Source organism: Rhodococcus sp. GA1 (assembly GCF_024321955.1).
Taxonomy (GTDB): Bacteria; Actinomycetota; Actinomycetes; order Mycobacteriales; family Mycobacteriaceae; genus Rhodococcus; species Rhodococcus pyridinivorans.
On record NZ_CP097186.1, the window covers coordinates 4,942,159 to 4,999,829 of the forward strand.

The following is a 57,671-nucleotide window of genomic DNA, read 5'->3' on the forward strand; positions in this document are numbered from 1 at the left end:
GCCACTTGTAGTAGCCAGAAGTCGATACGCCGAGTTGAGCACACATGAACGTGACCGGATATGAATCGGATTCAGCCCAGTCCGCGATAGCCGCGAATTTCACCGCGGGTCTTTCGCGAACCAGGTCGCTACTTTTTTTGCGAACTCCACCTCCATCCGGGCGTGCTTCACTTCTTCGCGAAGGCGCTCGAGTTCCGCCCGCTCGTCCTCATTCAACGGGCGGTCAGACTCACCGTTTCCCTCGTCTCGAGTCTTCTTCACCCATTTCCCCAACGTCATCTCGTGAACGCCGATACTGCGTGCAACTTCGGCGATCGCACGGCCATCATCGATGACCAAACTTACCGCGTTGGCCTTGTACTCGGCAGTGAAGCTCCGACGAGTAGATCCCATAATCCGCTCCCTCTATCTTGGGGGAACTCACCGCTCATCTCCGGGTGTCCACCAGAGCGGGAACGGTCCATACCACTCGAAAGACAGTAGGTGTCAGATGGATTTGCACACTCAGCGTGGTTCCTTCATGTCTCGACACAGATGGCTGGGCCGGTGTGTGGTCGCCGGCACGGCTGTGGTGATGATTGCCGCCGGGGAGTCGGCAGCGCTCGCACAGCCGACCACCACCAGCCCGGCCGCTCCCACGACCACCACACTCTCGACCGCCCCAGACCTCGCACCGACGGACAGGCCAGTCGAGACCTCGGCTGATCCCTGCCTGGCACCCACGACCACACCGTCGTCCACCGCGACCGCGACGACGCCGCCATCCGTGCCGTGCGCGACGACTCCACCGGCGCCCGAGCCCGTGCCGACAATCTCGGCGACCGCTGCGGCGCCGCAGCCTGCGCAGGCCCCGGCGGTTCCCACGGAAGTGAGCACCCAGACCCCGGAATCGGGGCCGACAGAAGTACCACCGATCAGCAAGGTTCCCTACGCGTCGGGCCCCACGGAGAATCCGAACGCGACGATCGTGCCCGGACAGATGCGGTCCGACCGGCAGGAGATCCCGGAGCCGTTCACCAAGGCCGACGCCGACCTGGCCGAGACATTGGAGGCTCAGGCCCAGGCCTCCCGGTCTGCGTTCGCGCCGATGGCGTGTCAGTACTTCTGGCCGTCACCGCATATCGTGTGCGGGGCGATCCTCGACAAGTATCTATCCCTCGGTGCGGAGAACAGCTTCCTCAAGCACCCGATCAACGTCGAGCTGTCCAACCCCGACGGCATCGGATCCCGCCAGGAGTTTCTTGTCGGGCCAATCTACGCACATCCCACCGCCGGCGCTCACCCGGTCGTCAACAGCTTCATGACCAAATGGGGCTCGTTCGGCTGGGAGGCCAGCTTCCTGGGCTATCCCACCACCGATGAGATCGTCAATTCCGACGGGATCGGTCGCCGCCAGCACTTCCAGAACGCGGACATCTACTGGCACCCTGTCGCTTCACCTGGAGCAAATGTCATCGGTGGTGCGATCCGGGACAAATGGGCACTGACCGGTGGGGAGGGACCCGGCGGCCTGCTCGGGTACCCCATCACCGACGAGATCTGGGTCGGAGCCAGCAGCGAAGGCCGCATGAACCGCTTCGAACGCGGCGTCCTTTACTGGCACCCCAACCACGGAGCATGGCCCGTGACCAGTCCGGTCCTCGACGAATGGTCTACAGCAGGCTACGAGCAGAGCGTCTATGGATATCCTGTATCCGATGCGAGCCCGAACGACATCGGAGGAACGTTTCAGGCCTTTGAACATCGGGACATTGAAACGCCTCGTTCACCCGTCAGGTCAGCGTACTCCTGCATCGACGTTGCGCTTAGCACGGCCCAGGACTCCGGATTGACCTCCGGCTTCCAATTTGGTTGCACACCGTTCGGCGTAACGGTCACAGGCGCAGGCGGGCAGAATGTCTTCGTGGTACCGGATTCCGAGTAATTCAACCAGGCCCCGTCAATACCACGCCTCAACAACTCCACAATAGAGTGCGACACGATGGAGCCGACCAACATTTCCGCGCCGAGCTTGAACGGACCGCGTGTATCCAAGCATGTTGATTTGTGTATCGGTGCCGCATCCAGCTCGGGGCAGGTCGAGTGGAGCAAAGAGTTCGCCTTCCAAGTTGCAAACATTCTCGACAATAGGACTAACCAACGGGTCGAGACCAGAGTGACTACCCTCGGCTTCCCGTCACGAACTTTCGCTCTGACCTACCGAGTGCGACAGGATATTTCTAGAGCCGGGGATCGGACTGTAACGGAGAAGACCCTCGTTAATTCTGGGACGGACACCAATCCGGCATACAGTACCTATAATACTCCGCTCTCTGAGGGAAAATATTTCGTCGAGGTAATCAATCTCGGACTGGAGATTCCGTCGCTCGGATACGACCAAACATTTGGCGGGCTTCGGTTCGCGATCGGTCGGTACACTTGTTCGGAATATTCAGGAAGCGGGCCCGGCGACCTCTGCCAGTGGACAAACCCCATCGACGACCACACATAAACTGCGGCTCACGCGCAGCGAGCCAAGTGGGACATGGCCGAGCGGGAGTTTCACGGACGGGAAACCAACCAATTCTCGAAACTCCCGCTCCTTGTCGACCTGACGGTGCGCCTGATGCCATGGAGGTCCCGAGCCTCACCGAAGCGAGGTCGGGAAGGCGGACGATAGGCGGTAGCAAGGAAGCTCGCCCTAAAACACCTTTTCTTTTTATAACCTCAGTACGAGAGGTATCATGAGCTATTGGGACAACCTCTGCGAAACACGCTCCGTTTCCAGAATTCAGCAATTCGACCACATTGAAGAATCCGGGATCTCCAGTATCCTTATAAGGCCGTCGGGATACTTCTTGATAGAAATCGAAGGACAAACGTCAAGAGACGGAATTCTACGGTTTTTTCTTGCAACTGTCGCACCTATGGAATCGGCGTGGGAGGTGTTAGTCGACGGAGTCGAATACAGTCGCAATGTGGGACGAGTTGGGATGAGCTGGTTGAGGGCAGATGGAGAATCCTATACGACGTCTGCTCCCTACGTTCCGCGGCCACACTATCTCTGCCCATCTAACCTTGTGTTCTACGACAACCTGCCGATCTGGGGATCCACCATCGAGCGCTATGCTCGCGACTTCATTCCCGATCGCGTGTCTATGGGCAACGAGCGCTACAGTCGAATTTTGTTCCGTCCGGACGAACGTCGACAGAACGAGGGTAGTCGAGCGGAGATAATTATCGATTTGCTTCACCGGATAGCGGTCTACTACAAGATCGACCATCCCGATGGGGCAGGCATCGAAATGGCAGCCTCCAAGGCCCGAATCATATCCGAACCCGGGAATAGAGAGACCGAAGAGGTCTACGCGATCGATTTCCTTTAACGATCGGTCCCGTCGACTACCTTCTCCAGGTTCTCATCTGGAGAACAAACAGGTCCGCCGCTGGCCTGTACGCGCTCAGAGCCAGTTGCTACCGCTCGCACCGCATAAGAGACGCCCGGACCTAGGCCCGAGATATGATCTCTTTGCCCATCGTGGACGACGATCCTACGCCTCCAGGAGTGTGCAGCAGTGGACCACTACCATCGAGGTCGTGGCGTGGTTGATATTCTGTGCTTTCGGCGTTGTGGCATTGGTGGCGTGTGTGGTTCTGCCAAAGGGCTCCCGACATGAGCGGACCCCTGAATCCCCTTGGTTCTGGATGGTATTCCCTGTCACGTGCCTCATGATCGTAACCTCGGTAGGGGTCTTCATGGCCTGGCCACAGGCCATGAGCAGTTCCGGGAGTCTCTGGTGGGACTTGTCCGGTCCGAGAACACCGACAGGGCAATTCCTGTCGAGCGAGCAGTACCACGAGATCACCATGTGGAATCGGATGAGATGGCTGCTACCGGTGGCGTCTGTCGTAGGAATCGGGCTGTCCGTGTGGGCGTGGCGTCGAGGTCGCGTATAGGTGCACCTGCCCAACGTCGACGCAGAGTGTCGACGGCATGTGAATACTGACCCCGGCATGGCAGGCGGGCGAGTTCTGTTGCACCTGCGTGGGGTTTTGATTATGTGGACAACTCGGCGCGGGCAAGAGGCGGACCCAGGACCCGACTGGCCATTCAGGCATGTTCGGGGCACAGCAGCGTTGGGTCCGTTTGCCATCCGGCGTCGGTGAGCCACTGTTGTACCGGATCGGGCAGGACGTCGTTGGTGTCGATTTCGGCGGCGAATTCTCCGGCGAGGATGGGGCCGTCTCCACAGACGGTGCAGGCAACATCGACAGCAGGTTCTTCAGGTTGGCAATTGCGGCAATGGTTTCGAGCGACGATTTCGCCAGGGACGTCGAGGTCTCGGTGTAGCCAGGTGACGGCCACGTCGGCGCGTTGGTGAGCGGCCTCGGATCGGGTGCTGGGCTCGTGCCCGCAACTCGGGCAGGCACCCCGTGTCTTCCGCACCGGGACGGGGTGCTCGAGTATGTCCAGGCCAAGGTCGGTAGAGGTCGTTGTCTCGGAACCTGCCGATACATCGTCGGACTTGCTCAGGTGCCCATAAAGAGTGGTGCGGCGCACGCCGAGCAGTCCGGCGATCTGGGCGACGGTGTGCGTGTTGGCGTCGTAGAGACGTTGAGCGTGCTCGACCTGCTCGGCAGTGAGTTTCGGTGGGCGCCCGCCCTTGCGGCCGCGAGCCCTGGCTGCGGCAAGCCCATTGCGGGTGTTGGCCACGATCAACTCGCGTTGGAGCTCGGCGAGCACCGAGAGCATCCCGAACATGGCGCGGCCCTCTGCGGTGGCGGTGTCGATGCCCTGTTCGAGCACCTTCAGGCCGACGCCCTTTTTCCCGGAGTTCGGCGCCGAGGCCGATCAGGTGCAGTACCGAGCGGCCTAGCCGGTCGAGGCGTGTGATCGCGAGTTGGTCTCCCTGTCTCAGCAACCTGAGCACCAGATCCAGTTGGGGGCGGGATGCCTTCGCGCCGGAGGCGTGGTCGACGTGGATGTTCTCGTCGGAAACGCCGGCCCGGCGCAGCGCGTCGATCTGGTGATTCGGGTTCTGGTCGCCGGTCGAGACGCGGGCGTAGCCGATCAGCACGTGTCGACAATATCCGACGGTGAGGTTATCCGACGTAGTTTCTCGACACGGGTATTCAACATCCTCGACCTGGATAAACGGTTTCACGCTCAACCCTGTCGAGAAACGAAGGTTTTTCGACACAACCAAAGGTGGTGGTTACCGTCTCGGCCTCAACCCCCGCCACCTCCCGGCCGCCGGCCACTCCCGCGCGGTTCCACAGACCATAGGCGTGCACTCAGCCATATCCGCCCGATTTTTCCCGAGTACTACGGCTACCCCCTCGTGCTGCGGATACCGGCGATCGTGGCGACGGTGGCTGCGGTCGTGGTCGTCGCGCTGATCGCCCGCGAGCTGGGTGGTGATCGGCGTGGCGCTCGCCGCGCTCGTGCCGTCCGTCTCGGTGCCGATGTCCAACAGCGACGTCGGGGAACGGATCGCCGCGAGCACCGCGGGCGCGTACGAGGATCTGTCGGCGCACAGCCCAACCGCGCGTACGGCTATTTCCCTCTTCCCGACGAGTCGAGCACCGATGTGCTGTTCACCGGTGCCGACCCGTTCGACCTCGAACCGTATTTCACCGAGATCCGTGAGGTGCGCGGACCTGTGAGCGACGACATCGACGCCCGGGTGTGGCTGCTGACGGGAAGGACCACCGGGTGGCACGAGATCCGGCAGCAGATCCGCACACTCGACGTGGCGTGAGCTACGGCTGGGTGGCCTTCGCCTCGTTCTTCCGTTGCACCATCTCGCCGATCCAGGCCGGCGCGTACGGTGACGTGCAGCCCGGTGACGTCGGATAGTCCTTCAGCACCTCGAGGCGTTCGCCGATGTCGAGCGCGCGGGCCCGGTGGTCGAGGTGTTCGATGCCGACCTGCGCCAGGCACGTGTTCATCGCCCACTGCAATCGTTCGGGGGCGTCGCGCATCTGAGCGTCGATGATGTCGAGCAGGCCGGACAGGTCGAGGCCGTCGGCGTTCTTGACGACACGCTCGGCGGTGAGTGCCCAGCCTGCGCTCGCGACGATCGGATCTGGATCGGTCATCCATCGCCCGCGCAGCTCCTCCGCGTGCGGGTTCTTCTTCACGACGTAGTTCACGAACCAGTCGTGCACCTTCGGGGTGCCGGTCTCACGGACCATCGTGTCGAGTTCGTCGGCGGTGAACGCCTTCGGGCGGCAGATCAGCAGCGCGAGCAGCCGGGCGGCGGTGTCGCCGGTGGCCCAGAGTTGCTGCGCGAGCTCGTGCTGCGTCTTCACCCGCTTGGCGACGGCGCGCAGGGCGCTGAGGTTCACGCCGTGGTCGTCGCCGTGTTTCTCGTTCACCGCGCGGATCTTCGGGTCGTCGAGTGCAGCGAGTTCGGTGAGCAACTCGTCGATGGTCGGAGCGTCCGTTTTCGTCTGTGCCACCGCGATCTCCTGTCCGTATGTCGGTCGCGCCTCAGCCTACGAGCGTCGGGCGACGGCCTGGGCTGGTTCCATCGTCGATTCGGGTGGGTTCGGCGTCGCTGAGTGGGATCGGATCCACCCGGATCCGTTCACAGGCCGAGTTGGGTGACCGCGTTGCCGACGAGACCGGCGTGGTGGCGGCTGTACAGCGCGACCATCCGTTCGTCCGCGTGTCCGGTCTGCGTCATGATCGTCTGTGTGGTCGCGCCGCCGCGCACCGCCTGGGTGACGAACCCGGCCCGCAGGCTGTGCCCGCCCAGGGTGGCGACGAGGTCGTCGCTGAATCCGGCGCGGCGGGCGCGGCGCTGGATCATCGAGTGCACGGACTGCCCCGACAGCGCGGTCGTCCCCACCGCGCCGCTGTGGTGCACCGGCCGGAACAGGGGCCGGTCGCCGTCCTGCGTGCGCCCGGCCGCCAGACCACGGCAGCAGTGCTCGGCCGGGTCGGCCGCGGCGGTACCGAGCAGGTCGACGACGGCCTCGCGTCCGGACTCGTCCCACGCGTCGAGCACCTCCCGCCAGCGTCTATAGGCACACACCGGACAGGTGTGCGGATCGGACCCGTACGGCAGGGTGACCGTGCGGCCGCGCGCACTGCGGTCGGTCTTGGACCGGCGGACCGTCACGTAGAGCCCGTCGGCGCGGTGCGGGACGACGTCGGAGACGACGAGCCCGGTGAGCTCCGAGCGGCGCAGCGCCCCGGCCAATCCCATGAGCAGCAGCGCCGCGTCGCGACGTTCGGCGACGCGTTCGGCCCACCCTCCGTCGGCCGCCTCGACGCGCATCGCGGAGAGGATGGTGCGGATGTCGTCGGTGAGCAGCGGGGTCCGGCGCGCCGGCGGGGTGGCCCGATCGCGTCGGATGCCTCGCAGCAGGTCCCGGACCGATTCGTGCCCACCGGGTTTCGGTAGGCCCGCCAGGGCGTGCATCTTGTTGATGGTCGACACCCAGCGCGACAGCGTCGACGGCGCGTACGCCCAGCGTCCATCGGGGCGCACTTCGGCGGCCTTCTCGGTGAGGAACCAGCTCAGTTGCTCGGCGGTGGCCGGCATCGGACTGTGCCCGGTGCGTTCGCACCAGCGGGTGAAGATCGTCCAGTCGCCGATCTGGGCGGCGCGGGTGTTCTCCGAAGTCGCCTTCTCCCGCAGTCGCCGCATCGCGGTGGCGACCGTGTCCGGGACCGCGGGCCCCTCGGGACGGGGCAGATCCGGGCTGGTCACGGCGTGTTGATCCTCTGGACACGCAGGTCGCGGGCGAGATGATCGCGCTGTTCGATGACCAGGCGCCGCAGCGCGGCCGGGGCATCGGTGTGGGCCTCGAGCCAGGTGTCGACGGGTTCGAGGCTGTCGGCCGCGGGAAACAATCCGACGACGATGCGGCGGGCGATCTCGATGCTGCGGCTCGTCCACGTCTCACAGAGCACCGCGAAGTAATCGGTGTCGTAGGCGGAGATCAGGTCGCGGCGCTCGCCGGCGCGGAACCCGGCGATGGTCGCGTCGAGGTGGTCGTTGGTGAGGGTGTGGTCGGCGAGGATCGTCGCCCACGCGTGCGCCTTGACCTCGGCGCGCGGGCGAGAGGCGAGCGCGCGCAGGTGCGCGGTGCGTCCCGAGGCGGTGTCGTCGTTGCGCAGTTCCTCGTCGAGGTCGGCCTCGTCGGCGTCGCCGGTCGTGGTCAGCGCTGCCCACCAGCTCCATCGCAGGTCGGGGTCGAGGCGCAGGCCCTCCGGCGGTGCGAGGTTGCCGCACAGGATCGCTCGCAGGTCGGCGGCGTGCCGGTCGTCCACGCTCGCCGCGACACCGAGCGCGCGGGCGAATGCCAGCTGGGCGTCGCTGCCGGGTGCGACACCGTGCATTCCGTCCCAGGCCGCGTCGAGCCAGCGACGCCGCGCATCGGTGCGCGCCGAGTCCGGCACATAGTGTTCGACGGCCTGGGCCGCGTTGGCAAGCACCGCGGTGAGCAGCGCGATGTCCGCCTCGTACGGGGCGAACCCGGCGGCCATCGACAGATAGCGGTCGACGGCGAGTTCCCCGTCGCGGGTCGCGTTCCACAGCGCCGACCACAGCAGTCCGCGCGCGAGCGGTTCGCGGACGCGGTCCAGGGAGGACTCGACCGTGTCGAGCGACCGCGTGTCGAGGCGAACCTTGGCGTAGGTGAGGTCGTCGTCGTTGAGCAGCACCAGCGCCGCCTCGGGCAGGTCGACGGGGGTGCGTTCGTCGGCGAGGTCGACCTCGACGCGGTGGGTGCGGACGAGGTCGCCGGAGTCGTCGGAGTCGTAACAGCCGACGGCGAGGCGATGCGGGCGCGGATCGCCCTGCACGATCTCGTACCCGGTCCCGGACTCCTCGAGATGCAGGGTTGATACGCCGGTGGTCTGCAGCCACGCCTGCGCCCACGACGTCAGGTCGCGGCCGGAGGTGCTCGACAGTTCGACGAGCAGATCGTCGAGGGCGGTGTTGCCGAAGGCGTGCTTGCGGAAGTACCGGCGGGCACCTTCGAAGAAGGCGTCGCGGCCGACATAGGCCACGAGCTGCTTGAGCACGCTCGCGCCCTTGGCGTAGGTGATGCCGTCGAAGTTCAGCTTCGCGGCCTCGAGGTCGACGATGTCGGCGACGATCGGATGCGTCGTGGGCAGCTGGTCCTGCAGATACGCCCAGGCCTTGCGGCGGTTCGCGAAGGCCACCCACGCGTCGGTGAACTTGGTGGCCTCAGCGCTGGTGAAGGCGCCCATGAAATCGGCGAACGACTCCTTCAGCCACAGGTCGTCCCACCACTTCATGGTCACCAGATCGCCGAACCACATGTGGGCCATCTCGTGGAGGATCGTGTTCGCGCGACCCTGATGCTGGGCGGCGGTGGCGGCACCGCGGAAAACGTACGCCTCGGTGAAGGTGACGCAGCCGGGGTTCTCCATCGCACCGAGGTTGTATTCGGGCACGAACACCTGGTCGTACTTGCCGAACGGATACGGATAGTCGAAGTGCTCGGCGTAGAAGTCCATGCCCTGCCGGGTGACCTCGACGATCTCGTCGGCGTCGAGATGCTCGGCGAGTGACGCGCGGCACAGCACTCCCAGCGGCACCGTCAGCTCGTCGCGGCTCCACGACGCGTCGACCCGGTGGTACGGGCCGGCGACGATCGCGGTGATGTAGGTGGAGATCGGCTGGGTCGGCGCGAACGTCACGGTCTGGGTGTCGTCGCGCTGCACCGTGCGCTCGGCGGCCTCGTTCGAGAGCACCTGCCAGCGGCGCGGGGCCGTGACCACGAAGGTGAACGGCGCCTTGAGATCCGGCTGTTCGAAGCACGCGAACACGCGACGGGCGTCGGCCGGTTCGTACTGGGTGTAGAGATAGGTTTCGCCGTCGACGGGGTCGACGAAGCGGTGCAGCCCCTCCCCCGACCGGCTGTACCGGCCGGTCGCGACGACGGTGACGACGTTGATCTCCTTCAGACCACCGATGGTGATCCGCGCGCCGTCGTAGACGACGGGCACGAGCTCACCGTTGATCGTCACCGACTCGACGGAGTCGCCGATGAAATCGAGCCAGGCCTCGTCGGTGGAGGCGGTGAATTCGAGCGTCGTGACCGTGGGGAATCCGGTGCGTCGGGCGTCGACGGCACCCCGCAGGTCGAGTTCGACGCGGTAGGAGTGCACGTCGAGTGCGCGGGCGCGCGCGGCGGTTTCGGCACGGGTCAGATTCGCGGAGCTCACGAGTCCCGATCCTGCCATCACGCGCCCGGACCCGGCGGTATTAGCCTGAATCCACCGATGCCCCCGGCGGGTAGCGGCGTGTCGAAATAAAGAAAGCGCCCCCTGAACTGGGATGATTGATGTTCTTCACGCACAAACCAGTCCAGTTCAAGAAAGGCACTTCCAGTGCAAGTGTCCCACACGTTCAACGCCGAGTCCGCACTGTTCGACGACGACAACATCGTGTCGTACGGCGGCCTGATACCGGTGATGACCTTGGCGCAGCTGACAGGCCTGTCCGACCTGCTGACCGAGAAGATCACGATCACCACCTCGAAAGTCAAATCCGGGGCAGCGAACCCCGCTCCGAAACTGACCACCCTGATCGCCGGAATGTGCGCCGGCGCGGACAATATCGACGACGTCGACGTGCTGCGCTCCGGTGACATGACCACCTTGTTCGACCGGGTATACGCACCATCGACCATCGGAGCATTGCTGCGCGAGTTCACCTTCGGACACGCCCGCCAACTCGAATCGATGCTGCGCGCACATCTGGCCGCACTGGCGAACAGGGTCGAACTGCTGCCCGGACGTGCGCGCCAGATCTATCTCGACATCGATTCGCTGCTCCGTCCGGTCTACTGACACGCCATACAGGGCGCGAACTACGGGCACACCAAGATCGCCGGCAAGCAACTACTCCGCAAAGGTCTGTCCCCACTGGCCGCGGTACTGAGCACCGACGACTGTGCCCCGGTGATCGCCGGGATGCGGCTGCGCTCCGGCAAGACCGGATCCGGCAAGGGTGCCGGGCACATGATCGCCGGAGCGATCGCCACCGCCCGCTCCGTCGGCGCAGCAGCACAGATCCTGGTACGCGGCGACTCGGCATACGGCACCCGCAAAGTCGTCCGCGCCTGCCTACGCGCCAGCGCCGAGTTTTCACTGGTGATGACGAAGAATTCGGCGATCACGAAGGCGATCGCCACGATCGATGAGAACGCATGGACGCCGGTGCAGTACCCGAATGCGGTCCGTGACCCGGGCACCGGAGCATGGATCTCCGACGCTGAGGTCGCCGAAATCCGTACACCGCGTTCGCCTTCACGAAGGACCGGACCACCGCCCGACTGGTGGTGCGCCGCGTCAAAGACGCCCGCTACCTCGACGCTCCGGAACCGGTGTGGCGGCATCACCCGTTCTTCACCAACTCGGTCCTGCCGACGGTGGAGGCAGACCTCGTCCACCGCAAACACGCGATCATCGAAACAGTGTTCGCTGACTTGATCGACGGTCCACTCGCCCACATCCCGTCCGGGTCGTTCGGGGCGAATTCCGCGTGGGTGCTCTGCGCTGCGATCGCCCACAACCTACTGCGCGCCACCGGCATCCTCGCAGGTGGGCGGTACGGCCGTGCCCGCGGAGCGACGCTGCGGCGGCGGAGCGACGCTGTCCCAGCTCGTCTGGCTCGGCCGCAACGCCGACCGGTCCTGCATTTGCCCAGTTACTGGCCGTACGCATCGCGATGGTTGCAGTGTGGCACAACACGATCGGATATACGCCTTTGGTGGCTGCCTGAACCCGTCCATCTCCGACGCTGTCGGCTGACCTCGTTCGCAGTGGAAAAGCTGGGTAGACCAGTGGGTACCGCATGCCCGCAGTCGCTGTCATGCACGCCGGTCAGCCGCGTGCCCGCTTCACCAGCGAGTCGGTGGATTCAGGCTAAGAGCATGTCTCATTTGGTCAGTGTCTTGAAGGAGGTCAACGCGGCAGCGAGTTGGAGAAGGGAAGCGAGGTTCTCACCGTGACGTTCGTAGCGCATCGTCAGCCGGCGATAGCCGCTCTGCCACGCCAGGGTGCGTTCGATCTTCCACGGTAACGGCCGAGGCGCTCGCTGCTGTCGACGCCGCGGCGGGCGATGCGTGGGACGATGCCCCGTGCCCGCAGCCTCCGGCGGTGTGCGGGATAGTCGTAACCCTTGTCCGCCCGCACCCGGCCGGGCCGGCGACGACACGGACCACGACGCGAACGCACCGCCGGAATCGCAGCAACCATCGGCTGCAACATGACACTGTCATGGGTGTTCGCCGAGGGCACCGCCGTGACTAGGGGAATGCCATCGGCGTCGGAGAGGATGTGGATCTTCGAGCCGTTCTTACCTCGATCGACCGGGCTGGGACCGGTCAGAGAGCCCCTTTTCGCCCGGACGTGCGCTGCGTCCAGGATCGCGGCGGACCAGCCCAAGTCCCCGTCGGCGCCGAGCCGATCGAGGACCCGGCGGTGCAGCTCGTCGAACACCCCAGCCTTGACCCAGGTCGTGAACCGTCTATGCGCGGTCGGAACACTGACCCCGAATGACGGTGGCAGGTGCCGCCAGGCACAGCCGCTGGTAAGCACGTAGACGATAGCGGTGAACACCGCCCGATCATCGAGTGCCGCCCGGCCGCCGCCCTGCGGCCGCGCCCGGAAGCCAGGCAGCAACGGTTCGACGATCTCCCACAACGCATCTGGCACCAGCCGGGAAGACAACGCATCGACCACGACGGTGCATTATGCCGCACAAACGATCTAGTCCATATGAGACATGCTCTAACTGAACGGTATTGCGGCTAGGCCGCTGGTGGCCCAGTGGGTGTGTAGAGGCGATTAATGGTGAGGGCGGCAGCGAGTAGGCGGGAGTTGCTTGGTTCGCCGGGGTCGATTCCGGTGAGGTCGCCGACCCTGCGCAGCCGGTAGCTGAGGGTATTGGGATGGACGTGCAGATGTGCGGAGGCGCTTTTGCGGTCGGCTCCGAAACGCAGGTGCGCTTCGAGTGCTTCGAGCAGATGCGGTGCCCCCAGCAGCGGCACGATACGGGCCGCGAGCCGGTCGCGGGCCGCACCGGGCCGGGTGAGCTGGTACTCGAGCAGCAGGTCATCGAGGCAATACGCGCCGGGGGGTCGGCCCAGGGTGCGTGCGAGGGTGGCGAGTTCGGTGACCTCAGCCGCGGCGTCGGGTAGCTGCGTGCGCGGCACCGCGACCGATTCGGCGAGATAGATTACCGCACTGAGCTTCTCGGTGAGTATTGAGCTCAGGGAGTCGGTGCGCAGCCCATGCCCGGGGTCGGTGTGCACCGGGATCAGCGCGACTCCGGTGGAGCCGTCGAAGGAGACCAGCGCGGTGCCGTTGCTGAGTGTGTCCAGGGTGTGGTGCAGAATTCGGATCCGTCGCCGTGCCAGCAGGTCTGCGGTCGCGGTGCTCGGGTCTTCGGGTCGGGCGTGGATGGCCAGCACGGTGTAGGAGTCGGTCAGCGGGGTGTCGGCGCGGGCGGCGAGCGCTTCGACGGGTCGCCCGCGTAGCAGGGCCGAGCACAGTTCGCGGCGGGCTTCTCGGTCGGCGTTGTGGATGGACTGGCCGACCTCGGTGTAAGTCTCGGTCACGGTGATGGTGATGTTCTTGAGCAGGTCGAGCAGCCCGGATCCGATCGCCACCAGTTGGTCGATCTCCTCGGGTGCGGCGAGGGTGGCGGCCTCGGCGAGCACCGACTGGGCCGAGTTGTGGATGGCTTCGATCAGGCTCGCCAAGGGGAACCGGTCCTCGGCGTGACGTTCGGCGACCGGGGCCACGAAGTCGGCGACTTCGGCGCGGGTCAGGGCGCGGCCCTCGCTGATGGCTTGCAGGACCGCTCGTCCGCAGGCGTAGATGGAGGGCAGTACCTCGGGGCGGAAATGTCCGTCGGGTAGATCCGCCGCTGGTGGTGTGGCCCCCAGTCCATCGGCGAGTATCCGTTCAGCTATCTGCGGCCATCGGGGCAGCAGACGAGTGAGCAGCAGGGTGTCGGTGGCGAACGGCGGTGGAGCGGAGGACATGCAGAGATTGTGGCCCGCGACATCGAAAAGGGACACCCCGGCGAACGATCAGCGAGATGGTTTGTCTCCATCGACAAGAACCGCTTGCAGTAGTTCGTTCGTGCGTGCAGTGACGGCATCGGCCACCCGGTACAAACTCGCTGTACCGCCAAAGCGCAGCGGCTTTGATCACGCAACAGCCGCACTATGCGCCGAGCCACATGACCTGGTGTGGCGCTGCGAGGAGTAGATGGGAAGTACACATAAATGCTTGCAACGAGGCGACACTTGCGCTGGACGGTCTGCGCCGCGATCATTTCGTGCGTAGCGCTGGCGCAGAGTCCCGGAGTGGGAACCGCCGATACGGCGCCCTCGGCAGAAGCCGAGCTGGCGGCCTTCGCCGACACCCTCTCCGAGGGTCTTGCCCCGGCCCCCGACGGCCGCCAACCCAAGGCGATTGTCGATTCGGGCAGCGGATCGAGCAGTGGCTCCGGTAGCGGCTCGGGGTGGGGCAGCAGCACCGCTGCGGCCCCCGTCGGGCAGGGCCCGGAGCTGAGCGCGCCGCTGGCGGCCTTCGCCCACGGGCTGCTCAACCCCGATGTCGCCCCGGCCGGGGCCAACAAGTGGGACTGCAAACCCAGTCCTGAGCATCCGCGACCGGTAGTGCTGCTGCACGGCACCTGGCTCAACGCCTTCGACACCTTCTCTTTCCTGTCCCCGCAACTGGCCAGGGCCGGTTACTGCGTCTACGCGCTGAACTTCGGCAAGTCCGGTCTCGTGCAGGGCGGTGGAGTCGGGGCGATGCTGCCCGGCCGCTACGGTGTCGGGCCGATGGAGGAGTCCTCACTACAGGTCGCCGAATTCGTCGACCGTGTACGCACCGCGACCGGGGTGGACAAGGTCGACATCGTCGGGCACTCCCAGGGCGGCACCGTGGCCAACCACTACCTGAAATTCAACGGCGGCGCCGAAAGGGTCTCCAAACTCGTCACCTTCGGCGCCACCCACCACGGCACCACGCTGATGGGCATCGCCACCCTTGGCCGGACCATCAACAACCTCGGGGTCAACATCCTCGGGTTCGTCGAACCTATCGCGGGCATGTCGAATATCCAGCAGGCCGTCGGCTCGCCGTTCTACGCCACCCTCAATGCGGGCGGCGACACGGTGCCCGGGGTCGACTACACCGCGGTGGCCTCGCGCTGGGACGAGGTCACCAACCCCTACGACTGGGCATTCCTGCGCGCCGGCACCGGAGCCACCGTGCAGAACATCACCTTGCAAGAAGGGTGTGAACAGGACCTGTCCGACCACCTCACCATGATGTACTCGCCGCGCTCGGCGAGCATCGCTCTGAACGCCCTGGACCCGGCCGCCGCGACAGCGCCGGTGTGCACCTTCAACCCGTGGCTGATCGGCGGTGGCGGCAAACTATGACCACCAGCGTGACCGCGGGTTTGTGCGCGGCCGCACAGACCGAGAACATCGTGCGGCAACTGCTCGAGCGGATCCGCCGTCACAGCGGGCCGGGGGATCCGCTCCGCGAGGAGATCAACGCCGTCGTGGCCGGATGCCTGGACCTGGTGGCCGGCGAGGCGATGGCCCCGAGCGCCAGGATGGAACGCATCCACCGCGCCGCAGCGCGGTGGGCCGGAGTCGGGGTGCCAATCGAGACCGTGCACCGGCTCGTGCGCGAAGGCTTCCGACTCCACCTGGACACCCACCTCGACGATCGCCAATCACCGCCGCTGCGGCGCAATCAGATCGATCAGCTGATAGGGGCACAGAACGCGGTGAACGCGACCATGGCCAGAGCGTATCTGGAAGTTGCGCCAAGCACCGGCCCCGCACAGCAGCGGGAAGTGGCGCGTGCTCTGTTCGGTGGCCGCCATCCTGACCGGGTATCGCTGGAACACGGTGTGCCCCTCACACAGTGCTATACCGTCCTGGCGGTCGCGGCCACCGACGCGCGCGGTGCCCGGGCGATGGGCGCGTTTGCAGGAGTTGCCCGCGAGACAGTGCGGTTATCCAGTGCCGGCCTTGCTCAGCGAGTTCGGTGGCACAATCTTGGTCCCGGGCACGATCGCGGACGCCGAGGAGGGGCTGTGCACGTTCCTGACTCGGGTGCCACTGACCGCGTCGGTGGTCCGGGCCGACCCCCGCGGCGATACCCGCCGTCGCGGAGACCTCGCACGACCTGCTCGATGTGGCTCGCTGGGTTTATGGCAGCCCCGGGCTCTACCCGTTCGAGGATCTGGCCCTGGAATACCAGCTCACCCGGCCGGGCCCGACCCGTGACAGCCTGGCCGCCCTGCTGGACCCGAGCCCGAGCACCCGGAACTCTTGCAGACTCTGCGTGTACACATCAGCACCGATCTCAATCGTCGACTCAGCGCGCGGGCCATGTGCGTCCACGCGAACACCGTGGACTACCAGCTACGCCGGATCGGCACGCTGACCGGGCTGAACTGCACCCGTGCGATCGGGGTGTGGCGCTTGCGTGCGGCCCTGATCGCACGCAACTCTCCACCCCAGTCCTCGATGGCGCAGTGTTCGAACCACAACGCGCTGCGAGCAGCGATAACACTGCCCTCCGGAGTTGAGGCCCCCAGTGCCCGGCCAATGCCGACGTCGAGCCTGCCCCGCGGGTGCAAACGAAACGATCGAATTATGTTGAAAGACAATTTTTTCTCACCACCAGTTCTTGCTAGGTTTGGGGTGTGCATACGGTCGATCGGCCGACTATCCCCTTTGCTGTATCGGTACCCCGACATATGGGCGCGCGAAAGGACCACCAGGATGAGCTCGCCCAGCGTTTCCGATGCTGCGCCCCCGACGCTCACCGACCATCCCGCCGCCCGAGCGACCCGCCCGGAAAACGACGAGTTCTACTGCCCACCCCCCGATCTTGCGGCCCGACCGCCGGGCGCGATCCTGCGCACACGCGTCACCGAGATCGCCTTGTTCGGTGTCATCGCTCAGCGGTTCCCTGCCTGGCAACTGCTCTACCGCACCAGCGATCTGCACGGGACCCCCGAAGTCGCCGTCACCACGGTGCTGCTACCGGCCGACGCCGAGGCCATAGCCCGCCCGCTGGTGTCGTTTCAATGCGCGATCGACGGTGTCGGGTCGAACTGCTTCCCCTCCTACGCCCTACGCCGGGGCGCGCGAGCGCTCGGCGCGATTCCGCAACTGGAACTACCGGTCATCGCCGAAGCCCTGGCCCGAGGCTGGGCGGTCTCGATCCCCGATCACGGAGGCATGGGCGGGCATTTCGGGGTCGCGCGCGAACCCGGCTATCGCGCCCTCGACGCCGCCCGCGCGGCACTGGCCTTCGAACCACTGGGCTTGACACCCACCACCGAGGTCGGCCTGTGGGGCTATTCCGGCGGAGGGCTGGCGACCGCGTGGGCGGCAGAAGTCGCCGCACACTATGCTCCCGACCTCAATATCGTCGGCGCGGTCGCGGGCTCGCCCGTCGGTGATCCCGGGGCCACCTTCGTCCGGCTCAACGGCTCACTGCTGTCCGGGTTCTCCACGGTCTGTGTCGCGGCATTGCAGCGCGCCTACCCAGAACTCGAGCAACTACTGGCCAAGCACGCCAAACCCGAATTCCATACCCTCCTCGCCGACGCCGCCTCACGCACCACATTGGCACTGTTGTCACGATTTGCGGGCAAAAACCTGGACCGCTACAGCGAGTCCAGCTTCGCCGACCTGCTGAACCTGCCCGAGATGCGCGCCATCCTCGACGACATCCGTCCCGGGCTGCACGCGCCCTCGATGCCGGTCCTGGTCATTCAAGGTGTCAACGACGAACTGATCGCCGTCCAGGACGTGGACCGCCACGTCGAGCGATACCGGCGCGCCGGCGCACACGTGCGCTACGTCCGCGATCGTCTGAGTACGCACCTCGCCCTGCTCTACCTCGGCACCCCGATGACGATGGCTTGGCTGGCCGATCGATTCGGGGGTAACCCTCTGCCGCCCAGCACCACCACGACGGTGTGGTCGCTCACCTGGCGCGGATGCGATGTCGCGGCCCACCTACGATTCGCCGCAGTGTTCGTCCGGATGCTGTGCAGCAGGACTATCTCCCAACGTCACAAATAGGAAGGCACACTCCCGGCGGGTTCACGGACTCGTTTTGGTGGGCACGGGCTTCTCACAGCACCAGCATTATCCCGGGATAACGGCTTGCTATGAACCATCCCGGGTTTCATGCACACACTGTCATTTGTGTGCGACCGGTTGATCGGCACGGTGTTCAGCGTAGTACCTGGCTTCGTACTCGGCCGGTGGGATCCGCCCGAGGCGATGCATAAGCCGGCCGGTGTTGTACCAGTGCACCCACGCAAAGGCAGCCTCCTCGACGTCACTGATGGTGCGCAGCGGGCCCTCGCGGAACGGGGAATCGTCGGCGATGCACTCGGTCTTGTAGAGCCCGATCGTCGTCTCTGCGAGGGCATTATCGTAGGCATCGGCCACCGAACCTATCGACGGCCGAATCCCTTGCAGGAACAGGGTTTCCCCGAACCAAAAAGCCGTATACTGCGAGCCCGCATCTGAGTGGTGAATAGTTCTCTCGCGCAACGGATTGCCGTGCATCGAGTGCAGCATGCAGGCCTGATTCACTGCCCGCTGCACAAACGCGGTCTCCTTCGACGTCGACACCTCCCAACCGACGATCGTGCCGGCGAACGCATCGATCACGAACGCCGTGTACGCGAAGCACGGCACCATCCGCACGTAGACATCCCACGCCGGTCAGCTGTCAAGCGGCGGCCGGATTCGGGCCGTCGTGAGCCTGGGGCCAGGCGGCCCGGTCGTCCCATGCCTCGCCGTGCTGCAGGCACCACCACAGGCGCCCGAGGAGCTTGTTGGCGAGGTTGCGCAGCGCGGCGTTGTGGTGGTCCCCGGCGGCTCGGCGTTTGTCGTAGTGGGCGCGGGCGCCGGCGGACTTGGTAAGCATCGCGAACGCCCACCAGTGGCAGGCGTCGCAGAGCAGCTTGTTGCGGACCTTGCGGGCCTTGACGTAGTGCGAGCGTCCGGAGGCGCGGGTGATCGGCGCCGTGCCTGCGAACGCCCGCAGCCCGGCTGGTGTGACGAATCGGGTTTGGTCGTCGCCGATTTCGGCGAGAACCCGGGCGGCGAGAATTGGCCCGAGTGCCGGGACCGAGCGCAGGATCGGTGCCTGCGGGTGCGTGTCGAAGACGCGGCCCAGTTCCTTCTCGAGGTCGTCGACGGCCCGGTGCATCGAGTCGACGATGCCGAGCAGCCCGGCGACCGCATGGCCGAGGGAGGCCTCGACCTGCGGCGGCTGCCGCAGCGTCGGGGCCCTCAGGTCGGTGAGAATCTGCTCGACCAGGCCGGGGTCGTTGCGGCGGCCGCAGCGGCGCAGCAGGGACTGAACCGTCTCGGGTTTGATGCCGCCTCCTTTCTTGAGGAGGATGCACATCATGTCCAAGCGTTACCCCGCCGAGCAGCGTGAACGAGCGGTGAAGATGGTCCTCGACCACCTCGACGAATACTCTTCACCGTTCGCGGCATGCAAGGCCATCGCCCCGAAGCTCGGCGTCGGTGTCGAGTCGCTGCGCACCTGGACCCGCCAGGCTCTGGTCGACGCCGACAAGACACCCGGCGTGACCACCGCCGAGCAGCAACGAATCAAAGAGCTCGAACGCGAAGTCCGAGACCTCCGTGAGGCCAACGAGATCCTGAAGTCGGCTTCGATTTTCTTCGCGAGGGAGCTCGACCCTCGCCGCCGCTGATCTGCCAGTTCATCGACCAGATGCGTGCACAAGGACACCGGGTCGAGTCGATCTGCGCCGTGCTCACCGAGCGTGGCGTCAAGGTCGCCCCACGCACGTATCGGAACTGGAAAACTGCTTCTCCATCCCGCCGGACCGTCGCCGATGCACATCTGACGAACGCTCTGCGTGAGACCGTCGGCACCGCCGAAGGTCTCTACGGTCGCCGAAAGATGACCGTGCACCTGCGCAGACACGGCCACGACGTCGCGGCATGCACCGTCGACCGGTTGATGCGCGACGAAGGACTGTCCGGAGCGGTCCGGGGCCGTCGGCACCGCACCACCATGCCCGGCGGCTCGCACAGCCGCCGCGCCCCTGACCTGGTCGATCGTGATTTCACCGCCGAGGTTCCGAATCGGAAGTGGGTCACCGACTTCACCTATTGCCGCACCTGGGTGGGGTTCGTCTATGTCGCGTTCGTGATCGACTGCTTCTCGCGGGCGATCGTCGGCTGGCATGCCGCCACCGTCAAAGACACCGCGATGGTCACCACCGCCTTGAAGATGGCACTGTGGCGACGTGACCACACGGGCCACCCGGTCGGCTCGGGGTTGATCCACCATAGCGATGCCGGCAGTCAATACACTTCCATTGCTTTCGCGGAAACCCTTGTGCTGGAGGGTATTGCCGCGTCGGTCGGCAGCGTCGGAGACGCATACGACAACGCTCTGGCCGAGAGCACGATCGGGTTGTTCAAGACCGAAGTGATCGCCAAGGGAAACCCGTTCCATCCGGGTCCCTACAAGTCCGTCGAGGACGTCGAGTACGCCACGATGGAGTGGGTCGACTGGTTCAATCGCAGTCGCCTGCACAGCCGTCTCGGATACGTCCCGCCGGATGAATTCGAGGCGGCGTACTACGCTAACCTGTCGACTCCGCAACCGGAGCCGTCACCGATATAGGAGCGGCAAGAAACCCGAGACGGTTCAGACTCCAGTCGGTGCCGGGTCAGTTTCTGCCCCGCCTCGAGGGTGGGCGCCGCCGTCAGCACCGTCAGCGCGGCACGGTGCTTCAGGTTCGGGAATGCTTGCAGCGCAGCAGGGTAGAACTTGAGCAGTACCGACCGGAGGCGGCTGATGGTTTGGTGCAGCGCCCAGATCGCCTCCTGATGCTGACGGGCCAGGGCCTTGACCGCCCGCCCGTGTTCGCTCACCGCCGGGAGCACCCGGTGCACGTCCGGGTCGGTGCGCAGGACGTTCGCCAGGACCGCGGCGTCGCCGGGATCGGACTTGCCGCCGGCCTGCCCGTGGCGTTCGCGGTAGCGGGCCACCGCACGCGGGTTGATCGGGTAGATGGTGAACCCGGCCTCGGCGAGGGCGACGACGAGCAGATTCTTGTCGGTCTCGATGGCGACCGGGGTGCCTTCGGGGGTGCCTCCGTGCTCGGCGATCATGCGCAGTAGGTCGTTGAAACCAGTTGCGCCGGTGTCGATTCGTGCTCGTGCGACGATGTGTCCGGTGTCGTCGGCGAGCGCAACGTCGTGGTGGGATTCGGCCCAGTCGATCCCGCAGTTGATCCCCATGTGCGGCCCCTTTCGTTTCGGCGTTCCCTTGCGGAGCTCCAGGTGGTGCGGCGACCTAATGGACAGCGCTCGCGGCGCGGCATCTCACAAGCCGATCACGTTCCCGGGGGCGACTGGCAGGGCCACCACCGTCTACCTTTCAGACCTCTCACGCAGTCCGTGTCGTCAACAGCAGTGGTCACCTTCCAGCAGCTCACTGCTACAGCCTGCGCCCGGATCGGTGAAATCTCAGTGACCACCTGCCTGTCGCTTCCTCGTGTCGGATCGGGGTCCGACCCTCCCATTACGTGAAGTCGGCGACATAGAGCGCGTCGGGCCGCTCGACCCGGAAGTTCCGGTCGACCAGATCCGGTGGCCGCGGCGCCGACGGCTCCGAGATCGTGGTGCGGACCTTGGAGCGAGCGGCGCGGACCCAACTTCGGATTCGGGTGGCCGCGCGTGGCGCGCTGTCGTCGGGTGCTCGACTCCGGCCTGCTTCGACCTCTGGGGTGGTAGGACCGGCCGGCGCAACTGTGTCTTCGACGGTGGTGGCTCCTGGTTGTTCCGACCGCGGCTGCAGAGATTCGAGGCGCTGCGGTGGGGATGGAGCCACCTCTGGTGTCCACGACGGCACAGAAGGCCGCCACCATGAAGGTGGAGTCCACTGCGGCGGCGTCGACGTAGGAGGTCGAGGGGGCGGCCGCGAGAGGGTGAGAGTCGGGGCCCGCGGAATGACGACTTCGCCACCCGTTCCACCGGAACCGCGCTTCGAACCGGATCCATCACCTCCCGACGTCCCTCCTTCGGTACCGGACTCGGTCTCTCCTCGGTCGGGCCCCGAACAGGTCGAACACGCGTCGACTCCGGGCTTCCTCTGTGCTGCTGCGTGCATTGTGGACATCCCACCAACGAGAACCACTGCAAGGCAAAGCGTGAACAAGGCGCTGTATCGGCGTGACGGTGTCATCATGGTGCCCTCCGTGCGTGACATCCACTTTCGCGTCGCTTTACGGGCAACTCGCGAGTAGAGCACTACGCGAATCGGCGAACACGGTGGCGCACGCGGTGGCCTGCGGGTCCCCACCGATGTTTCGATCGCTGCCGCACCGCCGTTCGACGCCCTGCTGGTCTGGCACTGCAACCGGTCTCGCTCGTCGACCACGAACCGGCGTGCCGGGTCGCGCGACAGATGGACTACCGGTGGCAGGAATCCCCGGAACTCGACAGACCGGGACCGGCCGACCTCTGGCCGCAATGCAAAAATCCACCCCCACCGGCCCGGACGTGGCTGACAGAATGAAGCAGCCGGTCGTTCCGACCGGTATCGCTCGCCGGAAGGACATTCACGATGGCGCATGTCAACCTCGGTAAGCAGCACCCGGCCGCCTACAAGAGCGTATTGGCCCTGAACGAGGAGGTCGAGGAGGCCGTCGCGCGAGCCGGACTCGATGCGAAGCTGGCCGAACTGGTGAAGGTCCGGACGTCGCAGCTCACCGGATGCGCGTTCTGTCTGCGCATGCACACACGCGACGCGCTCGACAAGGGCGAGACCACCGATCGTCTCGCGGTCCTTGCCGCATGGTGGGAGTCGCAGTACTTCACCGAACATGAGCGGGCCGCGCTCGCCGAAGACGTCACTCACCACATGGAACCCGCTGGTCACGAGTGGGACAACGGATCACTGAGCGACGAGCAGGTCTCCGCGATCACGTGGCTCACGATCGTCATGAACGCGTGGAACCGCATCGCCGTCCGAAGCCACTACCCCGTCGCTCCGTGACCTGCGCCGGACACCACCTCCGACCGGAAGATCTCCCGCGTCAGAAGTCGGTGAGGTCCGGGAAGAACAACACCTGCCCGACGGTGATCTTGTTCGGATCGGCGATGTGATCGGCAGCCGCAACGATCGGGAACATCTCCGCGTTCCCGTAGTGGTGTTGCGCCAAGACCCGCAGGGTATCGCCGGCGACGGCGGTGTGCCGGAGATTGAGTCCCGGACGGATCAGCACGCGTCCGACCTCGACGTGGTCGGGGTCGGCGATGGTTCGGGAACGAAATGATCGGATGCAACTGCGCCTCGCCGTACCAGCGACGTGCCCGTTCCGAGAGCGTCTCCCCTGCGACCACGGTGTGCCCGACGTCCCCGAGTTCGGGAATGAGAAGCGATCGACCTACCCGGACAACGTTCGGATCGCCGATGTGGTTGGCCGCTGCGAGTACCGGAAAGAAAGTCCCGTCATCGTAGAAGTGCTGAGCCAGCCCCGACAGTGTTTCGCCGGACGCGACGGTGTGCCGGCGGGTGATTTACGGGATGAGCAGTTCCTGACCCACACTGATCGTGTTCGGGTCGGCGATGCCGTTGGGGACAGCGATGACGGGGAAAAGAGTTGCGTCGCCGTAGAACCTCTGAGCCAGCTTCGACAGGTATCGCCTGCGGCAACTTCGTATTTCGTAACCATGGCCGTGCCCCGGGTGGTGTGGACGTCGGCGATTCGGATCGAGCCGCCGATGACCATGCTGCTCACCATCAGGAGCAGGTACACGCGTAGCGCGCTACCCGAAATCACTACCGAGGAGTCCCTTCGACTACGTCGGTGGCAGCAGTGGTCAGCAGAGAGGAGTGCGGCACCAAACCCGCACGAGTGAGCGCGCTCATCACGATGCTCTCGATGTGTCGCCACCGGCTCGGTCGGTAGGTGCGCTCGGGACGGAACGAACTATCGGTCATGGTCTGCCTTTACGACCGTCGCGCACCCCGGAAAGCGCGCGGAACGTGCTCGAAAAGGTTGGACACCGGCGTCCCACACGCCCCGGGCTCGCTGAGCCGGGGCGGCGTGGCCGACATGTCCGCATGTGGCCGGTCGGGCGGGCGACCCGTCAGTGCCGGCTGGTGGATTCGTCGGTGACGAGGCGGTACAGCACGTACACCGCGAACCACGCGATGAGCACCGACGCGATCACGAGCGCGATCTCGTAGAAGAGGACCATGTGCTCGATGCTACGACCCGCCGTGGCTACCTGCCTGTTATCACCGGAATTGTCCGCCGCGCCAGGTCGGCAGGTCGCGCGTTCCGAGTGCCACCTCGAGGGCCGCCTGTCCGGACAGTCGTGTCGAGTCCAGTACCGGTAACGGCGAGTCGGCCGGGGAGACCAACAGCGGGATCTCGGTGCACACCAGCGCAACCGCGTCGCATCCAGAGTCCGCGAGTCTGCCGATGAGGTCCACGAAGGACGTCCGGGTCTCGTCCCTGAAGACGCCGTGCACCAGTTGGTCGAAGATCGTCGCGTGTACCAGGTCCTGGTCGTCGTCGGTCGGGATGACGGCCTCGATCCCGCGTGCCACCAGTTCGCGAGGATACAGAGGGCCCTGCATGGTGAACCGCGTTCCCAGGATGCCGACGCGTCGGTGCCCGGCACGCTGCGCTGTGTCGGCCACGATGTCGATCAGGTGCAGCCCGGGAATTGCGAGTGGTTCGCCGGGTGCTTCGAGCGCGAGGTGTGCGGTGTTGTCCGGGCACACGAAGAAGTCGCAGCCGGCCCGGGCCAGTCGATCGACACTGGTCGCCGGCACGGCGCGCACCGCTTCGTAGTCTCCGCGCTCCCACGCGGGCATGCAGCGCTCGAAGGAGATGCAGTCCATCGTCACGTCCGGATGTGCCGGGTGCCCGAGACGGTTGCTGTGCTGACAGACCTCACGCCGGCACAGCGAGGCACCTTCCCAGCTGTGGCCCAGGATTCCGACGTCTTTCACCCCTGCACCCTCTCTGTCCTGCACCTGTGGTCGCTCTCCGTGTGACGAGCGGGAGAGCGACCACGGCGGTGACGGATCAGGATCCGGACGACGATCCGGTCTCGATCAGCTGCGTGATGACGGCGACGAGAACATCCGCGAGGAACGTTGCTGCAGAGCCCATTCGATTACCTCTTCCTTCGGTGTACAGGTACGCGCGCTCGGGCGAGCGCAGACTGCCTAGCGCTGCAATGGCTTTCATTGCATCCGCCGGCTGGGGCAGACAGTAGACAATTCTTGCTCCGCGCACTCGGTGACCGGCGCCACAGCCGAGGGGCGCTCCTCCCTCGGCAACCTTCCCGGCCCGATCCGAGGGGTGCACAGTTTTCGATCCGCGCGCGTGTCTGATCGTCATAAGTGGGGATTATGACGATCAGTACGCACACTCGATCACGGATGAGATCAAGTTGTTTCTACTGCGCTCTTCGTTACGAAAATCCACATCGTGTGGTTTTTACCCAGTTCACAGCGTTACATATCGTTTCGTTTCATCACAGTCTCATTGCTTAATTACGTAACTAAATGCGGTACGATACCTGCGACCCGGGATTTCGACGCGCCACGACGAGGACCTCCATGACCGACGCACACTCCCCCACTCCCGAAGCGACCACCGACGAGGAGGACTCGAGCAAACCCCGGGTGGGACGCCCTCGGAAGTACGCCACGGCAGCCGACCGTGTGCGCGCCTATCGCGAACGCGAACGCGCCAAGAAAGAAGCCGCCGGCACGGCCCCGGCGGTCGTCGAGAGCCCGGACGATGCGGTCTCCGCGCTCACGGCCGCCACCACTGCCCTACGCGCCCTCGCAACCAACAGCGTCGAGCAGTACTCGGCGATCGCCGAACGGATCACCACCGCGGTCGACAAGCTCACCGACGCCGAGGCTCTCGAGGCGCAGATGACGCGGTCCGCCGCCGAACTCGCGAAGGTCAAAGCCGACGCCGACGCGAAGATCGTCCGTCTACGCGAACAACTCGCCCAGGCACTCGAGGACCGCGACAACGCCGACGCGGCAGTGGCCGCCGTCGACGCCGAACTCGCCGACGCTCGTACCGCACACACCGAACAGGTGCGCCGACTCGACGAGGCGCATCACGCCGAGTTGACGCGCCTCAAGGACGAGCACGCCGCAACACTGCAGCGGTGGAAGGACGAGTTCGAGGCCGCGACCGCCGAGCACACAGGGGTAGTCGGCGACCTGCGTGCGACGATCGTTCAGCAGGACGAATCCCTCACCGCGCAGCGACGCGAACTCGACGAGGCAGCAGCCCAGCGTGAGCGCGCGACCGTCGAGGTCACCGACCTGCGAGCCGAGATCGCGCGCCTGCAGACCGCACTCGACCGGGAGGTCTCTACCCGCGAGCGCCTCGACACCGAGCTCACCACCGAGCGCGACCGCACCTCCGAGCTACGGAGCCGACTCGAGGAATCGCGCATCACCGCCGCGACGGCCCAGGCAGCCGAGACCGCGGCACGAGCACGCGGCGACGAACTGCGGGCCGAACTGTCGGCACTGCGCGACGAGATCACCGCCTTGCGCGACGAGACGAAGACGCTTCAGACTGAAAATCTGACGCTGAGAACCGAATCGACCTCTCTCCGCGCCGAACTGGATGCAGTGGGGGCCGCCGGGACGAGCTGAGCCGGTCGCCCGATCATCGAGAGGTTCGATGCCGATCTCCGCCGGCGGGGGCGAGCGTCAACCGAGCTGTTCGAACAACGACACGATGATGCCGTCCGGTCCCCGCACGTACGCCATTCGCACGCTGTTCTCGTATTCACCGATACCCCCGACGAGCCCGTAACCCTGCTCTGCTACAGCGTCGACGGCAACTTGGAGGTCGCCGACCTCGAACGACACATTGCGGATCCCGAGCTCGTTCGGCATCGCCGTCGGCGAACCGGGGAGGTGGTCGGGCGCGATGAAGCGCGAAAGCTCGAGCCGGGTCCCTCCGTCCGGGGGTCGGAGCATCACGATCTCGCAGTGCGTGCCGGGGAGTCCGCAGACGGTCGCAGGAAAGTCGCCCTGCACAGAGCCGGTGCCTTCGACCTCGAAGCCGAGGCCGGCGAAGAACGCCGTCGCAACGTCGAGGTCGGAGACGGTGAGGCCGACATGGTCGAAACGTCGTACGTGTGCCATGGGATCCATCCTTCGATGTTGTCTCGTCCGTTTACTGCTGGGACGGAGCCGGTGCTCGGATCTCGGCATTCCGCGGACTCGGTGGGATATCGGATCGTTCCCCACCACCGCATCGATGAGCTACGACGCGCCCCTCTGATCCGAGCAGCCCTGACAAGCATCAGCAGGCACAGCGCGATGCCCCATCCGATCTCCGACAGCATCACACCCGCACCACCGCCCCGTCATATCACACACCTGCTCATCCACATTCAGAGCAGTAGAGCCCGAATTGTTTCTGTGAGAAGTTCAATTCTTCCACTGCGACAGGGCATTTCGTTGTTACGACGCGCTGGTTATCTCCGCCGGTTCGGTGCATCCAGGCTTACCGGTAGCTACGGTCAAGGCCACGAACTCGGGGTGGATGTCTTCGTCGAAGGTCAAGGCACTCCGCTCGGAGCGACAGACCGGCCGACCCCGCGGCCACCGCTTCGGACTTCGGCGCACCCACCCGCACGGGTGCCGCGCCGCAGACCGGCTCGATCGACTGCGTTCGGTTCCCGAGCAGACTGAACAGTCATGTCAAGGTCCTTACCTCTGACTGTGGAAAGCGTCCGGGTAGAGCCGCTCCGCGATGGTTTCGACCGCCTCGACGTTGCCGATGGTGCCGGGATAGAAGTCGCTCTGTGGGACGCCGATGAGCAGACCGTCCCGAACCGCTGTGACGTTCGGGAATGTGGCGCGCAAGTATTCGAGCACCTGCTGTTCCTGCTTGTCGCTGGTGGTGCCGAACACAATGGCGTCGGGGTTGCGGCTGATGATCTCTTCAGGGTTGATCTCGGCCGAGAAGAAGTCCGCGAACTCCGGGGCGTCCGGGTCGAAGACGTTCTCGCCGCCGGCGGTGCGGATGATGTCGTACTCGATGCCCGCACCGATCGCACCGAGAACGTTCCCCTCGACCCAGACCTGGGCCACGGTCACAGGCTCTTCTCCTCTGATCGACTCTTCGACGGCCTCGAGGCGGTTCTGCGCGCCCTCGGCGAGCGCATCGGCCGCGTCGGCAACTCCGAGGATCTGCCCGAGGTTGGCGATGTCGATGAACAGGTCGGTGACTTGTGCGCTGGAGCGACGGTCCGCGCATCCGCCGGTGGCAACGTAGGCCTGGGCGCCGTTTTCGGAGAGTTGTTCGATGCTGGCGTAGCCCTGCTCGGCGGTGAACTCGTACTCGGTGGGCGAGACCACCAGATCCGGTGAGACCGTCAGGAGGTCCTCACGAGCCGGAGGCGTGTCCGTGCTGAGCACAGGGACGTCGGCAGCACGACCGGCGACGTCGTCAGGGAGTTCTGAGGTGCTGACCTGGGCCTGGCCGACGAGCGTGTCCTGGGCTCCGAGGCGCAGCAGCAGATCGGTCTGGGACGGCATCATGCCGACGACCCGAGTGGGCGGTTGCTCGAAGGTGAGCTCGCGCCCGCAGTTGCTGAACGTCACCGTCTCGCGCGTGCCTTCGGAAATGCCACTGCCGGTGGATGTCACGCTCGTGCCGCAGGCAGTGAGCAGAAGTGATGCGAGGACGAGAAGACCGACACCAGCGGTCAGGCCTTTACTCGCTGGTCTCGGGTTGCTGGAAAGAGAGTTCATCGGATGGGGATTTCCTTTCTCAGGGTGATACCGGCTTCATCGGCGGTGCGTACGCGCTCGTCGAAGACGAAGTGCCGTTGTCCGGTACGCGGGTGGACGACCGAGGTGGACTCGACATGGAAGACCGAACGGATGAGGTCGACGTCGAGCACTTCGTCGGGGGCTCCGTAGGCGATGAGCCCTCCGTCTGCGAGCACACCGATCGCGTCGCAGTTGCGAGCCGCGAGGTTGAGGTCGTGGAGGGCGACAAGTACTGTGCGCTCGGTCGTGCGCACAAGGTCGAGCAGCTCGAGCTGATGGGCAATATCGAGGTGATTCGTCGGCTCGTCGAGAATGAGCACCGGCGTGTCCTGTGTGAGCGCCCGGGCAAACAGCACGCGCTGCCGCTCACCGCCGGACAGCTCCGAGAACGCTCGAGATGCGAGGTGACCGGCGCCGACCTGGGCAAGCGCGCCCAGCGCGAGCGCGATGTCCGAGTCCGAGTCACGTCCGAAGCCCGCCCCGTGCGGGATGCGTCCGAGGAGTACAAGATCGAGGACGGGGATCTCGAATTCTTCGCTGTGCTCCTGCGTCATCACCGCCACCCTCTGCGCGAGCTGGCGGCGGGTGAGGGCGGCCAGCGAGGCATTGTCGTAGCGCACCGTCCCTGCTGATGGGATGTCGATTCCGGAGAGGGCGCGCAGCAGAGTCGATTTCCCGCTGCCGTTCGGCCCGAGCAGGCCCAGAACCGTGCCGGAAGGGACCTCGAAGCTGATGTCGCGGAGGATGTCCCGGTCTCCTCGGCGCGCGCCCAGTTGGTCGACGGTGACTCTCATCGGCTCATACCCAGCCGGTCGGCGCGGTCGCGGCGCAACAACCACAGGAAGAACGGGGCGCCGACCAGTGCGGTGAGCACTCCGAGAGGGACCTCCGCAGGTGCGGCCAGCGTGCGTGCCAGCAGGTCGCAGGTCGTGAGGAACACCGCTCCCCCCAGGACTGCGACCGGCAGCATCTTGCGGTGATCGGAGCCGACGATGATGCGGGCCACGTGCGGCACGACCAGGCCCACGAACCCGATGCCGCCGGAGACTGCCACCACCGCGCCGGTCAGAAGCGCGGCGGCGATGAGGACCGTGGCGCGCAACCCGTTGACGTTGATGCCGAGTGAGGTGGCCGCGTCGTCGCCGACGAGCAACGCGTTGAGCGCACGCGCACGGGTCGCGGCGAAGATCGCAACCGCGATCAACGCGATCACCGGGAGGAGCAACTGTGGCATCGTCGCCGCCGAGACGGAGCCGAGCAGAAAGAACATGATGCTGTACACGTTCTGTGCATCGGTTGAGATCGTCAGGTAGCTGGTGACTGCGCTGAACAACGATCCGAGAGCAACCCCTGCCAAGATCAGCCGTTGTGGAGCGATTCGACCGCCCTTGCACGCCAGGAGGTACACCGCACCCGTCGCGATCCCCGCCCCGATGAACGCTGATGCCCCGATACCGAGCGAACCGATCCCGATGCCGAGCACGATGTACGACACGGCCCCGACGCCGGCACCCGCCGAGACTCCGAGGATGTACGGCTCGGCGAGCGCATTGTGCGCCACGGCCTGGATGAGCGCTCCCGCCAGCGCGAGCGACGCACCGGTCAATGCCGCGAGAACGGCACGCGGAAGCCGGAACTGCCACACTGCGTTGTCCTGCATCGTCGTCAGCGAGCCGTCCGTCATCCACGGCATACCCGGCACCAGATGTCCGACAAGGATCTTCACCGCGTCCATCGCAGGTACCGCGATCGTCCCCACGCTCACGGACAACACAAGCATCACCACTAGGAGCACCGACAACGACGGCACCAGGATCCGCACCGCCAGCGCGCCCCTTCGGCGGGGGACGTGCGCGGCAGCGGCTGTGTCATGACCGGCCGCAGCTGAGAGGGAAACGGGCGGTTGCGGCGTTGCCGCAGCCGTCGAAATATCCGGTGTCATGCGTGTCGTCCTTCGGAAGAGCGGGTGCGTCGGGTGGTGTGTGCAGCGAAGCTGAGAAGCACCGAACCCATCGAGTGCAGACTGTCGAGATGATTGGAGCCGTGACCGGCGTGCGGTGCTTCCCACACGAGTGCTTCTGCTCCCGCTTCTCGGAGAACTGAGGCCAACGCATAGCTGTCATCGGGATTCACGCGCGAGTCCTCGGCGAGCACGATCCCGAGGAATCGCGGCAGCCTGTGCTCCGGGTCGATCATCTTCGCGCGGTGCAGCGGTGATATCGCACGAAGTTCCTGCGTGCCTTCGGGACTGCTCGTATCACCGAACTCGTCGAGCCAGATTCGGCCGAGCGGGTGCTTCTCGAGGGAGAGCAGATCCAAAGGTGCTGCCGTGGTGGCGAAGCCCGTGCATATTCCGCGATGGTCGAGAGCGCAACTCGCCACCACGGTTCCGCCGTGAGAAGCACCGGCGAGCACGAGCAATTCGGGGTTCGTCAAGTCTGCGCCGGCCAGACCACGAGCAGCGTCGGCAAGGTCATCGATCCCTCGCCGCTTCCCGGCGCCGTAACCGGCCCGACGCCACTGCTCACCGTGCTCCCCACCGCCACGGATGTGTGCTGTCGCGTATCTGCCCCCGGACTCCACCCACGCGGGAATCGTCGGTTCGAAGACGGGAAGGTCAGGGACTCCGAAGCCGCCGTAACACGTCAAAATGGTCGGGGCCGGGCCGGTGAGCCCTTTCGGAGAGGTGACGACGACCGTCAAAGTCTCCCCATCATCTGCCGCGAACTCGTGCCGCACAGTCTCGAAGTCTCCGGCGACCGTCGCCGCGCCACCGCCGCGGGTGCGCTCGTCGACGGTTACCACGTGCGGAGGCACTGCCGGTGCTTCGATTACGACATACGTTCTGCCGCCGTCGGCGCCCAGATCCGTGATCGATGCGACCGACCCGCCGCTATTCACGGGCCATTCGTCGATCACGGTTCCGTGTGCGAGTCGCAGTAGCACGCTGGCGCCGGCGCGAACCGCGCTCGCGTGAACCGTGTCCCCGGTGACGGTGACGGCGGTCAGCCGCACCGCAGGGTCCATCCATCGCCATCGTTCCACCCCCGAATGCGCGTCGAGCACGTGCAATGCATTGCCCCCATACACGAGGACGTCGCCGTCGTTGATTCCGAATACACCCGTGATCGATGGGAAGGAACCGAGACGCGCACTGTTGTCGAGGCGGATCAATCGGGTCGGGCTCGCTGGTCGACTCTCGGCGAGAAGCATATGGATGCCGGCAGAGAAGAGTCTGCATCGTGCATCACCGGCGACCGGTTCGACGGTGACTTCGTCGTGGACGACATCGACCTGCACGAGCCGTTGAGGGGAACGAGCAACCACTGCCAGCGACCGGGCGTCCGGAGTCCATTGCATCGGTTCGTAGCGGCAATGGATGTCGTTGTAGTGGCGGAGATTTCCGGAGGTGGTATCGAGCACGGCGAGAACCCCGTCTTCGTCTGCCCGCTCCGCGAGCTGAAGGGCGATGCGGCGGCCGTCAGGCGCCGGCGACATCGCCAGGATGTGCGCGTCCGGTTCGAAGATCGGTTGCTCCGATCCGGCGACGTAGATTCCGCGTGTGCGTCTGCCGGGCAAGCGGCTGAGTACGAACCCCGTGTCGGGTGTGCCGGGGCGGCCGTACTGTTCCCAACGTGCGAGCGCGGCATCGAGAGCATCGTTGATCGGGAAAGAGGATGAGGTCACGACTCAGCGGCCCATTCCGTCGTGAGGGCCTCCCGGCCAGAACAGCAGGCCCCCCTCGTCCACGGCGGTGGGAACAGTGACGGTCTCGAACGATCGGTCGGCGATCAGGTGGAGTTCGCCGTCCCCGCCGCGTGTGACGGCAACAGTGTCACCGGCGGGGGCAAGGGCGACGGCCCTGCGTTGCGCCGGTGCGTCACCGACCGGATCCCAGGGCAGGCGTCCCGGTGTCGGAGGGGCACTCATGTCGGGCAGTGACAGCTGCCGGTGAATGCGTAGCTGCGGTCTCTGCCGTTCGAAGATCGTAAGTTGGTCGCCGTCCGGATGGATCGTTGCGACTGCAGCGCGGGTGCGTGCCAGCGCGAAGCGAAAGGCAAGTCCCGGGGGCAGTGATGCGTGAGCGGTTCGGCCGGTGGTGAGATCGATCTCGACGAGGTGGTTCGTCCATTCCGCCCATGCAGTCGGGTTCGCCGGGCCCCCGCGCACAACACCTAGGGCTTTTCCTGCGTCGGAGTCCATGCGCAGGTAGAACGCACGACCGGGTACCGGCCACGGTACGATCCCCAGTGGCACAGGAACGCCCGCTTCCACCGCGAAGCGCTCGAGACCTCGGCTCGTCGCGGTGGCGAAGATTCCGGTCCGCGCATCTGCGACATCGCCATGCCCGTCGTCCGCGACCTCGGTCATCGCTCCGCGCAGGACGGGAACGTGGGGACCGACCCTGAGCGCTGCCGCGAGCGCGAGCGCCTCAATCGCCCCTGGCGAGCGATGCCGGAGGACGATGAACGGTTCACCGGTCGCTCGATCGCGGACGAGGCCCGCGCCGGGTTCGCCGATGCGTGAGCGGAACCGCCTGGATGTATTCGTATCGAGGTCGACGACTGTCACGACGTCACTCCACGGCTCGGAATTGGCACCGAAGCCTGTAGTTGCCACTACGTATCGTCCGCTCGGGTCACTTGCGATGTGTTCCACAGGCGTTGCGACCGGAACCGTCGCTGCGACGCCCTGTCGCACCACAATGAGTTCGCCGCGCAGATCATCGGCGAAGGCGTGCCCTCCCGATGTTCCCCCCAGGGAAAGAACCCCTGCGTGCTCCGCTGCGTGCCCGCGCCCGGGCCCGTGGAGCGTCGCTGTCGTATCGCTGATGCCGTACACGCGATCGGCGCGGTAATCGACGAGCACGAGCTGCGAAGGTCTCATGCGTCCACATACTATTGATTCTGACAATCGTTTTCAATTATGCTCCGGTCGTTCGCCTCGCGGACACGGCCACCCCATCCGGTGCGGCCGACAGAACACACGAAGGAGAAGTCCCATGGACAAGCAGATCCTCGCCGAGATCGAAGAGACCGAGCAGCTGGCCCACCTGTCGGCCACGCACTCGAACGCACTCGTCGAGAACCCGTTCGACTGACCTTCGCAGCACACACTGCACACGCCCGGTCGAGCAGCCACCGGGGCTGCTCGACCGGGCTCGTTCGAAAGGCTGCCGATGTCCTCCAATTCTTCCGTTGTTGCGCTCCCTGGCGCTCCAGGCCATCTGATCGCCTCCAGGGACAACACAGTCACGCTCCGCACCACCGCGGGCACGCTCCTGCAGGTCCAGAACCCGCCGACCGATCTTCTTCCCGCACTGCACGATCCGGCGTCAGCGACCAAGACTGCCTGCACCTACGTGCAGCGCCTGAACGAGGAAGTCGCCGAACGCGACACCGCCGACATGCAGGCACGCTGGCCCGAAGCGCGACGTGCAGTCATCCTTACCGGAACGGGACCGATCGCCGACGACACCGCCGACGCGCTCCGCACGTGGGGAGCCACACCGTCGCGTTTCGCCACCACCCAAGAACTCTCGAGAGATCCGATTCTCCGCGACGAAACCTGCGCCGACGATCCGAGCCTGGTGATCTCATACGCGGACTCGCCGAACGAGCGCCAACATTGGGGACTGCTGGACGCACAACGTCGCCCGTCCGTCGCCTGGCTCCGCACATACCGAGAAGGCGACGTGTGTTTCGTGGACCCATTGACACTCGCTGCGGGCGACGCAACGGCCGACCACGTGCTACGGCGACGTATCGCCGCCAGCCTCACACCCACTGCGATGACCGAGTGGATCCACAACGCACCCGGTGCCACCACGGTGCCCGACACCTACGCCCGCGCCATGACAGTGAGCAAAGTCCTCACCGTCGCGCTTGCATGGGCGCAACAAGCGGCGACGCTGACACACCACCGCCACACGCTCTGGAAACTCGTCCCCGCCACAGGCAGGACGACCGAACATCCGATCCTCGGATACGAACCGCCATACCTCCCCGACCAACCGCAGGCCACGGCATGACCCCGCCACCACTCCCCCGGTTACACACCATGACGACCTCGGACGACATCCGCCTCGGCGGCCTGTTGTGGGAGATCGACGACGCCGCCGGGATCGTCCTGCTCCGCACCCCGTACGACGCCCGGCGTCACACCGAGACCGGCCGATCCTGGGCAGGCCGCGGATACCACTGCCTGATCAAGGACGTACGCGGACGGTATCTTTCGTCCGGCGAATGGGATCCGTATCAGCATGAGACCATCGACGGCGCCGAGGTCATCGCGCAGCTCCGCGCGCACTTCCCGGGTCTACCGCTCATCGCATTCGGGGCCTCGTACGCTGCACATGCAGCACTCGAAGGCGCGTACGGCGCGATGCGGCACGAGCAATCAGCCCCCGACGGGATCATCGTGCTGGTGCCGGCACTGGGATTGGCAGAGACGGCACGGAATCCCGACGGTGCCCCTCAGATCGAACATCGCATCGCGTGGTGGCACGAGCACGGCATCGGCCCCCGATCGCGGAAGCCGCTGCCCCCTGACGAGCTCGCCACCCGCGTTCGCCGAACCGAACAAATCGGCGTGATCTCAGCCGCCCGCGAATGGTCCTGGCCGGCAGCCGTGTTCGAGCGCTGGGAACGTCTCTGGACTGCGACGCACCTCAGCGTGCGCACCCGCTACGCAGAACTGACCTCACCATTGCTCGTCGTCACCGGAGCACACGACTTCTTCGACGCCGATGCCCGCCGCCTGGCCGCTTCCTGGCCGAGCGACAGTCATCTCGTGACCGGCCCGTGGGGGCATCGTCTCGCCGCAGACCTCACTGACCCCCACACGCGCGAACAACTCGACAACAGCGGAGGCATCGGGGGCATCATCGACGGCTGGCTCCGCACCCACACACCCTTCGCTGCACGGCTCGGCCGGCTCGAGCCCGCTCGTTACGTTTCTGCTTTCGATCCGGACAGCGGCAGCTGGCAGCAGAGCAGAACGGCAGCATGAGCAGAAAGGACCGCCCATGAACCCCCGAGACAGCGGCAAGAATTCACACAGCAGCGACCTCACCGTCCACGAGCTCCCTACACTGCCGGTCGAGTCACTGGTCGACGCAGAGTGCGGTGTCATCCGATCCGTACGCGCCGTTCCACACCCCGACGGCGCCCCCACCGCCTACCTGGGACTGACCGCGTCGGTAGCGGATGCTCGCCAGCTCGGGGAATGGCCCGCCGATCGCGTCTCGCTCGGCACGTCATTCGACGACCCGGACATTGCGCGGATCGCCGCGATCGCCGAGGGCGTCGAACGGTACTGCGGCAACTGGCTTCCCGCCGAGCTCCCTACCGAACAGTTCAGAATCGCTACATACGCAGACCTGCTGTCCGACGACAACGCCCCACTTCCACTCGACGACCTCCCCACATTTGCGTCGTGGCAGTACCAGCGATCGCGATTTCCCTACGCACCGTTGACGGAAACCACTCCCACGCTGTGGACCCGGTGTCAACGCACGGACGGTGAACACGCCTGGATCCCGGCGTCATTGATCTACCTGAACTGGCGGCAGTCGAGATTCCGACACCTGCCGCGAACGCATCACCTGAACTATGCAGGGATCGCTACCGGTCAAGGCGCCGACGATGCCCGGGACCGAGGTGTTCTCGAAGTCATCGAACGCGACGCACTGGAAGTCTGGTGGCACCTCGACGGGCCGACATACGGCATCGACCCGGACAGTGTTCCTGGCCTGCGTGACGATCTCACCGGGGGCAACTTCGAGGTGTCACTCGTCGCCATGCCTTCCGAGTTCGCTCCCGCTGTCGCCGCTCTCCTCCGCGACACGAAACGAGGGATCTACGCCGCCGGGTTCTCCGCTGCACTCGATCCGGACCGGGCCGCACGCAAGGCCGTCCTCGAAGCCGTGCATACCTGGGTCTACACCCAAGGTTGCACCACAGCCGACGGCTGGGTGTTCCGTGCAGTCGAACAGGGGCTCATGGCTCGCGGCCTCTACCTGGACTTCCGCAGCGACGCGCGCTACCTCGACGATGTCGGGGAACAGTTCGAGCATGTCGTCGACCTCGGCGCTCACGTACAGGTCTGGCTCGATCCGAGGGCCCGCCGCCACGCTCGACGCTTCACAGCCCCCGCACTCGGGATTCGGGCCATCGACGAAATGCCGACGGCCACGATGGCGGATATCTACGAACGGCTCGCCTCGCACGGGCATCAGATCTTCACGCGAGACGTGACCACCGCTGACATCCGGCGTACACCTCTACGCGTCGTGCGTACCTTCATCACCGGTCTCGTCCCGAACGCCCCGGCCGCATTCGCCTACTTCGGCATTCCCAGATTCCGAGCAGCCGCGCAGAATCGCGGCTGGCGCTCGACCTGGGAAGACAACGTCAACGACTTCTCACTCCTACCCCCTCCGCACATGTAGGCCCGCGATGACCACCTCGAATCGACCAGCGCACCCATCCGCACCGAACGAACCCGGTAGCAGCATCGGCCTCCCGACGACGCTGGCGATGTCATTGACGGCACACACCCCCGGAGCCCCCCTCCCCCCAGGACCGCGGATGAACCCGTGGCGCCGATTCGGTACTCCATGTGTTCCCACAGAAGGACGAATCGAAGAGCTGCTCTGCGCCTTGTGGTACCCGGGCGACTGGCACCTCCGCGACGACGGCAGCGTCACAAGTATCGCGCGCCGGCCCATCCCGTCAGCCGGCGCGACATACGCGGTGCATACTCACGTGATTGTCGGCGGGGATGGAACCGACGGCCTCGATCCAGGCCACTATGCGTACGACCACGACAAAGGACAGCTTCTTCGCAGAGACAACGCCAGGGAAACCGCGGCGGGCTGGGAACTACCGCGCAGCCCTTCCCCAGGCTCGCGGTTGGTGTTCAGTGTGCAGCCAGGCCGTAGCTTCGGCCGATACCGGCACCGCGCGTGGCCGCTGTGGATCGCCGATGCCGCATATGCGCTGGAGGCGGTGCGCTTTCTTCTCGACACGGACTTCCCCACCGTCTTCGGCCCAGGGCCGGAGATCCGTGCACAACTCGGCGTGCCACCTGCTACCGAGACGTCCGCCTGGCTCTCTCGGGGCCTCGTACCCGAGATTCCGCTCGTCTCCATCGAACTGCCCAGCAACTGGGACATCGCCTCACAGCGGAGACATGCGCTTGCGCGGCGACGCTCACCGAAACTTGCCGACTTCGTACGAAATCCGGTCCGCGACACCAACGCCGCACACCTCGCCGAACTCGCAGGCCAGGCCTGGATTGCCCATGCCGACCGCATCGAGACATGGAAGATCATCCCGAGTGCCTCAGCCGAGACCATCTACGACGCCCTCTGGCATGCCCATCGCGCCGCCGCCCGGCTGTGCTACGACGCCGCGCTGTCCCAGAAAGTGAGATGCCGGCCTGTCTCCGGAATCCCTGCTGCGGCAGAGAGCTGGACGATGCACGCAGTGGCAATGCTCGACGGCGTCGAGAATAAGGAGGAAAAGGCCGAATGATGATCGTCCGCGAGCTGTGGCGTGAAGCGAGGCACTTCCCCGGATTGCTCGCCGGGAGCGTGCTGCTTGCTCTGCTGGTGTTCGCCAGTTATGTCGGCCAAGCGGTCGCGATCGCGTGGGCACTGACCGCGACGCTCCAGGGCACCGGCCCTACGGTGATCATCGCGCTGGCATCTGTCACAGGGCTCGCAGTTGCGCGAGTGCTGCTGATGGTGGCGCAAGATTCGGTCTCGGCGCGTCTCGGAGGCCTGGTTCGTCGAGAATTGCGGCATCGAGCAATCCGGTCGGCGTTGACCGCAGAACGGTTGCACGATGCGGGAACCCGCGACGGCTCCATTCGCGTCGCGCTCAGCGACGGCATCGATGGGACGGACACGTACGTCTCGAAGTACATCCCTGCCGTTGCTCTGATCCTCATAGCATGCCCGTGCATCGTCGTTGCTCTCGCGGTACTGAACCCCTGGGCGGGTTTATGGGTCGCGGTCGCCGTGGTCATGGCTCTGGCAGGACCGCTTGCGTGGAAGACGATGATGTCGCGCCGGGGCCTCGAGCATTGGGACTCCTATGAAGCACTGAGCGCGGACCTGCTCGAGTCGCTTCGAGGCATGGCGACATTGCGTGCACTCGGCGACGTGCCCAGCACCCGGCAGCGGATGCACGAGCGATCGGAGGCGCTGCGCACGGCAACCGAACGGGTGATGCGAGTGTCCCTGGCAGAGACCGGCGTAACGGATTTCGCGATCCAGGCAGGTACCGTCGCCGCGGTCATGACGGCGATCGTCCACGCCGCGACCGGGCAACCCCCGGCGTTCGAGGTCTACCTGATTCTTCTGCTGTCCTCGGAAGCGTTCCGCCCGATCCGTGACCTGTCCCGCTACTGGCACGCCGGGTTCCTGGGGCTGACCGCGGTGCCCGGCCTGCACCGCTTGGGCGCGTTCGATTCGCCCGACAACGGTTCGGGTACGTGTGTCGTCGAACACGGAAGGTCCGGCAGGAACATACAGTGCCTGCAAGCTCGAGGACTGCGATACCGCTACCCAGGCTCCGACACCACGGTGTTGGAGAGTTTGGATATGACGGCACATCGGGGCGCACTCACGGCGATCATCGGTCCGTCCGGGGCCGGCAAATCGACGTTGTTCGACGTGCTCCTCGGCTTCCTGACACCCGAGTCGGGCAAAGTCGAACTCGACGGCAAGTCCCTGCGCGCCGGAGACATCGCCGTCGTGTCGCAACGCCCCGTCCTGTTCACCGGAACGATCCGCGACAATCTCACCGTCACAGGCGAAACGACCGACGCCGACCTTGTGGACGCGTGCCGGGCAGCGGGCATCCTCGACGAGATTCTGGCCTTACCGTACGGTTTCGACAGCCGCGTCGCCGAAGCCGGCCTGAGCCTGTCCGGCGGTCAGCGGCAGCGTCTCGCGCTCGCACGCGCCCTGCTGACACGGCGTCCGGTGCTCCTCGTCGACGAGCCCACCAGTGCGCTCGATCCCGCACGCGCCGCTGAGGTAATGGAAACGCTCCGACATGCTGCGGCAGATCGGATCGTCGTGATGATCACGCACCGGCCCGAAAGCCTGTCCGGTGTCAACGAGCAGTTCCGGCTCGAGCACGGCCGGCTGGAAAGGAAACTCGTTTGAGCATCCGCAGCTCCCTCCATGCGTTCCGCGCGCTACTTCCCGCACTGCGCCCCGAATACCGCGGCATGCTCGCCAGCTATCTCACCGGCACAGCCAGCGCCCTCGTCCTTGCTGCGCTGGGCGTTCTCACCGCCTGGGGTATCGGACATACGGTCGTCGAACGCACCGTCCCCGGCGCGACGTGGTGGGTTGCTGTAACCGTTCTGGTGCTGGTCCGCGCTGTTCTGACCTGGCAGGAGATGAACGTCTCGCATGCCGTTGCCTACCGGGTGCTGGCTCGGCTGCGCATGGCGCTGTTCGACTCGTACGCACGCAGCGTGCCCGGACGCCGTCGTGAACACTCGGGCCGCGCGGCCGCGGTCGCGATGGACGACATCGAAAAGCTCGAGTTCTTCTACGCACACACACTCGCCCAAATCGCCACATCACTCACGGTGTTCATCTCTTCATTCGCCACGGCGTTCATCTTCCTGCCGTCCGCCGCGTGGATCATGCTGGCCGGAGCTGTACTCATCGCGGCCACCGCACTGGTCGCGCGACACCGGATCCAGCAGCTGGGTGATGCGGAGCAGCGACTGCGCGCGGACCTTTCGACGCAGATCGTCGATGCACTCGGATCGCTCCGAGAAGTCCTCTCCTACGAACTGGAAAGCAAGGTTGTCGCTGACACCCTTAACACGACGGAGCGGGCTACCGACGTCACCCGGCACCAGGGAAAGCTGACACAATTCGTTACCGGACTCCGCGAAGCGCTCGTCACCACGACCATCATCGGTGTCGTCCTTGTCGGTGCTTATGCGACCGGAGCGCTGGGCGGCGCCGCGACCGGAAACTTGCAGCTTGCGCTGCTCCCCTCGATGGTCGCTCTCACCCTCGCCGGTGTCTCGGCGGTCTCTGACGCTGCGACCACGCTCACGCAGCTCCATCCCCTCACGGCCAGCGCCGGACGCGTCCACGACGTCCTCCGGCGCGAGCCGGTTGTTTCCGAGCCGCCCTGCCCGCGAGCGATCCCCGACGGGCCGCTCGGACTGCGAATCCAGAACCTGTCGTTTACCTACGATGACCGTGCCATGGCGGTATGTGGCTGGTCTGTCGAAGTGCAACCGGGAGAACACGTCGGTCTCACCGGGGCTTCGGGAGCGGGCAAAAGCACGATCATCGCGCTGGCCGCACGGCTCTGGGAACCCCTGTCAGGAACGATCGAGCTGTTCGACGATCACGGCGAGCGCGTGCCGCTCCAGGACGTTGACGATTTTGCGCTCCGGCAGAGCGTCGCGCTGGTGGATCAGGAGACCACACTGTTCCATGGCACCGTGCGAGACAACCTGCTCCGCGGGGCAGGCCCGGTTTCGGATGACGAACTTCTCCGGATACTCGAACGCGTCGAAGCGGACGGGTGGGCCGGTCTCGACAGCGAGATCGGGCAGGGAGGGATCACTCTCTCCGGTGGGCAGCAGGCGCGCCTTGTCCTTGCCCGAGCGCTTGTTCGTCGTCCGCGGATCCTTCTCGTCGACGAAGTCACTGCCAGCCTCGATCCCAAGACCGAACACGCGATCTCCGGTGTTCTTGCCAACTACCCGGGCACCGTTGTAATTGCCTCGCACCGGGACGAAACCCTTCAGCGCATGCACCGGGTAGTCCCGATCCGATCTGCAAGTGAAGCCATCGCGTCACCGGCACGATAGGTAACGATCAGCTCGTGTTTCGGCCGCGCGGCGATGCGCGCCGCGCAGTCGACTCTATGGTCGACCCGGTTCAGCCCCTGATCGCCGGACGGCGGGGTCCCAGATTCCCGTCTCATCACCGCACAGTGCATCGTCATCGAAGTTCCCATTGCGGTTGCCGCAGGATCTGGTCCGGGCGGGGTCAATTCGCCACCAAGCGCAGATACAGCAATCTGTCATCAGCGACGATGACGCCGAGCTCGGGAGAACCCACCCGGATCAGCCGTCCGTAACGGACGACCCCGAGCACGATGACGGGCAGCTCCCGCGGCGAAAGGCCGAGCTCGTGCGGCTCCACACCGCGTTCAGAGACGGCGAACCCATCCTCGGGAGTCAACAGGTCCTCGATCATCTCCATCACCGTGGGAGTGGCAGGGGCCAGGCCCAGCAACCGGCCCGCCCGTCTCAGCGGACACCACGACCGTATCGGCACCAGACTGGCGCAGCACATGGCCCCGGCCAAGTGCAACACATCCGACTTGGTGGCCGAGCCCTGTACGGTCACCAGACCCTGCCGCGATGAGGAAGAACGCTCGCAGCGGCGTGATGACCAGGATGTTTACCAGCCGCGCCTGCGGGGTGAGCGGAGTGATGTCGCCGTAGCCGGTGGTCGACAGCGACACGGTGGCGTAGTAGACGCAATCCAACAGCGGCAACGGGGTTGTCCTGTACGTCGCGGTAGCCGTCCCGACCCAGATACACCACGATCACCGCCGCGGTCAGCGCGGCCAGGGCGTAACCGATGCGGCGCACGATCGCCCGGCCCGGGCTGGTCTGTTCCTCCGGGACCCGCAGCACCCCAACCAGAGCGAAGTCGGGACGGTCGGTGAGGGTATCCGAGCGTCGCAGCGGCACCCGCAATCTACTGGGCATCGACGGTCGGATCTGTCGATCGGACGGTGAAAAGCGCTACCCACGGCATGGTCATCAGCGTCTACGTAACCCTGATACTGAACCATCCCGGGTCTCATGCACACATTGTCATTTGTGTGCGACCGGTTGATCGGCACGGTGTTCAGCGTAGTACTTGGCTCCATACTCGGCCGGTGGGATCCGCCCAAGGCGGTGCATGAGCCGGCCGGTGTTGTACCAGTGCACCCACGCCGAGGTGGCTTCCTCGACGTCACTGACAGTGCGCAGCGGGCCCTTGCGGAACGGGGAATCGTCGGCGATGCACTCGGCCTTGTAGAGCCCGATCGTCGTCTCTGCGAGGGCATTATCGTAGGCATCGGCCACCGACCCTATCGACGGCCGAATCCCTTGCAGGAACAAGGTTTCCTCGAACCGAAGAGCCGTATACTGGGCGAGTTCAACCGGTCGATGCAACACCGGGCTACTGCAGGGAGCGTAGCTGCTCGGCGAAGACCTCGGCCGGGGTTCGCCAGCCGAGCACCTTGCGTGGCCTGTTGTTGATCGCCGGTCTGCAGGCAGTCAACTACGACGACAAGCTCGACGCTCGGTGGATGTCGCTGGTCACCGATCTCGACGGTCAACTGGCAGCGCAGATGAGCAGGGACTCCGACGCCGGGGCGAGGTCAAGTCCCGTGAGGTGGTGTACGACGTCGTCGCGTGATTCCTCGTCGGTGGATCAGGCGGTCAAGGCCGGTGTCACCTCCTCGGTGCCCTCGGTGACACTGTCGGCGGGCTTGCCGGTGCGGGAGCGGGCGAGTACGTCGAGGCCGAGGTAGCGGCGGCCTTCGATCCACTCGTCGTGCTGCTCGGCCAGCACCGCCCCGACGAGTCGGATCAGAGCGGTGCGGTCCGGGAAGATCCCCACCACGTCGGTCCGGCGGCGGATCTCCTTATTGAGGCGCTCCTGCGGATTGTTGCTCCAGATCTGTTTCCAGATCTGCTTCGGGAACGCGGTGAACGCCAACAGATCCGACCGGGCGGCGTCGAGGTGATCGGCCACCTTCGGCAGCTTCTCGGTGAGTGCATCGATGATTCGATCGTATTGTGCGTGAACGGAATCCGCGTCGGGCTGGTCGTACACGGAGTGCAGCAGTGTCTTCACCCAGGGCCACGACGACTTCGGTGTGACGGCCATGAGGTTCGTCGAGTAGTGGGTGCGGCACCGCTGCCAGGAGGCGCCGGGCAGGGTTGCGCCGATCGCCGCGACGAGGCCGGCGTGGGCATCGGAGGTCACCAACCGCACCCCGGACAGGCCGCGGGCGACCAACCCGCGGAAGAAGGTCAGCCAGCCGGCGCCGTCCTCGGCGGAGGTGACGTCCAGCCCCAGGATCTCGCGGTAGCCGTCGGCGTTGACCCCGACCGCGACCAGGGCGTGCACGTTCACCACCCGTCCGTTCTCGCGGACCTTGAGGACCAGGGCGTCGGCGGCGACGAACGTGTACGGGCCCGCATCGAGGGGTCGGTTCCGGAAGGCCTCGACCTGGGTGTCGAGGTCTTTCGCCATCACCGAGACCTGCGACTTCGACAGCGAGGTGATCCCGAGGGTATCGACGAGTTTCTCCATCCGCCGGGTCGAGACCCCGAGCAGGTAGCAGGTCGCAACAACCGAGGTCAGGGCTCGTTCGGCCCGCTTGCGCCGTTGCAGCAGCCAGTCCGGGAAGTACGAGCCGGACCGCAGCTTGGGGATGGCCACGTCGAGGGTGCCGACGCGGGTGTCGAAGTCGCGGTGCCGGTAGCCGTTGCGAACGTTGACGCGTTCGTCGGAGCGTTGGCCGTAGTCGGCGCCGCACAGGGCGTCGGCCTCGGCGCCCATCAGGGCGTGGATGAACATCGTCAGCAGCTCGCGCAGCAGGTCGGGGCTGGCGCCGGTGAGTCGGTCTTCGACAAGCTGGCGGAGGTCGATATCGTGGGCAGTGGTCATCGCGTGCTCTTTCGTCGAGTCGAGTTGGTAGCTCTCTCGAAGAATCACGCGGTGACCGTCTTTCGTCCGGTTACGACACGCCGGTCATCGGATCCGATCCGGCTCGTACACCATCCTGATGGACGCAACCCGGGGCGATCACTTCGCTCTCGGACGACCATGAGGGTCTTGTCACGACGCTGACCGACATGATCGTCATGGCGTTCTCGAGGACCGATCGAACCCGCCGTCGCATCGAGTCGACTGATACGGCGGCGTGCTATCGCCTTCGTGGCGTGATGCGACCGGTCCACGCCCCTCTCTACTACCGGGAGGCAGTTCGCTTTTCCGCTACCTCTTCACCTTCGTTTCGTCGCGCGCTCAGAACAGCCCGACTGCTCGGATGATCAGACCGACGGCCACCACCAGGACCACGATCACCACGATCGCGATGGCGATGAGGGCCCCGGCACTGCGGCGCTGCGGCGGTTCGTGTTGCGGACCGCCCACAGCAGTCTCGGCGGGCGGAGTATCTCCGGGCGACACCCCGCCTCCGGGTTCGAGACCAGGAGTGTTCGCGGGATCAGGGTTCTGCGGGTCGAACTCGGACGCGTCGGGATTCTCGTCAGCCATACTCTCCTGTACCCGATTATCGGCGAGCAACGCGTCGACTTTTCTTCTTCGCAGCGCCGCACCTGCGAGTGCGCGGGGTACAACGTCTGGGACAACGGTTCGATGATCCCGGAATCGACGTGGCCGCCGATACGCCGGGATAAGCTGACAACGGCCGAACAATACACCGCTGCACGCTCCGGGAGCCGGTAACACCGCTGCTCCCAAGCCTTTTGACCTCGGGAGGAATCATGACCGACCCACAGCAGGATCCGAACAAGGAAGAAGGCCAGGAGGGCCCGGCGGACGGCGGTGCAGCCGGCGTCCCGGGCGTTCACGATGGCGGAGCTGACGGGGGTGCCGACGGGGGCGCCGACAGCGGAGCCGACGGCGGGGCTGACGGAGGTGCCGATGGCGGAGCCGACGGAGGCAGCTAGGTGTGAGGACTCCTCATATCGCATCCAGGACTCCGGCGTCGAAACGGACGCCGGAGTCCTGGAAACACGCTTGATCGACATCGGTCGGGAGAAGTTCGCGTCCGAAATCTGGGGACGTGCACCACTGCTGACGCGTCGCGCCGGCACATTCACCGACCTGTTCTCCGTCGAGGCAGTCGATGAACTCATCTCGCGACGAGGACTTCGCACGCCCTTTCTTCGCGTCGCCAAGGACGGGACGACACTGCCGGACTCGTCGTTCACCTCCCCCGGCGGTGTCGGAGCGAGCATCTCCGACCAACTCGACGACACGATGCTCTGGCGTAACCTCGCCGACGGTGCCACCCTCGTCCTGCAGGCACTGCACCGCACATGGGAACCGATCTCGCAGTTCGGCACCGCTCTGAGCGACGAACTCGGACATCCCGTCCAGGTCAACGCGTACATCACTCCACCTCGGAACCAGGGGTTCAGCCACCACTACGACGTCCACGACGTCTTCGTCGTGCAGATCGAGGGAACGAAGAGGTGGGTGATCCACGAGCCCGTCCACCCGGCGCCGCTACGCAATCAACCCTGGACCGATCATCGCCCCGCTGTCGCCCGAGCCGCGACAGAGCCGGCGTGCATCGACACGGTGCTCGAACCCGGCGACTGTCTCTATCTACCGCGCGGCTGGATCCATGCCGCCGAGGCCCGAGGGGAGATCTCCATCCACCTCACCGTCGGCATCCATACGTGGACGCGTCACGCACTTGCCGAGCATCTGACCCGAGCAGCGCTCACTGCGCTCGGCGACGATCCTGAGATGCGCGGTGCACTACCCGTGGGCATCGACGATCCGGATGACGAGATCACTGCTGTACGTGAGCATCTCATCGCCGCACTGGCCGAGGCGGACGCCACCTCCCTGTTCCACCGTGCCCGGCGGGAGCAGGCGCGTCCGGCACCGCTGGGGCCGCTCGCCCAATTCGCCGCCGTCCACGATCTCGGCCCCGACACCACGGTGAAACTCCGCAGCGCGCTGTATGCGCGTCTGGAAGGTTCACACCTGGTCACGCGCGTCGGCCGCGTCACCGTGGCGGACGATGAAATGCCGTCTGTCACGCGCCTGCTCGACGGCGGATCCCACCCGACGAAAACCCTCGGGACCGACCTGGTCGAACGGCTGTTGCGCGCAGGGATCCTCGTCCCCGCGGAACAGTGACGGTGCACTGTGGCCTCAGCCGAACGCTTCTTCTGCGCAGACAGTGCCCGACAGCGGGGTGATCCGATGGCCGGCACGGCCCCACGCGGATTCGTTTGGATCCTCGTCGAATATCGGGGCAGATGGCCGGTGAACGGGTTCGAGGGGCTCGATCTCGACGCCGCGACCAAGACGGCCGTGTTCTCCGCCGCGCAGGCGGCCCGCGCACGCATACTGCTGGTCAAGCGCCCGGGCCGTCGTCGCCGCGGAGGACACGACCAATGGGCGGTGCTCCGCCGCGAGACCTCGGGCGCGGTGCGTCAGCAATGGGGAACGTGGGATCGCGAGGAGGATCTGACACAGATCGTCACCGCCCTCGAGACACCCGGCGACCTCGGTGGCCCCTCCGTCCTCTTGGTCTGCGCTCACGGTCACCACGATCCGTGCTGCGCCGTGCGTGGACGGCCGGTCGCGCGCGCTCTGGCCGAGCGCTGGCCCGATCAGGTCTGGGAATGCTCGCACGTAGGCGGAGACCGGTTCGCCGCCAACGTCGTCGTCGTACCCGACGGTGTCTACTACGGCGGTCTCGACGCCGAATCGTCCGTCCTCACGATCGAGGAACACTTCTTCGACCGGATCCACCACCACCATCTACGCGGCTACACCGATATGTCTCCGCCTCAGCAGGCCGCGCTCGCCGCCACGCTCCGACGCTTCGGTCCGGCCGGGCGCAGCGGTTACGTGATCGCCGAGAGTGTGCGCGAGGGTGATCGCTGGCGGGTCCGGCTCGCCGGTCGTGCACCGCACCCGGAGCGTGTCGACGTCGAACTGCAGGCCCACCGCACTCCCCCGTGCCGATTGACCTGCCGTGGAGCGCCGACGGGTTCCGTCATGCTCTACGAACCCACCTCGGTCCGCGCGGTGTGAGCGGACGGCCGCGCAATCGGCCGCAGGTCGTCACCCCAGCTCTTCCTCCGCCTTCGCGAGGGCCGCGAACTCCTCGTCCGGGGAGTTCGCGACGAGGTGGTGGCGGCTGTAGAGACCGAAGTAAGCCATGCATGCAGCGAACGCGGCGAACGTCCACAGAGCCGCAACAGGATCGACGAGGAAGGTGGCCACCACAGCGGCCGCAGCGATCACCAGCGCGAACGATGTCGTGACGATTCCACCGGGTGTGCGGTACGGACGCCGCATCCCGGGCTCGCGGACGCGCAGCACGATGTGGCTGACCATCATGAGTACATAACTCACGGCGGCACCGAAGACCGCCATGTTGAGGAGCATCGCGCCCTCACCGGTCAGCGACAGGACGAAACCGATCACGCCGGGAACGATCAACGCGAGCATGGGTGCCTTGCGGGAATTCGTCACCGACAGGCTCGTCGGCAGGTAGCCGGCCCGGGACAGCGCGAAAGTCTGCCGCGAGTACGCGTACATGATGGAGAAGAAGCTGGCGATCAACCCGGCGAGCCCGATGTAGTTGACGACCTTCGCCGCTGTCCCGTCACCCAGCGCCTCGACGAGCGGGTTGCCCGAGGTCGACAACCCCTCGGCGCCCAACGCACCGGTCGCCAGGAACAGCACGGTCGCTCCGGTCAGCAAGAGCACCAGCATGCTGGAGATGATGCCGCGCGGCACGTTCTTCTCCGGCTCACGAGCTTCCTCCGCAGCGAGAGGAACGCCCTCGATCGCCAGGAAGAACCAGATCGCGAACGGGACCGCGGCCCAGATACCGAAGTAACCGAACGGCAGGAAGCCCGAGGCGCCGACGGCATCGGTCGGCGCGATGTCCGTGAGATTGTCGGACTCGAACAGTCCCACCGCAGAGACTGCGAAGATCACGAGTCCGGCAAGTGCGATGGCGGTGATGACGAACATCGCCTTGAGCGCTTCGCCCGCACCGGTGAGGTGGATGCCGATGAAAATGGCGTAGACAGCGAGGTAGATCCACCATCCGTCGGTGATCCCGAAGATGTTCAACGATTCGACATAGCTGCCGATGAACGTCGCGATGGCCGCCGGTGCGATCGCATACTCGATGAGAATGGCCGTACCGGTGGCGAATCCGCCCCAGGGGCCGAGCGCGCGGCGGGCGAAGGTGTATCCGCCCCCTGCGGCCGGAAGGGCCGACGACAATTCCGCCATCCCGAGCACCATCGCGAAATACATGCCCGCGATGACCACGCCGGCGATGAGCAGACCTCCGAATCCGCCTTCGGCGAGTCCGTTGTTCCATCCGGCGTAGTCACCGGAGATGACATAACTGACACCGAGTCCCGCAAGGAGCACCCACCCTGCGGTTCCTTTACGAAGTGAACGTTTTTCGAGGTATTCGCTCTTCTCGGCGTGGAAGTCGGCGCCGTCGTGGTGCTTGCGGGTCCTCGAACTCTTCGATGGTTCTACGACTGCCATTCCGTCTCCCTGAGGCGATCGGTTCGTACGGCGGCGTCACGCCGAGGTGGAACGTCGCGCGAGCAGCTGCCGGTGTTCATGAGCTACCCCCCGGGGTCGTGGAGAATCGCGCAACGAGATGGAGTGCAGCCGTGTAACTCGGATGATCCAGCATCCTCCCGGGCGAACAGGGTGTCTGTTCGTTTCTCGAGTATCGGAGAAGACTGTTGCAACTCTGTTGCGCGCCTGTAATGGAACGCACGGTTACGCAGCCTGCGGGCGGTCTTCTACCAACCGACGACACGTGGAGGATTCGAAGTGACAGCGCCGCTGTGGGCGGTAGCGATCGTGGCCGTGGCTGCGTTCGGATGGGGCGCATCGGTGGTGTAGCGGGCTCATCGAAGTGTCGTGCGCCGATCCGAGGGTCCGCTCTCGGCCACGGGGCGTACTCGCATGGTGTCGGTCAGCCAGGTACAGGTCACCTTCGATTTCGTCGGACCCGAGCGAAGGCTGCGAAGAATCGGGTGCATCTCGATGTGCGCGTCGGCACAGGCTTGGAGAGCGACGAGCGACTGTCTGCTCTGCAAGCGGAGTCCGACCGACTGGTGACGCTCGGCGCTGCGCAAGTGAAGGTTCTGCACGCCGACGGTGTGGACGAGTCCTGCATCGTCGTGCAGGACATCGAAGGCAACGGGTTCTGTCTGGACTGAGCCCGTATACCTCGAAGTTCCGTGATCCGACAAACGATCACAGAGAAGCGGTGTGGTCCTCGACGATTCGCTCGGCAACTCGGGCGAGGGCGACGTTGAGATCCTGTGACAGCGTCCGCAGCATCACGAACGCGCGGGCGGTGTCGACGTCGCAGCGCTGGATCAGAACACCTTTGGCCTGGCAGATGGTGTCTCGGGTGGCCAACGCCGAGCGCAGATGCAGCTCCGCGCGTGCAGCCGTGAGCTCGGACGCCGCCTGCGCCGCCAATGCGATGCCCAGCGCCACCGCTGCACCGTCGAAAGTCTGCGGCTTCGATGCGAACAGGTTCAGCGAACCGGCGATATCGGTTCGGGTGTGAGTTGGAAGGACAACACACTGCCGACCCCGACCAGCAGGGCTTCCTCGGTGAACTGCGGCCACCGTCTCTCGGACCGCAGGTCGCTGCTGTAGACCACGCTCGTGACCCCGGCAGCGTCGATGCAGGGACCACCGGCGTCGCGTTGGATCCGACCGAGTTCCCGGGACGATGACGACGCCACTCCGTGCGCCTCGAATGTGTCCTTGCCGATGAGCACGATGTCGGCGCACTCGACCCCGGCGATCGTCACCGCGGCGGCCGTGGTCACCGCACGCAGTGCTTCACCGAAATCGTGCCGTCCGCTCGGCGGTCTTCATAGATCTCCAAGGGCCTTGATCAAGATTTCGATCGATTCGGCCATGAAATGCAGCCTCTTCCGCCTGTTTCACGATGCCGCGTGTCAAGGCGAGAAAGTGTCGGGCAAGATGCCCGTACCGCCCACGCTACCCGCGATTGCCGGCACGGGAGTGTGAAGAGCACCCTCTGGGCGTTCGGCGGACGCCTCAGGAATGGGGTGGCCGACCGTGGGTCGGAGGTCAGAGGGTGTGGCCGAGGATGTGGGTGAGAGCGATGAGGGCGGCGAACCAGATGAGAGTTCCGCCGAGTGTGGCGAAGTCTGTGTACATGAGTGGTGTCGAGCGTACGCCGGTTGAAGCATCAACCGGCGTATCGTTCGTCACAGCCTGTCGCGCACGCAATCAGCTTCCGCACGCGCTTACCTCCCGCGGGGAATAGACGGGGATCTGGTCGCGTTGTGCTGGGCGGATCGGGTGCATATTCGTGTCCCCCGGGCTCAACCCTTTGCCTTCACGGAAGTTCCGTTCGACTGGAGCCGTGTTGCGCCTTTCGCCGAGAGGCGACCGAACGCACCCGATCCCTTCACACTTCGTAACGCGAGTCGGCGCACTCCGCCACGCGAGCCTTCGCCACCGGATGCGCTTCCCGCACGGATGTGGCCGACCCGCCCCGGCGACCGAATACCACCGGGTTCGGCCACCGCTCCACCGGGTACCTCCGGAAGACACCGACAGGTTCGAAAGAACAGCAAGTGCAGGAGGACATGTGCCCACCAACTTGACCGCCACCGACCTTCGAGAACTCCTCGATTCGACGCTCGATGACCCCGCACTCGTTCTGGAGGAGGGACGCTTCCGCGTGGTCGGAGGTCAGGAGCTCACGGATGAGAACCGAGCGTTCCTCGTGGTCACCAGGGAAGACCTCCGCAAGCAGCTACCGCAGGATCGGGACCACGACGAGAGCGACCTGGAGCTACAGGCGGGCGTGCTCGGCTCGACCGTCGCGAACCTCGGCGGGTGATCGCCTTGTATCGGCTGCCGACCGGAACAGTAGGTGACACACTCGGAGAATGAGCGAAGAACCCACATCCGCGCCGGTCTGGAACTACCTGATGGACATGGATGGTGTTCTCGTGCACGAGGATCACCTGATCCCCGGTGCCGACGCGTTCCTGACGGAGCTCCGCGACACCGGTACGCCGTTCATGGTGCTCACCAACAATTCCATCCGCACACCCCGAGATCTGCGGGCGCGCCTGCTGCGCTCCGGCCTCGACGTGCCCGAGAAATCGATCTGGACCTCCGCGCTGGCGACGGCGACGTTCCTCGCCAATCAACGTCCCGGTGGCAGCGCTTACGTGGTGGGTGAATCCGGATTGACCACCGCGCTGCACGACATCGGCTACGTCCTCACGGACAGCGACCCGGACTACGTCGTCCTCGGTGAGACACGCACGTATTCCTTCGAGGCGATCACCACCGCGATCCGACTGGTCGAACGCGGCGCCCGGTTCATCGCGACCAATCCGGACCCGACCGGCCCGTCACGAGAGGGTTCGCTTCCTGCCACCGGGGCAGTCGCAGCGCTCATCACCCGCGCGACCGGCCGTGAGCCGTATTTCGTGGGCAAGCCGAACGCCCTGATGATGCGGTCGGCCCTGCGTGCGATCGGTGCGCACTCCGCACACACGCTGATGATCGGTGATCGCATGGACACCGACATCGTCTGCGGCCTCGAGGCCGGTCTGCAGACACTGCTGGTCCTGACCGGCATTTCGACCCGCGAGTCCGTCGAGCGGTTCCCCTACCGCCCGACCCGCGTCATCAATTCCGTTGCGGATCTCGTTGGGTCAACGGCAAACCCGTTCTGAAGAGTATCGGGGGTCCGAACTTTCGGCCGGATCCGATGAGGGTGGGCTTTTCATGCACCGAGAGCGAATGCGACCAGGAATCCCAGCGAAGTGCAGATACCGACCCACCATCCGCCTTCTCGATAGGCTTCCGGCATCAACGAGTCGGCGATCACCGCAATGGTGGCGCCTCCGGCGAATGCCTGGATCAGCGGAATTCCCGCTTCCGGCAGAGAATCGGCGAACGCAGTGGCCACCACAACCACCGCCACCAGCAGAACGGCCGTCACGCCCCAGATGAGCAGAGCAGAGCGATGCGACAGAGCCGACCGCATCGACGCCACACCCGCCACCGCCTCGGGAATGTTGCCAACCGCCACGGCCACCAGCAACACGATTCCACCGCTGCCGGCTGCGAGAGTGGTCCCCAACGCAGCATTCTCCGGAACGCCGTCGAGGAGGGCCCCGAGCATCAGCGCCCAACCCAGGGCTGCAGGGCCGAGCATGTTCTCGATCACGCGATCGGCAACGACATAGACGACGGTTCCCAGCATCAAGGCCCCGCCGGCCGCCCACAACCCCTGGTCGGCGAAGGCCGGGGCGAACAGTTCTGTGGAGACCGCCGCCACCATGGCACCGGCGCCGAAGGCCATCAACCCCGCGAGCACCGGGCGGGGCAGGTTGTAGAGCAGGCCGATCGCAGCTCCGAGGAACAAGGGCACGGCGGTCCCCAGTCCGTACCACAGGGCCGTCAACATCGAACCGAACCCCCGCGTCGGCACCGTCCTCTACTCGTTACGCTCATGTGTACCTCTTCCGTCCCGGCGACCGGGTACCCAGGGACGTCACCGCCGACCGACTCGGCAGGGTCACCTATAACGCGATGATCGACGATTCCGTCGGCAAGGACACGGTGCCCAGGCATAATTTGCTCGAATCAGCGAGTATCGGCCCACCCCATCGATGAAGCACCGAGTCCGAGCGAAGCATCGTGAAGGGCCGAATCGACCGGTGGAGGATTCGTGCGCATGGGCCGTGCACCGATTATTCCGCGCGCCGCTCATCATGTCGGCGCACACTGGCGTGCTCTGTCCGAGATCAGGGGCACCGGTGAGCGGTTCGTCCCGGCCCTGACCGAACCCCTGCCGCCTGCTGCGCGGCGTTGGATCAACCATGCGGTGGCCGAGGGCACGCCGATGGCCGCAGCCGCACGACTCGAGATGTCCGGGCAGATCCGGCTCGGATCCTGGCGACCGTTCACCGCTGTCCAACTCCTCGCCCCGACGTCGGGATTCGTGTGGGCTGCGACCACTCGGATCGGCCCGGTATCAGTGTCGGGGTACGACCGCTTCACCGACGGTTGTGGCGAGATGCGTTGGCGAATAGGGGGAATCATTCCGGTGATGTCCGCGGACGGCCCTGATGTCAGCGACAGCGCGGCCGGCCGCCTGGCCGGGGAGAGCATCTTCGTGCCGACGTCGTTTCCCCTCGCACGGTGGCGCGGCGACGAATTCGTCGCCGCGGCGACCTGGACGGTGGCCGGCCGCAAGGAAACCGTGCGTCTGGATGTCGCCGAGGACGGGGCGTTGTGCGGGGTGCGGATGCTGCGGTGGGGCAACCCCGACAATCACGAGTTCGGCCGGTATCCGTTCATCGTCGCGGTCGAGGCCGAACACCGGTTCGGTGGCATGACCATCGCCTCACGGATCCGCGCGAGCTGGGACACGGGACCCGGCACGGACGGCGAGTTCTTCCGCGCCGAGATCACCTCTGCCGACTTCTTCTGACGGTCCACGAGGCCTGCCGCGTAAACCGACGTCGTCACTGTCTGCCGGGTGTCTGTGTGCGGTCCCGCCGGTCGGCCGTCCACACCGATTGCAGCATGTGCCAGTCGGCGGGATGCGCGGCGATACCGGCGGCGAACCGGTCGGCCAGTAACTGGGTCGTGGCTTCTACGCCGCCTGCGGTATCGATCGGGGCGTCGATGTGGAACCCCCAACCGCCCGGAGTGAACCAGCAGTGCACCGGCAGCAGCGGCGCACCCGTATCGATCGCGAGCTTGGCCGGGCCGGCAGGCATGCAGGCCGGTTCGCCGAAGAAGGTGACCGGCACGCCCGCTCCGGTCAGGTCACGCTCACCGAGGAGTCCGACGAACCGTCCCTCCCGGATCCGGGCGGTCAGCTGTTCGAACGGTGGAACTGTGCCCCCGGTGAGCGGGATGATCTCGAAACCCAGGCCTTCCCGGAACCGGACGAAGCGGCGGAACAACGATTCCGGTTGCAGTCGCTCGGCGACGACGGTCGGTGTGCCGATCCGCTGTACGATCCACACTCCCGCCAGGTCCCAGTTCCCGCTGTGCGGAAGCGCCAGCACTGCGCCGCGCCCACGCGCGACGGCCTCGTGGATGTGTTCGAGACCGGTGGCCGCGGAGTCGATGGTCTCGGCCAGCCGTAGGGGATCCATCGACGGCAACCGGAACGCTTCGCACCAATACCGCGCGTACGAACGTAGACTCGCGCGCACGAGTTCGTCGGGCACCTCAGAGGGAGAGGTGGACAACACCCGAGCGAGGTTGCGTCGTAATTGGATCGGCCCGCCGTTTCGGGCCGCTCGATCCGCAGCCATCTCGAACAGGCGCCTCGCCCGCTTTTCCGGTAGCGCGCATACCGTCCACCAACCGGCGGCGTATGCGAGATCCCAGGCCCGATCCTTCATGCGCATCGAGTACCCCGAACGCGGAGGTCGACAACGATGACGACGCCGGCGACAGGGCTCAACAGCAGTATGAAGCCCACCATGAGCACGACCGCGACAGCTTCGAGTCCGTCGCGCCCCGTCCGACTTGCCAACAAAAATCCGGCTGCCTGCAGATTCGCTCTGCCGACAGCCGGATTCGGTGTGCCGTATCCAGTTCGCCTATCCGATGGGCGGGGCGGCCGGTGCCTCGCGCGACAGGATCGGAAGCCGCGACGCGAACGGCAGAAGCACCACGACGACCAGCGCGACCATCAACACGCCGAGCGCCATGCCCGACAGCACGTCGTGGACGTAGTGCACCCCCACCGTCACCCGGGAGAAGGCGAGCACCGCGGCGAGCGGAGCGACCAGCCAGATCAGACGCGGAGCCGCGAGGACACACGCCGTGGCGAACGACGCCGCGATGACGGAGTGGTTCGACGGCCAGGACCAGTCACCCACCTCGGGGCATTCCAGCACCGTCTCGATGCCGAGTGCGCGACACGGTCGCGGCTCCGTCACCACGAGCTTGACGAGTTCACTCGACAGGTAGGCACCCACGACACCGATACCGCCGACGGCGAGGGTGCCGAAGCTGCGTCGATCGTTCCGCCACAGCCACGCCGCGAGCACACCGGTGAAGGCGACCAGGACGAGCAGCCCCCTGTCGGCGACGAGACCTGCGAGCGGTCCGAGGAAGGACCCCTCGACGGTCTGAGCGACGGACAGATACAGGCGGTCGCGCATCGGCACCGTCGCCGCCGCGAGAAGAGTCAGCACGAGCGCCACCCCTACTGCAGGGATGAACATCGAGCGGACCAACCGCGGGGATACAGGAGGTGAACTCTCGGTGACGACCATGACCGAATACGCTATCGCGCCACCTTGCCCGGCGGCAGACCGGCTGGTCGGGCGGGGTGACGGGGAGCTTCGAGCCTGCGACGCGTCCCGTTCCGAGACGACTGCAGGCCGGCGGACGAAGTGGCTTCTGCCTCCCGCCCGGGCGATAGGCTCGCACGCGTGTGGCGAACCTGGATCCTCTCCGCAGCGATGGTGGCCGTCGCGGCGGTCGTTCTGCTCACTGGCGCATTCGACGTGACCTCGGTGGTGACGGCAGTACTGCTCCTCGTCTTTGCGTGGGTCACCTCTCCCCTCTTCTTCCCTCACCACGTCGACGACGCGACCGCCCGTCGCGACGCCGCAACCCGCGGCGTTCCGGTGGTGTACTGGCGTCCGGGGTGTACGTTCTGCATCCGGTTGCGCGCCACCCTGCGCACTCGCGCGCGTCGCGCGATCTGGGTGAACATCTGGCGGGATCCCGCTGCGGCCGCTCGGGTCCGGGAAGTCAACGGCGGGAACGAGACGGTGCCGACGGTGTTCGTCGGCGATGTGTCGCATACCAATCCCGACCCACGTTGGTTTCGCGATCAACTGGTCTGACGAGCCGACCCCCGACATGAACGAGGTCCCGGATCCGTGTGGATCCGGGACCTCGTTGATGCAGAGCGGTCAGCGGCGCACGCCTCGGCCGGTGACGGCCTTGACGAGGAACAGCAGGATGACCGCGCCGAGGAGGCAGGTCAGGAAGCTGAAGATCAGTCCGCCGCCTTCGACATCCACGCCGAAGACCTTCAGCAGGAAACCACCGATCAAGCCGCCGATGACGCCGACGACGATGTTGAGGAGAATGCCCTGCTGGGCGTCGGTGCCCATGATCTTGCTGCCGATCCAACCGGCGAGACCACCGATGATGATCCAACCGAGGATTCCGAGTCCGAGCATGTGCAGTCCTTTCGTGAACACTGGCTAGTTCGACACAACTCAGATACCCAGTCGTCCCACCAGTCACACCTCTCACTTCTGACAACTTCAGAGTGGCACGAATGCGACGCCCGGAAGGTCGGATTCGACGGTTCCGACCGTGGCACGTGCCGTCTGCCCGACGGGGACGGCTCGCGCGGGCACACTCGTGCGCATGACCCAGCCTCCCGTCACGATCACCGTCACCGGGCACGCCGAGCGCACCGTCGCACCCAACCGGTGCACGGTGGTGTTGCGGGTGCACGCCGACGGCTCGTCGCGCAAGCAGGCCGCCGAACCGGTGACCGCGGCCGTCGCCACCATCACCGATCTCGTCACCGAACTGCGCAAGCGCACCCCGAGCCCGGTGAAGCGGTGGACCTTCGATCGGGTACGCCACAGCCGGCGGCGCCCGTTCAACCGCGAGGGCAAGAACCGCCCGTGGGTGTACAACTCGTCGGCGTCGATCACCGTCACCTTCCACGAGTTCGACGCTGTGGGTGCGTTCGTCGAGCAGGTCGCCGAACTCGAGGTGGTCACCGTCGCCGATCTCCAGTGGTGGATCACCCGCAAGGCGCGAAAGAAGCGACTCGCACAGGTCCGCGACCTCGCCGTCCGCGACGCCCTCGACAAGGCGAAGGCGTACACGACGTCCTTGGGTCTCGACACCGTTCGTGCGGTGGCCATCGCC

51 protein-coding genes and 8 pseudogenes (2 of these 59 only partly in view) are annotated in these 57,671 nt (G+C 65.6%); 26 read left to right on the forward strand and 33 right to left on the reverse strand.

The features are described 5' to 3' along the window. The 3 genes from M3330_RS23040 to M3330_RS23050 form a co-directional block, all read right to left on the reverse strand. On the reverse strand, nt 1-103 hold the beginning of the coding sequence (locus tag M3330_RS23040; protein WP_204650704.1) for an IS3 family transposase. 782 nt of this gene lie to the left of the window's left edge; 103 of the gene's 885 nt are visible here — the first part of the coding sequence; the start codon lies at nt 101-103; the stop codon falls past the left edge of the window. After that, nucleotides 100-393, reverse strand: a complete 294-nt coding sequence (locus tag M3330_RS23045; RefSeq protein ID WP_006898371.1) for a transposase — start codon at nt 391-393, stop codon at nt 100-102. Before M3330_RS23045 ends, M3330_RS23040 begins: the two co-directional genes overlap by 4 nt. 111 nt (nt 394-504) lie before the next feature. Next, nucleotides 505-876 (reverse strand): hypothetical protein, encoded by a 372-nt coding sequence (locus M3330_RS23050; protein ID WP_219129087.1) that lies wholly within the window; start codon nt 874-876, stop codon nt 505-507. Here M3330_RS23050 and M3330_RS23055 point away from each other — a divergent pair. Continuing rightward, nucleotides 869-1,924, forward strand: a complete 1,056-nt coding sequence (locus tag M3330_RS23055; protein WP_255026497.1) for an LGFP repeat-containing protein — start codon at nt 869-871, stop codon at nt 1,922-1,924. The genes M3330_RS23050 and M3330_RS23055 overlap by 8 nt on opposite strands. A gap of 799 nt (nt 1,925-2,723) precedes the next feature. Then, a complete protein-coding gene (locus M3330_RS23060) occupies nt 2,724-3,365 on the forward strand; it encodes a hypothetical protein (RefSeq protein ID WP_156895151.1) in 642 nt (213 codons plus the stop codon). A gap of 725 nt (nt 3,366-4,090) precedes the next feature. Here M3330_RS23060 and M3330_RS23065 read toward each other — a convergent pair. Beyond that, complete coding sequence (locus tag M3330_RS23065; protein WP_071935020.1) at nt 4,091-4,786, reverse strand: recombinase family protein; 696 nt, start codon at nt 4,784-4,786, stop codon at nt 4,091-4,093. Between the two features lie 73 nt (nt 4,787-4,859). Then, nucleotides 4,860-5,180 (reverse strand): annotated as a pseudogene (locus tag M3330_RS24595) (recombinase family protein); the annotation flags it as partial. A gap of 171 nt (nt 5,181-5,351) precedes the next feature. On the opposite strand from M3330_RS24595, the gene M3330_RS23075 reads away from it, so the two are divergent. Continuing rightward, entirely contained in the window at nt 5,352-5,741 is a 390-nt protein-coding gene (locus tag M3330_RS23075) for a hypothetical protein (RefSeq protein ID WP_198040621.1), read from the forward strand. Between the two features lies 1 nt (nt 5,742). Here M3330_RS23075 and M3330_RS23080 read toward each other — a convergent pair whose 3' ends face one another. From M3330_RS23080 to pepN, 3 genes are all read right to left on the reverse strand, one after another. Further along, nucleotides 5,743-6,444, reverse strand: a complete 702-nt coding sequence (locus M3330_RS23080; RefSeq protein ID WP_219129086.1) for a DNA alkylation repair protein — start codon at nt 6,442-6,444, stop codon at nt 5,743-5,745. A gap of 128 nt (nt 6,445-6,572) precedes the next feature. Then, the gene (locus tag M3330_RS23085; RefSeq protein WP_071935018.1) at nt 6,573-7,703 is read right to left on the reverse strand and encodes a tyrosine-type recombinase/integrase; all 1,131 of its coding nucleotides are present in this window, start codon (nt 7,701-7,703) and stop codon (nt 6,573-6,575) included. Further along, nucleotides 7,700-10,192 (reverse strand): aminopeptidase N, encoded by a 2,493-nt coding sequence (pepN, locus tag M3330_RS23090; RefSeq protein ID WP_071936391.1) that lies wholly within the window; start codon nt 10,190-10,192, stop codon nt 7,700-7,702. Before pepN ends, M3330_RS23085 begins: the two co-directional genes overlap by 4 nt. A gap of 165 nt (nt 10,193-10,357) precedes the next feature. On the opposite strand from pepN, the pseudogene M3330_RS23095 reads away from it, so the two are divergent. Further along, nucleotides 10,358-11,753, forward strand: a pseudogene (locus M3330_RS23095) (IS1380 family transposase). 156 nt (nt 11,754-11,909) lie between these two features. Here M3330_RS23095 and M3330_RS23100 read toward each other — a convergent pair. Beyond that, a protein-coding gene (locus M3330_RS23100) for an IS5 family transposase (RefSeq protein ID WP_255026508.1) occupies nt 11,910-12,715 on the reverse strand; the annotation gives its coding sequence in 2 pieces (ribosomal slippage) (nt 11,910-12,049 and nt 12,049-12,715; 807 coding nt in all). Between the two features lie 68 nt (nt 12,716-12,783). Further along, the gene (locus tag M3330_RS23105) at nt 12,784-14,022 is read right to left on the reverse strand and encodes a CdaR family transcriptional regulator (RefSeq protein ID WP_024102494.1); all 1,239 of its coding nucleotides are present in this window, start codon (nt 14,020-14,022) and stop codon (nt 12,784-12,786) included. 327 nt (nt 14,023-14,349) lie between these two features. On the opposite strand from M3330_RS23105, the gene M3330_RS23110 reads away from it, so the two are divergent. From M3330_RS23110 to M3330_RS23115, 3 genes and pseudogenes are all read left to right on the forward strand, one after another. Beyond that, complete coding sequence (locus M3330_RS23110) at nt 14,350-15,438, forward strand: triacylglycerol lipase (RefSeq protein WP_231913120.1); 1,089 nt, start codon at nt 14,350-14,352, stop codon at nt 15,436-15,438. A 906-nt stretch (nt 15,439-16,344) separates the two neighbouring features. After that, a pseudogene (locus tag M3330_RS24600) lies at nt 16,345-16,455 on the forward strand (helix-turn-helix domain-containing protein); the annotation flags it as partial. A 345-nt stretch (nt 16,456-16,800) separates the two neighbouring features. Further along, the gene (locus tag M3330_RS23115) at nt 16,801-18,114 is read left to right on the forward strand and encodes a lipase family protein (protein WP_024102492.1); all 1,314 of its coding nucleotides are present in this window, start codon (nt 16,801-16,803) and stop codon (nt 18,112-18,114) included. Nucleotides 18,115-18,234: 120 nt separating this feature from the next. Here M3330_RS23115 and M3330_RS23120 read toward each other — a convergent pair. Both M3330_RS23120 and M3330_RS23125 read right to left on the reverse strand, forming a co-directional pair. Beyond that, nucleotides 18,235-18,753: pseudogene (locus M3330_RS23120) on the reverse strand (DDE-type integrase/transposase/recombinase); the annotation flags it as partial. 22 nt (nt 18,754-18,775) lie between these two features. Beyond that, on the reverse strand, nt 18,776-19,462 hold the full coding sequence (locus M3330_RS23125; protein WP_255026511.1) for a transposase: 687 nt from the start codon (nt 19,460-19,462) through the stop codon (nt 18,776-18,778). Here M3330_RS23125 and M3330_RS23130 point away from each other — a divergent pair. Continuing rightward, nucleotides 19,461-20,716, forward strand: a protein-coding gene (locus tag M3330_RS23130; RefSeq protein ID WP_255026513.1) for an IS3 family transposase whose coding sequence is annotated in 2 segments (ribosomal slippage) — nt 19,461-19,734 and nt 19,734-20,716 — 1,257 coding nt in all. Because the reading frame shifts where the segments join, the coding sequence is not laid out codon by codon here. The genes M3330_RS23125 and M3330_RS23130 overlap by 2 nt on opposite strands. On the opposite strand, the gene M3330_RS23135 is transcribed toward M3330_RS23130, so the two are convergent. Continuing rightward, on the reverse strand, nt 20,671-21,336 hold the full coding sequence (locus M3330_RS23135; RefSeq protein ID WP_255026514.1) for an IS110 family transposase: 666 nt from the start codon (nt 21,334-21,336) through the stop codon (nt 20,671-20,673). The two genes, M3330_RS23130 and M3330_RS23135, sit on opposite strands and share 46 nt — an antisense overlap. Before the next feature lie 1,327 nt (nt 21,337-22,663). Between M3330_RS23135 and M3330_RS23140 the strand changes: the two genes are divergently transcribed. Next, entirely contained in the window at nt 22,664-23,095 is a 432-nt protein-coding gene (locus M3330_RS23140; RefSeq protein WP_019289498.1) for a carboxymuconolactone decarboxylase family protein, read from the forward strand. 40 nt (nt 23,096-23,135) lie between these two features. On the opposite strand, the gene M3330_RS23145 is transcribed toward M3330_RS23140, so the two are convergent. The 3 genes and pseudogenes from M3330_RS23145 to M3330_RS23155 all read right to left on the reverse strand — a co-directional run bounded on the left by M3330_RS23145 (nt 23,136) and on the right by M3330_RS23155 (nt 25,066). Then, a complete protein-coding gene (locus M3330_RS23145) occupies nt 23,136-23,324 on the reverse strand; it encodes a LysM peptidoglycan-binding domain-containing protein (RefSeq protein WP_232333355.1) in 189 nt (62 codons plus the stop codon). A gap of 202 nt (nt 23,325-23,526) precedes the next feature. After that, nucleotides 23,527-23,619, reverse strand: a pseudogene (locus M3330_RS24605) (hypothetical protein); the annotation flags it as partial. Between the two features lie 724 nt (nt 23,620-24,343). After that, complete coding sequence (locus M3330_RS23155) at nt 24,344-25,066, reverse strand: aspartate/glutamate racemase family protein (RefSeq protein WP_019289496.1); 723 nt, start codon at nt 25,064-25,066, stop codon at nt 24,344-24,346. 615 nt (nt 25,067-25,681) lie between these two features. Here M3330_RS23155 and M3330_RS23160 point away from each other — a divergent pair. Continuing rightward, nucleotides 25,682-26,749, forward strand: a complete 1,068-nt coding sequence (locus tag M3330_RS23160; protein ID WP_033098203.1) for a hypothetical protein — start codon at nt 25,682-25,684, stop codon at nt 26,747-26,749. A gap of 57 nt (nt 26,750-26,806) precedes the next feature. Here the strand turns inward: M3330_RS23160 and M3330_RS23165 are convergent, their stop codons facing one another. The 6 genes from M3330_RS23165 to M3330_RS23190 form a co-directional block, all read right to left on the reverse strand. Beyond that, entirely contained in the window at nt 26,807-27,247 is a 441-nt protein-coding gene (locus M3330_RS23165) for a VOC family protein (protein WP_019289494.1), read from the reverse strand. 570 nt (nt 27,248-27,817) lie between these two features. After that, nucleotides 27,818-28,864 (reverse strand): ABC transporter substrate-binding protein, encoded by a 1,047-nt coding sequence (locus M3330_RS23170; protein WP_071935002.1) that lies wholly within the window; start codon nt 28,862-28,864, stop codon nt 27,818-27,820. Further along, nucleotides 28,861-29,679, reverse strand: coding sequence for an ABC transporter ATP-binding protein (locus tag M3330_RS23175; RefSeq protein WP_052040130.1), 819 nt, complete (start codon nt 29,677-29,679; stop codon nt 28,861-28,863). Before M3330_RS23175 ends, M3330_RS23170 begins: the two co-directional genes overlap by 4 nt. After that, nucleotides 29,676-30,827, reverse strand: a complete 1,152-nt coding sequence (locus tag M3330_RS23180) for an iron ABC transporter permease (RefSeq protein ID WP_231780617.1) — start codon at nt 30,825-30,827, stop codon at nt 29,676-29,678. The genes M3330_RS23175 and M3330_RS23180 overlap by 4 nt, the downstream gene beginning before the upstream one ends. Beyond that, nucleotides 30,824-32,572 carry a prolyl oligopeptidase family serine peptidase gene (locus M3330_RS23185; protein ID WP_019289487.1) on the reverse strand — a complete coding sequence of 583 codons (1,749 nt, stop codon included), beginning with the start codon at nt 32,570-32,572 and terminating at the stop codon, nt 30,824-30,826. Before M3330_RS23185 ends, M3330_RS23180 begins: the two co-directional genes overlap by 4 nt. A 3-nt stretch (nt 32,573-32,575) precedes the next feature. Next, the gene (locus tag M3330_RS23190) at nt 32,576-32,815 is read right to left on the reverse strand and encodes a hypothetical protein (protein WP_255026516.1); all 240 of its coding nucleotides are present in this window, start codon (nt 32,813-32,815) and stop codon (nt 32,576-32,578) included. Nucleotides 32,816-33,277: 462 nt separating this feature from the next. Between M3330_RS23190 and M3330_RS23195 the strand changes: the two genes are divergently transcribed. The 8 genes from M3330_RS23195 (at nt 33,278) to M3330_RS23230 (ending at nt 41,752) form a co-directional block, all read left to right on the forward strand. Next, nucleotides 33,278-33,412 carry a hypothetical protein gene (locus M3330_RS23195; RefSeq protein WP_255026517.1) on the forward strand — a complete coding sequence of 45 codons (135 nt, stop codon included), beginning with the start codon at nt 33,278-33,280 and terminating at the stop codon, nt 33,410-33,412. A 475-nt stretch (nt 33,413-33,887) separates the two neighbouring features. Beyond that, on the forward strand, nt 33,888-33,986 hold the full coding sequence (gene amiA, locus M3330_RS23200) for a streptamidine family RiPP (protein ID WP_016691944.1): 99 nt from the start codon (nt 33,888-33,890) through the stop codon (nt 33,984-33,986). 78 nt (nt 33,987-34,064) lie between these two features. Then, the gene (locus M3330_RS23205; RefSeq protein WP_200358019.1) at nt 34,065-34,916 is read left to right on the forward strand and encodes a hypothetical protein; all 852 of its coding nucleotides are present in this window, start codon (nt 34,065-34,067) and stop codon (nt 34,914-34,916) included. 29 nt (nt 34,917-34,945) lie between these two features. Continuing rightward, the gene (locus tag M3330_RS23210) at nt 34,946-35,896 is read left to right on the forward strand and encodes a CocE/NonD family hydrolase (protein WP_255026518.1); all 951 of its coding nucleotides are present in this window, start codon (nt 34,946-34,948) and stop codon (nt 35,894-35,896) included. Between the two features lie 16 nt (nt 35,897-35,912). Further along, complete coding sequence (locus M3330_RS23215) at nt 35,913-37,337, forward strand: YcaO-like family protein (RefSeq protein ID WP_039587341.1); 1,425 nt, start codon at nt 35,913-35,915, stop codon at nt 37,335-37,337. A 139-nt stretch (nt 37,338-37,476) separates the two neighbouring features. Next, entirely contained in the window at nt 37,477-38,424 is a 948-nt protein-coding gene (locus tag M3330_RS23220; RefSeq protein WP_152640992.1) for a hypothetical protein, read from the forward strand. Beyond that, on the forward strand, nt 38,421-40,067 hold the full coding sequence (locus M3330_RS23225; protein WP_255026520.1) for an ABC transporter ATP-binding protein/permease: 1,647 nt from the start codon (nt 38,421-38,423) through the stop codon (nt 40,065-40,067). The genes M3330_RS23220 and M3330_RS23225 overlap by 4 nt, the downstream gene beginning before the upstream one ends. Continuing rightward, nucleotides 40,064-41,752: an ABC transporter ATP-binding protein gene (locus M3330_RS23230; RefSeq protein ID WP_255026522.1), complete on the forward strand. Its 1,689-nt coding sequence runs from the start codon at nt 40,064-40,066 to the stop codon at nt 41,750-41,752. The genes M3330_RS23225 and M3330_RS23230 overlap by 4 nt, the downstream gene beginning before the upstream one ends. A 181-nt stretch (nt 41,753-41,933) precedes the next feature. On the opposite strand, the pseudogene M3330_RS23235 reads toward M3330_RS23230, so the two are convergent. The 4 genes and pseudogenes from M3330_RS23235 to M3330_RS23250 form a co-directional block, all read right to left on the reverse strand. Beyond that, nucleotides 41,934-42,664: pseudogene (locus M3330_RS23235) on the reverse strand (potassium channel family protein). A gap of 108 nt (nt 42,665-42,772) precedes the next feature. Beyond that, nucleotides 42,773-43,096, reverse strand: a pseudogene (locus M3330_RS23240) (integrase core domain-containing protein); the annotation flags it as partial. A gap of 283 nt (nt 43,097-43,379) precedes the next feature. Then, a complete protein-coding gene (locus M3330_RS23245; RefSeq protein WP_255026428.1) occupies nt 43,380-44,624 on the reverse strand; it encodes an IS256-like element IS1164 family transposase in 1,245 nt (414 codons plus the stop codon). A 360-nt stretch (nt 44,625-44,984) separates the two neighbouring features. Further along, nucleotides 44,985-45,236, reverse strand: coding sequence for a DUF6480 family protein (locus tag M3330_RS23250; protein ID WP_019289476.1), 252 nt, complete (start codon nt 45,234-45,236; stop codon nt 44,985-44,987). 318 nt (nt 45,237-45,554) lie between these two features. Between M3330_RS23250 and M3330_RS23255 the strand changes: the two genes are divergently transcribed. Both M3330_RS23255 and M3330_RS23260 read left to right on the forward strand, forming a co-directional pair. Beyond that, entirely contained in the window at nt 45,555-46,859 is a 1,305-nt protein-coding gene (locus tag M3330_RS23255; protein WP_255026525.1) for a cupin domain-containing protein, read from the forward strand. Between the two features lie 129 nt (nt 46,860-46,988). Continuing rightward, nucleotides 46,989-47,765 (forward strand): sucrase ferredoxin, encoded by a 777-nt coding sequence (locus M3330_RS23260; RefSeq protein WP_232238086.1) that lies wholly within the window; start codon nt 46,989-46,991, stop codon nt 47,763-47,765. A 30-nt stretch (nt 47,766-47,795) separates the two neighbouring features. On the opposite strand, the gene eat is transcribed toward M3330_RS23260, so the two are convergent. Continuing rightward, on the reverse strand, nt 47,796-49,250 hold the full coding sequence (gene eat / locus M3330_RS23265; protein ID WP_006552114.1) for an ethanolamine permease: 1,455 nt from the start codon (nt 49,248-49,250) through the stop codon (nt 47,796-47,798). 494 nt (nt 49,251-49,744) lie between these two features. On the opposite strand from eat, the pseudogene M3330_RS23270 reads away from it, so the two are divergent. Further along, a pseudogene (locus tag M3330_RS23270) lies at nt 49,745-49,939 on the forward strand (VOC family protein); the annotation flags it as partial. Nucleotides 49,940-49,976: 37 nt separating this feature from the next. Here M3330_RS23270 and M3330_RS23275 read toward each other — a convergent pair. Both M3330_RS23275 and M3330_RS23280 read right to left on the reverse strand, forming a co-directional pair. After that, nucleotides 49,977-50,225, reverse strand: coding sequence for an ANTAR domain-containing protein (locus M3330_RS23275; RefSeq protein WP_232238085.1), 249 nt, complete (start codon nt 50,223-50,225; stop codon nt 49,977-49,979). 41 nt (nt 50,226-50,266) lie between these two features. Further along, nucleotides 50,267-50,566, reverse strand: a complete 300-nt coding sequence (locus M3330_RS23280; protein WP_228045063.1) for a hypothetical protein — start codon at nt 50,564-50,566, stop codon at nt 50,267-50,269. A 794-nt stretch (nt 50,567-51,360) separates the two neighbouring features. Between M3330_RS23280 and M3330_RS23285 the strand changes: the two genes are divergently transcribed. Both M3330_RS23285 and M3330_RS23290 read left to right on the forward strand, forming a co-directional pair. After that, nucleotides 51,361-51,615 carry a hypothetical protein gene (locus M3330_RS23285; RefSeq protein ID WP_019289459.1) on the forward strand — a complete coding sequence of 85 codons (255 nt, stop codon included), beginning with the start codon at nt 51,361-51,363 and terminating at the stop codon, nt 51,613-51,615. Between the two features lie 49 nt (nt 51,616-51,664). Further along, nucleotides 51,665-52,465 (forward strand): HAD-IIA family hydrolase, encoded by an 801-nt coding sequence (locus M3330_RS23290; RefSeq protein ID WP_006552097.1) that lies wholly within the window; start codon nt 51,665-51,667, stop codon nt 52,463-52,465. 50 nt (nt 52,466-52,515) lie between these two features. On the opposite strand, the gene M3330_RS23295 is transcribed toward M3330_RS23290, so the two are convergent. Further along, nucleotides 52,516-53,202 (reverse strand): ZIP family metal transporter, encoded by a 687-nt coding sequence (locus M3330_RS23295; RefSeq protein WP_255026530.1) that lies wholly within the window; start codon nt 53,200-53,202, stop codon nt 52,516-52,518. Nucleotides 53,203-53,472: 270 nt separating this feature from the next. Between M3330_RS23295 and M3330_RS23300 the strand changes: the two genes are divergently transcribed. After that, nucleotides 53,473-54,231 (forward strand): DUF6544 family protein, encoded by a 759-nt coding sequence (locus M3330_RS23300; protein ID WP_024100988.1) that lies wholly within the window; start codon nt 53,473-53,475, stop codon nt 54,229-54,231. 34 nt (nt 54,232-54,265) lie between these two features. Here M3330_RS23300 and M3330_RS23305 read toward each other — a convergent pair whose 3' ends face one another. Both M3330_RS23305 and M3330_RS23310 read right to left on the reverse strand, forming a co-directional pair. Beyond that, the gene (locus M3330_RS23305; protein ID WP_060653127.1) at nt 54,266-55,165 is read right to left on the reverse strand and encodes a phosphatidylinositol mannoside acyltransferase; all 900 of its coding nucleotides are present in this window, start codon (nt 55,163-55,165) and stop codon (nt 54,266-54,268) included. Nucleotides 55,166-55,360: 195 nt separating this feature from the next. Continuing rightward, a complete protein-coding gene (locus M3330_RS23310; protein WP_252172687.1) occupies nt 55,361-56,041 on the reverse strand; it encodes a phosphatase PAP2 family protein in 681 nt (226 codons plus the stop codon). 159 nt (nt 56,042-56,200) lie between these two features. On the opposite strand from M3330_RS23310, the gene M3330_RS23315 reads away from it, so the two are divergent. Next, complete coding sequence (locus tag M3330_RS23315; protein ID WP_006552091.1) at nt 56,201-56,620, forward strand: glutaredoxin domain-containing protein; 420 nt, start codon at nt 56,201-56,203, stop codon at nt 56,618-56,620. Nucleotides 56,621-56,689: 69 nt separating this feature from the next. Here M3330_RS23315 and M3330_RS23320 read toward each other — a convergent pair whose 3' ends face one another. Next, a complete protein-coding gene (locus tag M3330_RS23320) occupies nt 56,690-56,962 on the reverse strand; it encodes a GlsB/YeaQ/YmgE family stress response membrane protein (protein WP_019289453.1) in 273 nt (90 codons plus the stop codon). Nucleotides 56,963-57,155: 193 nt separating this feature from the next. Between M3330_RS23320 and M3330_RS23325 the strand changes: the two genes are divergently transcribed. Continuing rightward, nucleotides 57,156-57,671, forward strand: partial view of an SIMPL domain-containing protein gene (locus tag M3330_RS23325; protein WP_255026537.1) — the 5' portion only. Its footprint extends 186 nt past the window's final position; the window shows 516 of its 702 coding nt (coding positions 1-516); its start codon is at nt 57,156-57,158; its stop codon lies off the right edge, out of view.

Coding starts and splice junctions, on each gene's coding strand:
- M3330_RS23245 (WP_255026428.1), bottom strand. CDS start 44,624: ATGACCACTGCCCACGATATCGACCTCCGCCAGCTTGTCGAAGACCGA.
- M3330_RS23290 (WP_006552097.1), top strand. CDS start 51,665: ATGAGCGAAGAACCCACATCCGCGCCGGTCTGGAACTACCTGATGGAC.
- M3330_RS23295 (WP_255026530.1), bottom strand. CDS start 53,202: ATGTTGACGGCCCTGTGGTACGGACTGGGGACCGCCGTGCCCTTGTTC.
- M3330_RS23310 (WP_252172687.1), bottom strand. CDS start 56,041: ATGGTCGTCACCGAGAGTTCACCTCCTGTATCCCCGCGGTTGGTCCGC.
- M3330_RS23045 (WP_006898371.1), bottom strand. CDS start 393: ATGGGATCTACTCGTCGGAGCTTCACTGCCGAGTACAAGGCCAACGCG.
- M3330_RS23140 (WP_019289498.1), top strand. CDS start 22,664: ATGGCGCATGTCAACCTCGGTAAGCAGCACCCGGCCGCCTACAAGAGC.
- M3330_RS23305 (WP_060653127.1), bottom strand. CDS start 55,165: ATGCGCATGAAGGATCGGGCCTGGGATCTCGCATACGCCGCCGGTTGG.
- M3330_RS23160 (WP_033098203.1), top strand. CDS start 25,682: ATGACCGACGCACACTCCCCCACTCCCGAAGCGACCACCGACGAGGAG.
- M3330_RS23115 (WP_024102492.1), top strand. CDS start 16,801: ATGAGCTCGCCCAGCGTTTCCGATGCTGCGCCCCCGACGCTCACCGAC.
- eat (WP_006552114.1), bottom strand. CDS start 49,250: ATGGCAGTCGTAGAACCATCGAAGAGTTCGAGGACCCGCAAGCACCAC.
- M3330_RS23170 (WP_071935002.1), bottom strand. CDS start 28,864: ATGAACTCTCTTTCCAGCAACCCGAGACCAGCGAGTAAAGGCCTGACC.
- M3330_RS23180 (WP_231780617.1), bottom strand. CDS start 30,827: ATGACACCGGATATTTCGACGGCTGCGGCAACGCCGCAACCGCCCGTT.
- M3330_RS23220 (WP_152640992.1), top strand. CDS start 37,477: ATGAACCCGTGGCGCCGATTCGGTACTCCATGTGTTCCCACAGAAGGA.
- M3330_RS23125 (WP_255026511.1), bottom strand. CDS start 19,462: ATGATGTGCATCCTCCTCAAGAAAGGAGGCGGCATCAAACCCGAGACG.
- M3330_RS23175 (WP_052040130.1), bottom strand. CDS start 29,679: ATGAGAGTCACCGTCGACCAACTGGGCGCGCGCCGAGGAGACCGGGAC.
- M3330_RS23250 (WP_019289476.1), bottom strand. CDS start 45,236: ATGGCTGACGAGAATCCCGACGCGTCCGAGTTCGACCCGCAGAACCCT.
- M3330_RS23255 (WP_255026525.1), top strand. CDS start 45,555: ATGGCGGAGCTGACGGGGGTGCCGACGGGGGCGCCGACAGCGGAGCCG.
- M3330_RS23320 (WP_019289453.1), bottom strand. CDS start 56,962: ATGCTCGGACTCGGAATCCTCGGTTGGATCATCATCGGTGGTCTCGCC.
- M3330_RS23225 (WP_255026520.1), top strand. CDS start 38,421: ATGATGATCGTCCGCGAGCTGTGGCGTGAAGCGAGGCACTTCCCCGGA.
- M3330_RS23190 (WP_255026516.1), bottom strand. CDS start 32,815: ATGAGTGCCCCTCCGACACCGGGACGCCTGCCCTGGGATCCGGTCGGT.
- M3330_RS23210 (WP_255026518.1), top strand. CDS start 34,946: ATGACGACCTCGGACGACATCCGCCTCGGCGGCCTGTTGTGGGAGATC.
- M3330_RS23105 (WP_024102494.1), bottom strand. CDS start 14,022: ATGTCCTCCGCTCCACCGCCGTTCGCCACCGACACCCTGCTGCTCACT.
- M3330_RS23205 (WP_200358019.1), top strand. CDS start 34,065: ATGTCCTCCAATTCTTCCGTTGTTGCGCTCCCTGGCGCTCCAGGCCAT.
- M3330_RS23215 (WP_039587341.1), top strand. CDS start 35,913: ATGAACCCCCGAGACAGCGGCAAGAATTCACACAGCAGCGACCTCACC.
- M3330_RS23135 (WP_255026514.1), bottom strand. CDS start 21,336: ATGGGGATCAACTGCGGGATCGACTGGGCCGAATCCCACCACGACGTT.
- M3330_RS23165 (WP_019289494.1), bottom strand. CDS start 27,247: ATGGCACACGTACGACGTTTCGACCATGTCGGCCTCACCGTCTCCGAC.
- M3330_RS23060 (WP_156895151.1), top strand. CDS start 2,724: ATGAGCTATTGGGACAACCTCTGCGAAACACGCTCCGTTTCCAGAATT.
- M3330_RS23300 (WP_024100988.1), top strand. CDS start 53,473: ATGGGCCGTGCACCGATTATTCCGCGCGCCGCTCATCATGTCGGCGCA.
- amiA (WP_016691944.1), top strand. CDS start 33,888: ATGGACAAGCAGATCCTCGCCGAGATCGAAGAGACCGAGCAGCTGGCC.